The 41,949-nt window shown below is 69.2% G+C and carries 46 protein-coding genes and 3 pseudogenes; 21 read left to right on the plus strand and 28 right to left on the minus strand.

Annotated features, from left to right (window positions below; all coding sequences use genetic code 11):
• On the minus strand, positions 1–560 hold a 560-nt coding region (locus AB0D27_RS33810), incomplete at its 3' end, for a transposase (RefSeq protein WP_362516345.1).
• Positions 561–1,014: 454 nt separating this feature from the next.
• Between AB0D27_RS33810 and AB0D27_RS33815 the strand changes: the two genes are divergently transcribed.
• Positions 1,015–1,788 carry a calcium-binding protein gene (locus AB0D27_RS33815; protein ID WP_362516277.1) on the plus strand — a complete coding sequence of 258 codons (774 nt, stop codon included), beginning with the start codon at positions 1,015–1,017 and terminating at the stop codon, positions 1,786–1,788.
• A 1,318-nt stretch (positions 1,789–3,106) separates the two neighbouring features.
• Here AB0D27_RS33815 and AB0D27_RS33820 read toward each other — a convergent pair.
• Positions 3,107–3,775, minus strand: coding sequence for a nucleotidyl transferase AbiEii/AbiGii toxin family protein (locus tag AB0D27_RS33820; protein ID WP_362516279.1), 669 nt, complete (start codon positions 3,773–3,775; stop codon positions 3,107–3,109).
• Positions 3,776–3,783: 8 nt separating this feature from the next.
• Entirely contained in the window at positions 3,784–4,176 is a 393-nt protein-coding gene (locus AB0D27_RS33825) for a hypothetical protein (protein WP_362516281.1), read from the minus strand.
• A 280-nt stretch (positions 4,177–4,456) separates the two neighbouring features.
• Between AB0D27_RS33825 and AB0D27_RS33830 the strand changes: the two genes are divergently transcribed.
• A protein-coding gene (locus AB0D27_RS33830) for an IS3 family transposase (RefSeq protein ID WP_362516282.1) occupies positions 4,457–5,709 on the plus strand; the annotation gives its coding sequence in 2 pieces (ribosomal slippage) (positions 4,457–4,739 and positions 4,739–5,709; 1,254 coding nt in all).
• 163 nt (positions 5,710–5,872) lie between these two features.
• Positions 5,873–6,004 carry a hypothetical protein gene (locus AB0D27_RS33835; protein WP_362516284.1) on the plus strand — a complete coding sequence of 44 codons (132 nt, stop codon included), beginning with the start codon at positions 5,873–5,875 and terminating at the stop codon, positions 6,002–6,004.
• Positions 6,005–6,197: 193 nt separating this feature from the next.
• Here the strand turns inward: AB0D27_RS33835 and AB0D27_RS33840 are convergent, their stop codons facing one another.
• The 11 genes from AB0D27_RS33840 to AB0D27_RS33890 form a co-directional block, all read right to left on the minus strand.
• Positions 6,198–6,830, minus strand: a complete 633-nt coding sequence (locus AB0D27_RS33840; RefSeq protein ID WP_362516286.1) for a M15 family metallopeptidase — start codon at positions 6,828–6,830, stop codon at positions 6,198–6,200.
• A 20-nt stretch (positions 6,831–6,850) separates the two neighbouring features.
• A complete protein-coding gene (locus AB0D27_RS33845) occupies positions 6,851–7,882 on the minus strand; it encodes a GNAT family N-acetyltransferase (RefSeq protein WP_362516287.1) in 1,032 nt (343 codons plus the stop codon).
• Positions 7,872–8,450: an aminoglycoside phosphotransferase family protein gene (locus AB0D27_RS33850; protein WP_362516347.1), complete on the minus strand. Its 579-nt coding sequence runs from the start codon at positions 8,448–8,450 to the stop codon at positions 7,872–7,874. The genes AB0D27_RS33845 and AB0D27_RS33850 overlap by 11 nt, the downstream gene beginning before the upstream one ends.
• Positions 8,333–8,740: a hypothetical protein gene (locus AB0D27_RS33855; protein WP_362516352.1), complete on the minus strand. Its 408-nt coding sequence runs from the start codon at positions 8,738–8,740 to the stop codon at positions 8,333–8,335. The genes AB0D27_RS33850 and AB0D27_RS33855 overlap by 118 nt, the downstream gene beginning before the upstream one ends.
• The gene (locus AB0D27_RS33860) at positions 8,737–9,936 is read right to left on the minus strand and encodes a methyltransferase domain-containing protein (RefSeq protein WP_362516289.1); all 1,200 of its coding nucleotides are present in this window, start codon (positions 9,934–9,936) and stop codon (positions 8,737–8,739) included. Before AB0D27_RS33860 ends, AB0D27_RS33855 begins: the two co-directional genes overlap by 4 nt.
• Positions 9,937–10,025: 89 nt before the next feature.
• On the minus strand, positions 10,026–11,525 hold the full coding sequence (locus AB0D27_RS33865) for an NUDIX domain-containing protein (protein WP_362516291.1): 1,500 nt from the start codon (positions 11,523–11,525) through the stop codon (positions 10,026–10,028).
• 95 nt (positions 11,526–11,620) lie between these two features.
• Complete coding sequence (locus AB0D27_RS33870) at positions 11,621–13,483, minus strand: ABC transporter ATP-binding protein (protein ID WP_362516349.1); 1,863 nt, start codon at positions 13,481–13,483, stop codon at positions 11,621–11,623.
• 534 nt (positions 13,484–14,017) lie between these two features.
• A complete protein-coding gene (locus tag AB0D27_RS33875) occupies positions 14,018–14,698 on the minus strand; it encodes a hypothetical protein (RefSeq protein WP_362516293.1) in 681 nt (226 codons plus the stop codon).
• Complete coding sequence (locus tag AB0D27_RS33880) at positions 14,584–15,168, minus strand: TauD/TfdA family dioxygenase (RefSeq protein WP_362516294.1); 585 nt, start codon at positions 15,166–15,168, stop codon at positions 14,584–14,586. Before AB0D27_RS33880 ends, AB0D27_RS33875 begins: the two co-directional genes overlap by 115 nt.
• A gap of 158 nt (positions 15,169–15,326) precedes the next feature.
• Positions 15,327–15,629: a hypothetical protein gene (locus tag AB0D27_RS33885; protein WP_362516296.1), complete on the minus strand. Its 303-nt coding sequence runs from the start codon at positions 15,627–15,629 to the stop codon at positions 15,327–15,329.
• Entirely contained in the window at positions 15,608–16,078 is a 471-nt protein-coding gene (locus AB0D27_RS33890; RefSeq protein ID WP_362516298.1) for an amino acid--tRNA ligase-related protein, read from the minus strand. Before AB0D27_RS33890 ends, AB0D27_RS33885 begins: the two co-directional genes overlap by 22 nt.
• A gap of 505 nt (positions 16,079–16,583) precedes the next feature.
• Between AB0D27_RS33890 and AB0D27_RS33895 the strand changes: the two genes are divergently transcribed.
• Entirely contained in the window at positions 16,584–16,796 is a 213-nt protein-coding gene (locus AB0D27_RS33895) for a hypothetical protein (protein WP_362516300.1), read from the plus strand.
• Positions 16,797–16,927: 131 nt separating this feature from the next.
• A complete protein-coding gene (locus AB0D27_RS33900; protein WP_362516302.1) occupies positions 16,928–17,410 on the plus strand; it encodes a fatty acid desaturase in 483 nt (160 codons plus the stop codon).
• A 1-nt stretch (position 17,411) separates the two neighbouring features.
• Here the strand turns inward: AB0D27_RS33900 and AB0D27_RS33905 are convergent, their stop codons facing one another.
• From AB0D27_RS33905 to AB0D27_RS33940, 8 genes are all read right to left on the minus strand, one after another.
• Positions 17,412–17,681: a DUF6087 family protein gene (locus AB0D27_RS33905; protein WP_362516303.1), complete on the minus strand. Its 270-nt coding sequence runs from the start codon at positions 17,679–17,681 to the stop codon at positions 17,412–17,414.
• Between the two features lie 15 nt (positions 17,682–17,696).
• A complete protein-coding gene (locus AB0D27_RS33910; protein WP_362516305.1) occupies positions 17,697–18,299 on the minus strand; it encodes a hypothetical protein in 603 nt (200 codons plus the stop codon).
• On the minus strand, positions 18,284–18,802 hold the full coding sequence (locus AB0D27_RS33915) for a hypothetical protein (protein WP_362516307.1): 519 nt from the start codon (positions 18,800–18,802) through the stop codon (positions 18,284–18,286). Before AB0D27_RS33915 ends, AB0D27_RS33910 begins: the two co-directional genes overlap by 16 nt.
• Positions 18,772–19,275, minus strand: coding sequence for a transposase (locus tag AB0D27_RS33920; RefSeq protein ID WP_362516309.1), 504 nt, complete (start codon positions 19,273–19,275; stop codon positions 18,772–18,774). The genes AB0D27_RS33915 and AB0D27_RS33920 overlap by 31 nt, the downstream gene beginning before the upstream one ends.
• Positions 19,276–19,409: 134 nt before the next feature.
• Positions 19,410–20,357 (minus strand): acyl-ACP desaturase, encoded by a 948-nt coding sequence (locus AB0D27_RS33925; protein ID WP_362516311.1) that lies wholly within the window; start codon positions 20,355–20,357, stop codon positions 19,410–19,412.
• Between the two features lie 28 nt (positions 20,358–20,385).
• A complete protein-coding gene (locus AB0D27_RS33930; RefSeq protein WP_362516312.1) occupies positions 20,386–21,606 on the minus strand; it encodes a beta-ketoacyl-[acyl-carrier-protein] synthase family protein in 1,221 nt (406 codons plus the stop codon).
• Entirely contained in the window at positions 21,603–21,896 is a 294-nt protein-coding gene (locus tag AB0D27_RS33935) for a phosphopantetheine-binding protein (protein WP_362516314.1), read from the minus strand. Before AB0D27_RS33935 ends, AB0D27_RS33930 begins: the two co-directional genes overlap by 4 nt.
• Positions 21,897–21,992: 96 nt before the next feature.
• Positions 21,993–23,606, minus strand: a complete 1,614-nt coding sequence (locus tag AB0D27_RS33940; RefSeq protein WP_362516316.1) for an MFS transporter — start codon at positions 23,604–23,606, stop codon at positions 21,993–21,995.
• A 144-nt stretch (positions 23,607–23,750) separates the two neighbouring features.
• Between AB0D27_RS33940 and AB0D27_RS33945 the strand changes: the two genes are divergently transcribed.
• From AB0D27_RS33945 to AB0D27_RS33960, 4 genes and pseudogenes are all read left to right on the plus strand, one after another.
• Positions 23,751–24,998: a cytochrome P450 gene (locus AB0D27_RS33945; RefSeq protein WP_362516318.1), complete on the plus strand. Its 1,248-nt coding sequence runs from the start codon at positions 23,751–23,753 to the stop codon at positions 24,996–24,998.
• A gap of 75 nt (positions 24,999–25,073) precedes the next feature.
• Positions 25,074–25,455: pseudogene (locus AB0D27_RS33950) on the plus strand (SAM-dependent methyltransferase); the annotation flags it as partial.
• 192 nt (positions 25,456–25,647) lie between these two features.
• Entirely contained in the window at positions 25,648–26,010 is a 363-nt protein-coding gene (locus AB0D27_RS33955) for a DUF4158 domain-containing protein (protein ID WP_362516320.1), read from the plus strand.
• 25 nt (positions 26,011–26,035) lie between these two features.
• Positions 26,036–26,308, plus strand: coding sequence for a hypothetical protein (locus AB0D27_RS33960; RefSeq protein WP_362516322.1), 273 nt, complete (start codon positions 26,036–26,038; stop codon positions 26,306–26,308).
• Between the two features lie 112 nt (positions 26,309–26,420).
• On the opposite strand, the gene AB0D27_RS33965 is transcribed toward AB0D27_RS33960, so the two are convergent.
• Complete coding sequence (locus AB0D27_RS33965) at positions 26,421–27,014, minus strand: TetR/AcrR family transcriptional regulator (RefSeq protein ID WP_362516324.1); 594 nt, start codon at positions 27,012–27,014, stop codon at positions 26,421–26,423.
• 132 nt (positions 27,015–27,146) lie between these two features.
• On the opposite strand from AB0D27_RS33965, the gene AB0D27_RS33970 reads away from it, so the two are divergent.
• The 3 genes from AB0D27_RS33970 to ltrA all read left to right on the plus strand — a co-directional run bounded on the left by AB0D27_RS33970 (position 27,147) and on the right by ltrA (position 30,304).
• Positions 27,147–27,890: an SDR family oxidoreductase gene (locus tag AB0D27_RS33970; RefSeq protein WP_362516326.1), complete on the plus strand. Its 744-nt coding sequence runs from the start codon at positions 27,147–27,149 to the stop codon at positions 27,888–27,890.
• Between the two features lie 28 nt (positions 27,891–27,918).
• Positions 27,919–28,266: a VOC family protein gene (locus AB0D27_RS33975; protein WP_362516327.1), complete on the plus strand. Its 348-nt coding sequence runs from the start codon at positions 27,919–27,921 to the stop codon at positions 28,264–28,266.
• Between the two features lie 772 nt (positions 28,267–29,038).
• Positions 29,039–30,304, plus strand: coding sequence for a group II intron reverse transcriptase/maturase (ltrA, locus tag AB0D27_RS33980; protein ID WP_362516329.1), 1,266 nt, complete (start codon positions 29,039–29,041; stop codon positions 30,302–30,304).
• A 365-nt stretch (positions 30,305–30,669) separates the two neighbouring features.
• Here ltrA and AB0D27_RS33985 read toward each other — a convergent pair.
• A pseudogene (locus AB0D27_RS33985) lies at positions 30,670–30,762 on the minus strand (DUF3052 domain-containing protein); the annotation flags it as partial.
• Positions 30,763–31,233: 471 nt separating this feature from the next.
• Here AB0D27_RS33985 and AB0D27_RS33990 point away from each other — a divergent pair.
• Positions 31,234–31,485, plus strand: coding sequence for a hypothetical protein (locus AB0D27_RS33990; RefSeq protein WP_362516354.1), 252 nt, complete (start codon positions 31,234–31,236; stop codon positions 31,483–31,485).
• A 187-nt stretch (positions 31,486–31,672) separates the two neighbouring features.
• Here the strand turns inward: AB0D27_RS33990 and AB0D27_RS33995 are convergent, their stop codons facing one another.
• Positions 31,673–32,251, minus strand: a complete 579-nt coding sequence (locus AB0D27_RS33995; protein ID WP_362516331.1) for a TetR/AcrR family transcriptional regulator — start codon at positions 32,249–32,251, stop codon at positions 31,673–31,675.
• 92 nt (positions 32,252–32,343) lie between these two features.
• On the opposite strand from AB0D27_RS33995, the gene AB0D27_RS34000 reads away from it, so the two are divergent.
• Together AB0D27_RS34000 and AB0D27_RS34005 are read left to right on the plus strand one after the other, a co-directional pair.
• A complete protein-coding gene (locus AB0D27_RS34000) occupies positions 32,344–32,790 on the plus strand; it encodes a DUF1772 domain-containing protein (RefSeq protein WP_362516332.1) in 447 nt (148 codons plus the stop codon).
• Positions 32,791–32,873: 83 nt separating this feature from the next.
• Positions 32,874–33,224, plus strand: coding sequence for an antibiotic biosynthesis monooxygenase family protein (locus tag AB0D27_RS34005; protein ID WP_362516333.1), 351 nt, complete (start codon positions 32,874–32,876; stop codon positions 33,222–33,224).
• A 385-nt stretch (positions 33,225–33,609) separates the two neighbouring features.
• On the opposite strand, the gene AB0D27_RS34010 is transcribed toward AB0D27_RS34005, so the two are convergent.
• Complete coding sequence (locus AB0D27_RS34010; RefSeq protein WP_362516335.1) at positions 33,610–33,993, minus strand: metalloregulator ArsR/SmtB family transcription factor; 384 nt, start codon at positions 33,991–33,993, stop codon at positions 33,610–33,612.
• A gap of 132 nt (positions 33,994–34,125) precedes the next feature.
• Between AB0D27_RS34010 and AB0D27_RS34015 the strand changes: the two genes are divergently transcribed.
• Together AB0D27_RS34015 and AB0D27_RS34020 are read left to right on the plus strand one after the other, a co-directional pair.
• On the plus strand, positions 34,126–36,105 hold the full coding sequence (locus AB0D27_RS34015; RefSeq protein WP_362516336.1) for a heavy metal translocating P-type ATPase: 1,980 nt from the start codon (positions 34,126–34,128) through the stop codon (positions 36,103–36,105).
• Complete coding sequence (locus tag AB0D27_RS34020; RefSeq protein ID WP_362516338.1) at positions 36,102–36,503, plus strand: (2Fe-2S) ferredoxin domain-containing protein; 402 nt, start codon at positions 36,102–36,104, stop codon at positions 36,501–36,503. The genes AB0D27_RS34015 and AB0D27_RS34020 overlap by 4 nt, the downstream gene beginning before the upstream one ends.
• A gap of 37 nt (positions 36,504–36,540) precedes the next feature.
• On the opposite strand, the gene AB0D27_RS34025 is transcribed toward AB0D27_RS34020, so the two are convergent.
• Complete coding sequence (locus tag AB0D27_RS34025; protein WP_362516339.1) at positions 36,541–36,900, minus strand: MFS transporter; 360 nt, start codon at positions 36,898–36,900, stop codon at positions 36,541–36,543.
• 350 nt (positions 36,901–37,250) lie between these two features.
• On the opposite strand from AB0D27_RS34025, the gene AB0D27_RS34030 reads away from it, so the two are divergent.
• The 4 genes and pseudogenes from AB0D27_RS34030 to AB0D27_RS34045 all read left to right on the plus strand — a co-directional run.
• Complete coding sequence (locus AB0D27_RS34030) at positions 37,251–37,520, plus strand: hypothetical protein (protein ID WP_362516340.1); 270 nt, start codon at positions 37,251–37,253, stop codon at positions 37,518–37,520.
• A 370-nt stretch (positions 37,521–37,890) separates the two neighbouring features.
• Positions 37,891–38,037 (plus strand): hypothetical protein, encoded by a 147-nt coding sequence (locus tag AB0D27_RS34035; RefSeq protein WP_362516342.1) that lies wholly within the window; start codon positions 37,891–37,893, stop codon positions 38,035–38,037.
• A 67-nt stretch (positions 38,038–38,104) separates the two neighbouring features.
• A complete protein-coding gene (locus AB0D27_RS34040; RefSeq protein WP_362516344.1) occupies positions 38,105–38,752 on the plus strand; it encodes a histidine phosphatase family protein in 648 nt (215 codons plus the stop codon).
• Between the two features lie 250 nt (positions 38,753–39,002).
• Positions 39,003–39,453 (plus strand): annotated as a pseudogene (locus tag AB0D27_RS34045) (TIGR03943 family protein); the annotation flags it as partial.
• Positions 39,454–39,470: 17 nt separating this feature from the next.
• On the opposite strand, the gene AB0D27_RS34050 reads toward AB0D27_RS34045, so the two are convergent.
• Positions 39,471–41,390, minus strand: a complete 1,920-nt coding sequence (locus AB0D27_RS34050) for a peptidoglycan recognition family protein (RefSeq protein WP_362516351.1) — start codon at positions 41,388–41,390, stop codon at positions 39,471–39,473.
• Positions 41,391–41,949: the final 559 nt, after the last annotated feature.

Below are 41,949 nucleotides of genomic sequence, written 5' to 3' on the forward strand. Positions count from 1 at the left end.
GCCGCCTGCTCCTTGTCCGAGTGGCAGGTGACGAGGGTGGCATCGAGGTCCAGGACCAGGCCCGGCAGGTCGCGGCCACCGGCGCGGGCCGCGGGTATGCCGCCGGTGGTCTCGGCGGCCTGCAGCCAGGCGACCTCCCGGGCGGCTGCTCTCGCCGAGCGCAGGCGGGCGAGAGCAGCCGGGTCGATGCCGGCCAGCAGGCGCCAGGCGGTCGGGGTGGAGGCGACCGGGCCGAAGACCTCCGTCTGGTCCCGCAGCAGGGCCAGGTCCGCTATCGCCTCGCCGCCGTCGGCGAGCATCACTGCCAGATCGACCGCGATCCGGCCGGGGTCGTGCCCGGTGCCACGCGGTCGAAGCCTGCGCAGCGCATCCGTGAACGCGCTGGTCAGGCCGGTGACATCGGCGAGATCGGCCAGCAGGCGGGATCCGGCATGGCTGACCACCCCGCGGCCGTCGGCGGAGACGACGAGCTTGGGACGCGACCCGGTAGTGTGCACGCAGAAAGTGCCTTCTTGCTGTGGTGATAGAAGCCCTAGACAAGCCTCATCATCCCAGCTCAGGAGGCACTTTCGCGTTTCCGATCAAGATCCGGACGCCACCGCAAGTGAAACGCGGAGGCTAGGGCGACCAATGACGACCACCAGACGCCCTAGGACACTACTCCTGAGCTGCAAAAACCCAGCTCGCCAAGATCCCCGGCAAGACCCAGGTCAAGAAGAAGTAGTCTTCGCGCTCATGCCTTCCACGTGCGCGTACGGCGCGGGTGGGAGGCATGAGTGTGTCTCGGGACCTGCCTCCGTGGAGGCTTGGCCCCTGTGAGCTTGCGGTCCGCGGTGTGCCCCGGGGCGTCGTGCAGGTGGTCCGGTCCTCCGCGATGTTGGTCGCGCTGGGTGTGACGACTGACGTGCAGGTGAACAATCAGCCAAGTTGGCGTGAACGCAGTACTCTTCCTCCATCTATCGTGGTGCCTGCGGCGGGGGCTCGACCAGCAGGCCTGATTTTCCTGGGGACTACATGCGCTCAATCGCCATAGGTGCCGCTCTGTCCGGCGCCCTGGCACTCGCCGTCGCAAGCGCTCCAACGGCTCAGGCCGACGAGTCGTGGGGCGGCGACACAACGATCACCAGCGTCACGGTCAACGGTGGCAAGCCCATCGTGGTCGGCATCTCCAACAAGGTCACCTTCTCGGCTTCGGTGACCGCCACCGATCCGGACGGCATCGAAACGGCCCGCGTGTTCGTGTGGCACGGCGGCCCCAAGGAAGAAGACACGGACATGACGGTGCCGTTCGGCCGTCCTACGTGCACAGCCGTCGACGCCGCGACGAAGACCTGCGTCGTCCCCTTCACCCTCGACCCCCGCGACCTGCAGAAGAACTCTTGGGCCGGGCAGTGGAGGGTCGGCGTCGACGCCTTCGACAAGGGCAACGGCGGCATCTCCTTGGACGCCTACAAGTACACGAACATCCAGCGCTATTCGAAGCTCAGCGTCAACGCTTCGCCGGAGCCGGTCGCCAAGGGCAAGACCATCACCGTCACCGGCAAACTGACCCGCGCCAACTGGGAGACCCACGACTACCGTGGCTACACCAATCAGCCGGTCAAGCTGCAGTTCCGCAAAGCGGGAACAGACACCTACACGACGGTCAAGACCGTGTACACCAACAGCACCGGCAACCTAAAGACCACCGCGACAGCTGCCAGCGACGGCTACTGGCGCTACTACTTCTCCGGCACCAGCACGACCGCGACGGTCAAGACTGCCGGCGACTACGTAGACGTGCGGTAGACAGAGGTATCACGCACTGATCAAGCCCCCCCCCACCAACGGGTTCTCCATCGATGGGGGCTTGATGCTGTGCTGGGGCCGTCTCGGGGCCGTCAGCTGCTTGGCCGGGCCGTCACCCAGCAGCCGCAGCGTTCCGCTGACATCCAACGCTGACATCAACGAGCCCGGACGGCGGCATACGGCAGCGCCCGGCAATGGCACCCGCGCACAGGTTGGACCGCAGCCACGCAGGCGCGGGATCGAACTTACAAGGCGGATGTCGGCGGTTCGAAACCGTCCGCGCCCACCAGTCTCAGCCGTGACCGGCGACACCGTGGCCCTCCGGCACCATGCCGAGGCGGCACGGACACCAGACCAGCGAGCGGCGGCGCTCTGCGCAGCAGCCACGCACCTCGCGGGTGTCTCAGTGGCCTTGTCCACGGACTGCCGGGCCGATGACAGGATCGTCCGGACCTGTCTGGCACTCGCGCGTGCGTCCGGCGATGGCAGCCCTCCCGCCGAGGCGACGGCTCGGCACATTGTGCGAAGGCTGCTGAGAACCGGCGATTGGACTCACACGATTGTGATGCTTCCTCAACTTGCCACCGAGGCGCTGAGACACCTGAGCGTGATCGCAAGAGAATCAGGCACACGCCTGGATGGCCCGAATGCAGGGATCGATCCCGTCGACACATCGGCAGATCGGGTCCCTGTGGTCCAGCCGCCACAGCACGTCGCGGGCCGGGGTTCCAGTGAAAAGAAGCCGTCGGCGACGCGCGCCGAGCCGGGCGGTGTTGAGGCGAAAGCGCGTGAGCTCCGGGAGCCACGGTGACCGACCCCCGATCGCTGTCGCACGTCAAACCGGGACAGTCCAATCCCGGCAGCCGCAGGAAGGTCACCGTCACCTGCGACGTCCGCCTCAAGGCCACCACCCCGAGGCCCTCCGCCGTACCCTCACCGCGCCCGGGAGCCTGTGCCGTGAGCGTTCGGCGAGCGCGTCTGCGCGGGTGGAGTCCGAGGTGTCGTGCTGCTCCCCGCACGCGCGGGGATGGTCCCATCACCCAGAACCAGGGTGCGGAGGGCCCGGTCTGCTCCCCGCACGCGCTGGGATGGTCCCGGCCTGGTCTACGGCTACGGCGCCAAGGGCGACTGCTCCACGCTGCGCGGGGATCTCCGGACCGGGACACCAGTAATTCCGCCCCACCTTGTAGATCCGTTCCCCCGGCTGGCCGACGTCCTCGCAGGACCGATGGCCGGTGTTGCGTGTTGCTGACCGTGTTACTTGGCTGACGGCCGTCCGCCGGCGCTGCTGCCGTAGCTGGCTTGTGCCTTGCTGTGGTCAGTCGTCGTGAGCGTCGTCGGGCTGTTCGTGGAGGCGGGCCGCGAGGTCGTCGGACCAGGCTACGGCCCAGGCGCGCAGGGCGCTGATGGTGGTTTCGTCGATTCCGTAGGCGGTGAAGGCTTCGTCGTCGGTCCACTCGGCCCCTGCGAGGTTCGCCTGCAGGTCCTCCTGTTCGAAGCGGCCCCGGGCGTGGCGGCGGCCGAACTCCTCGAGATCGGCTGTGGTCCAGCGTTGCGATGCGGCGAAGACGTCGATCAGGTCGCGGGGTGCACCGCGGTCCCCGAGCGCACGGACCTTGGTCCCGATGACGTCTTCCTCCGCGAGGAGGGGACCGTGGGGGCTCTGGACGATGGGGCGCGAGAAGATCTCCTTGAGGATGTCGACCTCGCAGTCCTGCCCGGTGACCGGGTCGGAGACGGTGAAGCGGGCCGACAACGGCGCGGTCTCCAACGACTGCACCTGCCAACCTCGCGCTTCCAGGCCTGCACGAAGGTATGCGGCGATGTCCGCCATCGGGGCAGGGTTCTCGGTGGCGACATCAAGATCCTGACTGGGCCGCTCCACCAGCCGGTGCGCCCTGACTGCGTATCCGCCGGTCAGTACCAGCGGATACGGCGCACCGATCGCGATCACATCCGCCAGGAGCCGGGTGTGCAGCTCCGGCATGCCCTCCGTCACGCGGCTGCCCGAGCCCGCGCAGCGAGCTGAGGAAAGGCTTCCTCCCAGACGGTGCGCACGGTTCGTCCGACCAGAGTGCGCAGGACGGGCCACAGCTGCAGGAGCAACTCGCGGTTGAGGTAGGCGGTCAGGTCCTCGCGTAGGCCCTCGTGCAGCACCGCGCGGTACAGGCCCATCCGCTGACGGGGCTTGCCCAGGTCGTACGACGTCATCCCAGACCAGGCCACGTGCAGGGGCAACGTCACGATCCCCTCGGCCGGCCCGCGCAGCTCCTCCAGCGCTGCCGGCAGGCGCCCCCGGAACTTCTCCCGGTACAGCGCAAGGTCCTGCGCGAACGCGTCGGGAAGGCCGTCTGCCGCGGATGCGTGGGGGAGAGGACTGGCTGCCATACCCCCATTATGGCGACCTGCCCCCCGCGCATCGACGAGCAGACACGTGCACTGCATGCCGCAACCGTCACCGCCTGCAGTCCCCGCTCGCCTGCTCGACGAGATCCCAACACTCGCCAGGTCAGGGAGCGGTACGCTGCCTGCTCCCCGCACGCGCGGGGATGGTCCCGACGACCCGCGGCAGCTCACGAGCGGTAGGTGCTGCTCCCCGCACCCGCTGGGATGGCCCCTGAACCGCCCCGGTTCGAATGGAGACTCGATTTCATGAAAGGATCGAGTCATGGCACGACCTTCCCGTTACCCGCTTGAGCTCCGCCGTCGCGCGGTGCGCATGGTCGCCGAGGTAGGCGACGACTACCCGAACGAGACGGCCACCCTGCAGGCGGTGGCCGAGAAGCTCGGCATCGGCTCCCGCGAGACGCTGCGGAACTGGGTGAAGCAGCACGAGATCGATGCGGGGACACGTCCGGGGACGACGACGGAGGAGTCCGCCCAGCTCAAGGCGTTGAAGAAGGAGAACGCCGAACTGAAGCGGGCCAACGAGATCCTGAAGGCCGCGGCGAGTTTCTTCGCGGCCGAGCTCGACCGGCCACACACACGCTCGTAGCGTTCATCGACGAGCACCGGGACCGCTTCGGCGGCGTCGAGCCGATCTGCAGGACGCTCACCGAGCACGACTGCAAGATCGCCCCTTCCACCTACTACGCCCACCACAGACGTCGGAGCACGCCGTCGGCCAGGACCGTGCGCGATGTCGAACTGAAGGAACAGATCAGCGAGGTCTTCGAGGCCAACTACCACGTCTACGGGGCGAGGAAGATCTGGCGTGAGCTGAACCGGCAGGGCCGCCGCGTGGCCCGCTGCACCGTCGAACGCCTGATGCGCGAACTCGGCATCGCTGGGGCGGTCCGTGGTAAACGCGTGATCACCACGCTGCCCGGCGGGCAGGCCGAACGGGCGCCGGACCTGCCGGACCGCGACTTCGTCGCTGCCGCCCCGAACCGCTGCTGGGTCGCGGACTTCACCCACGTGAAGACCTGGGCCGGTGTCGTCTACGCCGCCTTCGTCGTGGACACGTTCTCCCGCCGGATCGTCGGCTGGTCCGCGGCCACCGTGAAGGAAACGGTCTTCGTCCTGGACGCCCTTGAGATGGCCGTGTGGCAACGTGACCGCGACCAACACCCAGTCCAGCCAGGCGAGTTGATCCACCACTCGGATGCCGGGTCGCAATATACGAGTTTCCGGCTCGCAGAGCATCTGGACGCCGCCGGCATCGCCGCCTCGATCGGATCGGTCGGCGACGCCTACGACAATGCCCTGATGGAGAGCACGATCGGCCTGTACAAGACCGAGCTGATCAAGCCCCGACGGCCCTGGAAGTCGCTCACCCAGGCCGAGTTGGCCACCGCAGAGTGGGTCGACTGGTACAACCACCGCCGACTCCACGGTGAGATAGGGCACGTTCCGCCCGTCGAATACGAAGCCAACCACTACATGGAATCCACGAAACCGCAGGTCACAACCATAATCTGAGATCTCTATCGAACCCGGGGCGGTTCAGTTGCCAGCGGCGCCCATGACGCGTCGATCCGGTTGTGGGACCTGGCATCCGGCGACCTCGTGCGCGCCTGGCTCGACATTCCCCGGCGCAGACGGACGTCGCGGCGTCGACTATTTTCGCGAGAGCAACTGGACCATGGGCGTGTGCGCGCTCGAGGACGTCGACGACCGCACCGTGTTGTTCAGCGTGCACGAGGACGACCACCTACGGCGGTGGGACCCGGCCACCGGCGACGAGATCGGCACCCCCACCCCGAACCGCTGCTGAAACAACCCAGGCCGCAGCCGACGTCGAGCGCGCGGCTGTCCACGGGTGCCGGCGCGTGCTCGACGAGCAGGCGCTTCTCCTCGTCCCCGAGCCGCCGGAAGCCTCGCCCCTCGGTGTAATGCTCGGACCAGTCAGTCCGGGTGTATCCCACGGATCACTCCTCGTTCGTGAAAGGCGGGGTGGTGGTGCGGTGTCAGGGCAGTTCGATGAGGCCGTAGAGGGCGGTCGGCTGCTTGGTCTGCAGCGCCCAGTGCCGGTCTCCGACCGACCAGTGCCACCACTCCGTGCCGTAGTTGATCAAGCCTGCGGCGGACAGCGCGCGACCCAGCGTGGCCCGGTTCGTGCGGGCCCGGTCGCTGAGGCCGGGTGCGTCGGTGTAGAAGGCGCCGTCGGACTCCTCCGGGGAGGCGTTGACGCGCGTGCCCATGTCCAGCTCGCGGCCCTGTTGGTCGGTCAGCGTCACGTCCACGGCCGCGCCGGCGGAGTGCGGCGCGATCTCCGGAGGCGAAACGAAGCGGCTGGCGGCCTGACGAAGCTCTGCTGGCGGCCAGTCCGGGTTGGCGCGGGAGAGCTCCTTCGAGTACTCCTCGAAGTACTGCCGCTGCAGCGCCGGGGGCCGGTACCCCTCGATGAACAGCAACCGCAGCCCGTCGGGCAGCAGTGACTGGGCGTGGAGCAGCCGGCTGAGGACTCCGTGCCGGACGTGGGCCCAGGCCCCGGTGGCGTCGCGTTTGCGGTCGTCGACCGTCAGGCCGTGTGCGCGGACGTCGACCAAAGCCTCGCCAAGGTCCTGCACGGGGATCGCCGCGACCCTCGAATCGGACATCAACACAATGCCGTCGCTGTTCATGCGTTCCCCCAGGTGTCGACGTATGCGGCCACGCCGGTACGGCGGGCTTCCTCCACCGCGCGGAGTCGCGCGAAGTCGCCTTTCGGCATCAGCGGCTGCCACTGCTGAAGGGGCAGGACACGGGCCTCGTCGTGCTCGCGTGCGTCGAGCGTGATGGCGCGGATCTGTTCGGCGGTGAGACGCCCGCCGTCGAAGACGAGCTGAAGGGTGCTGTAGGGGCGCTGTGCCCGGGGCTGCCCGTACACGGTGGCCAGCAGCCGGGGCGGACCCTTGACGCTCATGCCGGTCTCCTCCCGGCACTCGCGCACGGCCGCATCCCAGGGCCGCTCGCCCAGATCCATCGCGCCGCCGATCATGTGCCAGGGATGGGAGGGGGAGTAGACGGAGTGCAGTTGCAGGGGCCGGTCTTCCTCGTCGGTGACGTACAGGCACACGAACGCGACCGCCTTGGGCAGTGACTGGGCGTACTGCTCCGGCGGCACCCACGTCTCCTCCGGCTGCGCGTTGTGCGCTGCGACGGCGCATTTGCTGTGCCGGGTCATCCGCATCAGTGCCGGGCTGCCACTGAAGCCGAGCTCCCGGTACAGCGGCGCAGCCTCCGCGCTGGTGTGCAGCTCGAATAGGGTGATGTGTTCGTCGGCCAGGTGGTCAACGAGCGTGCCGACAACGGCCCGCGCGTAGCCGCAGCGACGGTACTGGGGATGGGTGGCGACCATCTGCACGCGAGCGGCCAGCCCGTGCGGGTAGGACGGCGCAGTAAGAACCGGGTGGATCAGCCCGAGAGCACAGGCGACCGGCCCACCGGTGGGGGAGTCGATGACGAACGCGCGCGCGTCGCCGTCCGGCATCAGACGGACGGCCAGCTCGTCCGCGCACCGCCGGATCCACTGAGCGCTCAGCGGCGTCGACAGGATGTACTCGGAGCGCAGCTGGATGATGGCGGCGGCGTCCTGTGGCGCAGCCGCGCGTACCAGGAATTTTTCAGCGGCGCGCCGTTCGCCGTGCGGGGAGGTGGGATCAGTGTGCACCGGGTTGCTCCTTCGACGAGAGGGTCGCGTCGTGCTTGGTCCGCAGCCGGGCCAGCGTGCGGTGGCCGCGTTCGACCAGTTCGGAATCACCGTGGGCGGCCCCGTACGCGATCCCGCTCACGGAATCGAGAGCTGCGTCGATGACCAGCCGGGCCTCCTCGGCGGCGGTCAGGGACCTGCCGTACCCGGCCAGAAACGCCTCGAAGAGGTCGGGGCGACCGACCCAGGCGTCGGACAGGCGGACCAGATCCCGTACGGCCGGTCCCGGCTCACTGCGCTCGAGGTCGATCACCGCCACGAAGACGTCGGGATCGTCCGCCTCATCTGCGGCGTCGGGGGTGTAGAGGATGTTGCGCAACTGGAAGTCCCCGTGGGTTTCCACCCATTCCAGCGGCTGCAGATACTCGGCCCGCCGGACGAGCTTGCGGACGAACTCCTCATCGCCCGGGTTCAGATGGGGCCGCGCTCCGGCCAGGTGCCGGTCGGCCTTGGCAACGGCCGGGCCACTGCCGGCAGGCGTGGGCCGTGCGGGAGAGGACTGGTGGATGCGCCGGGCCAGCGCGCCGATCCGGTGGAAGACCGCCCTTTGCCGATCCGGGGCAAGGACGGCGCCGTGCAGACGCCTTCGATGTACGCGAGAGTGGGGAGAGCTTTCAGCAGTGCCCGGGGGACTTGTCCGGTGCCGGTACCCAGGTCCAGCAGTGTTGGATCGGGAAGGTCCCGGACAGTGTCGGCCAGCAGCTGGGCAGCTTCGGCGGGCACACCCGGCCGGTAGCGGTCGTACTCGGCGGCGGCCGCCGCGAATAGTGCTTCCTGGCCCGCATGCAGGCTCGGGGAGGGATCGTCGGGATAGGTCACGCGGATGCTCCCTCGTCGAGCGCACGGCGGGTGGGAAGGCGCCAGGACAGACGGCCGCACGCGGATACGGCCCGCTGGCCACCGTCCGGCTCGAAGAGGAGGCGGTAGCGGCTAGGGCTGCCGGCTGCCTGCCACCGGACGGCCAGGTCCTGGAGTTCCTTCCAGATGTCGCGCGGACCGTGGGTGGTGACGTTCCGACGAGAGCGCCCCACCGGCTCCACCCGTAGCCAGGATCCGCAGGCGGGCGCGCCGATGGACAGGTGCTCGGCGCCGAAGTCGCGCACCAGCCCGCCGAGGAGGTGGTCTGCGGCCAGCCACAGGCCCCGGTCGGTGTCCGCGGGCGGCGCCAGCATGCTCCGCTGCGTCCAGGTGCCAGGCTCGGTGGCGATGCGTTGCCGGAAGTCCTCGCTGAGCCAGATCCGTTCCATGCCGTGCCCGGCTCGGTGGGCGAACTCCACCGCCCGCAGCTCTCCGGTGATCTGACCGTCGGCGGTGCGCTCCACGACGGCGAGGGCGGGCCAGGACGGTGACGCGCTGGTCACGTGCGCCAGCAGTTTGCCGCCGGGGGCGAGCTGCTCGACGAGCGCCGCCGGCACACGCCCCACCGCGTACGACACGAAAACGCGGTCGAACTTCCGTCCCGGTAGACCCTGTTCGCCGGACCCGCACACCACCTCCGGTCGGAAGTCCAGGTCGGCAAGCCGGACCCGGGCCGCGTCGGTGAGGTGTCGGTCCCGGTCGAGGGTGACCACCTCCTGGTCGCCGCAGACCTGGCAGGCCACCGCGGTGGTCACCCCTGCGCCCGTCCCGACGTCCAACACCCGCTGACCCGGATGCAGATCCAGCTCCTCCAGCAGCGAGGCGGTCAGGCCCATCACCGTCGACATCGACGTGATCGACGCCCCCGACCGCGTCCCGCGCGCTCTGCCCAGCAGCGGTTCCCCGTCGTGCTGGACGAGCACACTGGCCCCGCCATACAGCAACCCGAGCAACTCGGGACGGTCCTGCGGCGCCGACCAGCCCAGCAGGTCCCATTGCGGAGGCTCCTCGCCCGGGGCGCTGCGCCGCACGTACGCCTGTGGCATCAGCACCTCGCGGGGCAGCGCGAGCAGAGCGTCGCGCACCGGCCCAGGCCAAAGCCCGTCCTTCTTCTCCAGCTCGGCGACCATCGCTGCCCGCGCGTCGACTGGATTCACTTCGGCACCCGAAGGTGGGTTGCTGTCGGCCGGCCGTCCTGCTTGCCCTGGTGTCCGGCCGGCCGTGGCTGGGCTCGCGTCCAGGGCCGTCATCGTCCGTCCCACCCCATGTGCGAGTACAAGCGCCCCGCGAGCACTCCGTCGATCGCCTGGCGGGTGTAGGGCACGACGGCGGCCGGGAGATCCTTCGGGTTCCACCACCGCCACTCCACGCACCGGTCGGGCTCCAGGACGGCCGGGGTGCCGGACCAGGTGCGGGCCCGGAAGACGAGGCCGATACGCGGGCGGGCGGACGGCGAGTCCACGAGGTGGACAAGGTGCACGAGCTCGACGTCGCCCGGCTCGATGATCAGCCCCGCTTCCTCCTGAGCCTCCCGGATCAGGCATCTGATCGCTTCTTCCCGCTCGCAGTGCCCGGCCAGGAAGTGCCACGTGTTGCCCGCGTATGCAGAGTCGGGGTGGCGCAGGCCGAGGAGGATCCGGCCGTGGTTGTCCTCCAGGTAGAGGTGGACACCCACGATGTGGAGCTCGGTCCCCTCCGGCGCCTCGTCGCGCAGCAGCCGGGCCGTGGCCGGCGGCTTGCTGGCGGGGGGATGCTCTGCCGCGTGCCGGCGGATCAGGTCACCGAGACCGGGGCTCAGGTGCAACTGCTCCAGCGTGTCCGGGGTGAACCACCGCAGCAGCACGCCCTCTTGCAACTCCACCGTCTCCGGATCACCGTTCCAGCGGCCCACGAAGACCTGGATCGGCACCGCGAAGCCGTCGACGCTCGACGCCTCCTCCAGGGCATAAGGCGTCAGGCCATTCACCTCCAGGCCGGGGACCTCTTCGGCGAGCTCCCGCCGCAAGGTCGCCTCCAGGTTGACGTCCTCCACCGTACGGCCGCCGCCGAGGAGAGCGAACGTGCCAGGGGCCCAGATGCCTTCACGATGGTCCCGCAGGTGAAGCAGGTATCTGCCGTGGCCGTCGTGGATCAGAGCGGAGGCGTTGACGGGCTCTGGCTGCCCCTCGAGGCCCTGGTTGCGGGCGTCCAGGAGCTTGGCACGCAAGGTCGGGGACCTGACGTCGGCGAACTCGAGCCACCGGGCGCCGGCAACCTCCTCGTCCTGCAATGTGAGCCGGGGGTGCTGCTCGGGCACGAGGTAGAAGACGAAGCGGAAGTCGAAGTGCTGGTGGGAGCCTTCGCCCTTGGCGGGGTTGGCGTCGATGTCGTGGACGTCGATGTCGTGGACGTCGATGTCGATCGGAGCGCCGAGGAACTGCGGGCTCAGGCACAGGTCGCCCGGCTGGATGCCGGTCTCCTCGCACACTTCCCGCAGCGCCGCGGCCAGCAGCGTCCGGTCGTCCTCGACACGGCCGCCCGGAGCGAGGAGCAGCCCCGTGACCTTGTGGCCGATGTGCAGAACGCGTTGGTTTTGGTCGATGACCACCGCGCTGCAGGTGACGTGACCGGGGGGCGTGGCACGGCTGGCCGGTGCGTCGGCTCCGTCCAGGAGGGACAACAGCCCGGCTAGGGCATCCCGCTCGTGCGGATGCCGGGCCAGGTACGCCTCGGCGGTCGCGCGGATGTGGAAACGGGTGAGCGGCACGTCATCACCTCGGGACGGCATTTGTAGGGCGGGGTCGTCTGCGGCCGTGGGTGCGGCCGCTTCGGCGGGGCGTACGGAGGTGGCGCCGGGGCCGCTCATGCGAGGGTCTCGCGCTTCGAGCCGACGCGCTCGGACGTGATCTGGTAGGACAGCAACTGCTGAAAAAGGCCCGGCTGTTGGGAGAGCTGGGCGTAGGTGCCCTCCTGGACGATCTTGCCGTCGTCGAGGACCACGATGCGGTCGGCGATGGCGACATTGGTGATGCGGTGGGTCACCAGCAGCACGGCCCGGTCCCGGGCGAGGGTTCGCAGCCGCTGGAAGATGCGGTACTCGGCGCGGGGATCCAGGTTCGCCGTCGGCTCATCGAGGACCAGCAGACCGCCCTGGCGGAAGAACGCCCTCGCCAGGGCGATGCGCTGCCACTGGCCGCCGCTGAGCTCCTCCCCGTTGAGCCACTCGCGGGCCAGGAGGGTGTCCAGGCCGGCGCCGAGCTTGTCGACGACTTCGTCGGCGTCGGCCGCCTCGCACGCCTCGCGGACCGCCGCGTCGCCACGCGCCGTGGGCTGTCCCTGGGTCACGTTCTCGCGCACGGTCAGTGGCCAGTGGGCGTAGTTCTGCGGCACGAGCGCGACCTGCCGCCACAGGGCCTGCGGGTCGCAGTCGCCGGTGGGGACGCCGTCCCACAGCACCTGCCCGCCTGTGGGCAGGTAGAGGCCGCTGACCAGCTTCGACAGCGTCGACTTGCCCGAGCCGTTGAAGCCCACCAGCGCCGTGACCTCGCCCCGACGTAAGGTCAGGGAGACGTCGGACAGTGCGTCGCGGTCCTTGCCGGCATACCGGTGGGTGACCGACTTGACCTCGATCGTCTCCGGCGGCTCAGGGCGGTGCGGGCCCCGGCGCATGCGGAAACCGCCAGCCTTGTCCAGGAAGCCGCTCCAATCGTCCATGTACAGCCCGGTCCGCACGGCGCGCGCACCGACGGCCACCAGACCGCGGACCGACATGCCTACCGTCTGCAGGGCGAAGACGGCCGTCCCGGCATGCCCGACGGTGATACGGCCGGTCGCGAGCAGCCACGCGACCGCCGCCCACACCACCGCCGACCCCAGCCCTCCGCACAGCGCGCCGACGAGGGACATCCGGGCGCCCTTGTCGGCCGCGGCCCGGTCCTCGTGGTTGATCCGGGCGACCGTGTGCCGGTACCGGCTGGACAGGAAGTCGGCCATGGTGCCTGCGCGGATCTGGTCGGCGGCGTCCTTGGTGTAGATGTGCCAGCGCAGCACCGACAGCATCCGGTTGTCGCCGTTGCTGCGGAGGTTCGCCAGGTACCGGACGCGTGCAGCGCTCACCTGGGCCAGGGCCTGCGGCAGGCTGGCTGCGACGAGGAGCGGGAGAAGGACCCAGTGCACGCCGGTCAGCACGATCGCCCCGGCGAGGAAGCTGGCGCCCGACGCGATCAGGTCCTGGCCCTCGTTGATCAGGTCGCCGGTGACCTGGGCGCCGCGGTCGGCGGCTTCCCGGTCGCGGTTGAAGTCGGGGTCGTCGTACGCGCACAGCTCGACCTCGGCACAGCCGGTCAGCAGCATCTGCTCGGCCTCGCGTGACATCAGCGGGCCCAGTCGGGAGGACAGCCAGTTGACGGTAATTCCGAGGAGCGCCCGCACACCGGCGGCACCGGCGAGAAGGGCGACGGAGGGCCACGCCTGAAGGAGCCGGTGGTAGACGTCTCCGCTGCGCAGCAGGGCGGTCAGGGTGCCGGCGATGGCGACCAGGCCGAGGGCCTGCGTCACGCCGGTGACGGTCTGGCACAGCAGGAGGCCGACGGTCGCTCGTCGGTCGACGCGCCAGGCGAGAGCCAGCGAACGGCGTACCAGTTGCGGCAGGCGGCGGGCCATGTCGCGCATCCGAATTGAGCGGCCGGCTGCCTCGCGGCTGCCGGTCAGGTCGACGTACCGCATCTGCGGCTCGGGAGCGGGCGCGGGCGAAGTGGCCGCCGGCGAGGGTGCGGACGGTCCGGCGGACGGCGCGGAGGGGGACGCTGCGGGGGTGGTGCGCGGTCCCGGAACACTGTCGGCTGATGTATCGGTGGGCTCACTCATGCCGCCCACCCCGTATCCGGACGTGCTGAGCTGAGCTTGCTGTCAACGCTGTGCGTGATCACGCCGGGCGGCCGCCGTTCGATTCCGGGAAGCTGCTGCAAGGGGGCACGGGTGGGGTGCATGGCGTGTCCTCCGTCTGGGCGTAGGTGTGGCACTGATGCTCTAAAAACGCACTGGACCTGGTCCCGTCACGGCCCGATCGGAGGGCATTTGGTGAACGGGAGTTCTAATGCCAGGGGCTGGGCGGGCGGGCTCTGGGCGGTCGCGACTCAAACTCGTTCGATCAGGGCGGTTCACTCCTTCAGGGGGTTGCGGACAGCACGGACCGGGCCGCGGCGGAAGTCCGCGGCGGCCGTGCTGGCGGGTGTTCAGAACAGGACGGGCGGGAGGGTGTCAGGTGTTGAGGACAGTGAAGGCGACGGAGGGGAAGCGGCGGCCGTTGACCTGGAGGGCGAGGGAGTAGGAGCCCGGTGAGACCTTCCACCGTGCGGTCGAGCGCAGCGGGTGGGCCTTGGCGAGCCGCAGTTCCTGGTCGGCTTCGGCTGTGGCGCGGCGCAGGAAGGAGACCTTCTCCCGCGGCTGGCCGTTCTGCCCCGTGGTGGCGATCACGATCATCACGTGGACTGGTGCGGTGGTGGTGGCGGTGAGTGCGGCGGAGAAGTTCAGGGTGTCGCCGTCGCGTAGTTCGGTGCGCTCCAGGGTGAGGGGGGTGAGCGCGATGGGCGCGTCGTGGGCGTAGCCGAGGATGGCGTAGGCGGGCGGCCAGCCCTCCTTCAGCCGGTTGCGCAGGGCGCCCCGGGCGATGAAGGCGAAGTGCTCGTCTGTGAGTCGGCCCGATTGCTTCCACCGCTGAAGGGTGGTCAGCACGAGGTCGGGCTGGCTGGCGGCGATGTCGCTGAGGTGGTTGGCGACGGAGGTGCGGACATAGAGTAGCGACCGGGCGCCGGTGACCGGGTGGGTCAGGATGATCGGGTGCTCGACCTCCGGGCGGTCGGCCCGGCTCCCGGCCGCGATCGACGACTGGCCGCCGCTGGCCTGGCTCTGCAGGACGCCGAGCTGTTCAATGGAGTGCACGGCGCGCATCCCTCGATCCGCTGCTGCATCGCCGTGGTGAGGCCGGCGTAGGCGCGGGTCGAGTCGGCGAAGCGGGTCTCGCCGCCCTGTGCGGGGGTGATGACCGAGTACAGCATCGTCGCCGAGGTGAGTTCGGGCTTGAAGCTGTTGTCGGCGTGCCATTCCTCCTCGTTGTCGCCGTCGTAGATGCCGACGTGCTCGCCGTCCTCGACGATGTTACTGATGACGGTCAGGCCGGGAAAGCCGCCGACGGCGTAGCGGCGGTCGACGCTGGTGTCCACCGTTCCGAAGCAGGAGGCGACGGTCAGGAGATCGGCGTGGGTCAGGTGCTGACGTGGCACGATCAGCAGCCGGTGCTGTTGAAGGGCTCGCGCCAGCTGGGGTGCGAGGTCTTCCGCCTGGGTCGCGAGGTTGCAGTCGACGACGTCACCGAAGCCGCGCTCATCGAGCGGGCGCAGCGGCAGGGACATCGCGGCTCCTTTCCGGTCGGTGATCTCGGTGATCAGAACTGGGGTGACTGCTGGAAGACGGTGATGTCCTTGACGCCGGAGGCCGCCATGCACAGCCGCTCGATGCCGATACCGAGTCCGACGCTGCCGGCCGGCACGCGCCCGGCGTCGATCGCCTCTCAGGCCAGGGCCTGCTCGTCGTCGTACAGGTCCACCGCGCGGGCCCGTTCGACGAACGCGGTCCGGTCGGGCTCGTCCTCGTAGCCGTGGACGACCTCGATGCCGTCGACCAAGAGCTCGAAGCGGTTGAGGATGGCGGCCGCGCCGGGCGCGAGGCGGGCGCACGGCTCGTCCCCGCCGACCGGGTACTCGGTGAGGAACAGCGCGGCGCCGGTGCTCTGGGCCTCCAGCTCGCGCTCCACGAACTGCCCGAGCACCGTCTTGAACGGCACGTCCGCGCCTATGCCCAGGTGCGCGGCCATCTGTGCGGCCAGGTCACCGAGGGGTTCACGGCGCAGGTCGATGCCGAACTGGTCGCGGATGTGGCCGGCGACGGAGACCCGCTGGGGGTGTACGGGATGTGCGGGCCGATCAGCTTCTCGGCGAGCGCCATGAGGAACTCGAAGTCCTCGTCGGCGGCGTAGAGGTCGAGCATCTGGAACTCGGGCGCATGGAGCTCGTCCGCCTTATCGGGCCGGAAGCACGGGCCGATCTCGAAGACCCGCTGGTGGTGCTCCATGTTCACCCGCAGGGCCGGGCCGATCATCGCCCGCAGGAACCGCCCGCCGTCATGGTCCACCGGGAGACGGCGCCCCGGGCCGAGGTCGGCCCTCCGCAGCGTCGGAGTGGCCACCTCGACGAAGGTCTCTGAGCGGAGCGTGTTCCGCAGGCTGAACAGCAGGTCCGACTTCATGACGACGGGGTTGAGCACGGGTGCTCCTCAAGATCGGGGTCTCCGACGGCAGTTGGGGGGAGGCCGGGCCCACGGCGATCTCGTGCGTGGCTTCTCGGCGGAGCCTCAAACTAGCCGCGCCGACGCGAGCAGCAGAAGCCCTTCCACCGGCGCCGCCGAGTCCAACGGCCCAGATCTGCCGCCCATTCAGGACCGGACTTCGGCGTCTTCGCACCTCAAGCGGTATGTGCGCGCAACGGGCACGCAACGGTCCCGTGCAACCGGCGCAACGCCCAGAACCGTTGCGGCCCTCTTCGGCGCAGCCCTAGCGTGACTGGCCAAGCGCCCAGCGCGATCGCGCCACGTAACGCTCATCCGCAGATGGACAAGACGTGCTCCGGCGCGACCTTCTCCACCGGCGTGCGCCTGCGCCAATGGCGTGCGGAGCCGATGGTTCAGCACCTCACCGGACCCGCGGCCCGGCAGTTCCACAGCCCGATCACACGGATTCGCGGATCACCCGCGACCGAAGAGGGAGAACTCGATGACCGCTACCGCCGGAATGACCCCGGACACCGGCCTGAAGGCCGGCATGCGCCCGGACGCCTCCGAGCTGAAGGCCGGGATGCGCCCGGACGTCCCCGCGCTGAAGTCGGGCATGCGCCCGGACGCCCCGGAGCTGAAGCTCGGGATGCGCCCTGACGCCCCCGCGCTGAAGGCCGCGATGCGCCCCGACAGCGCCGCCGTCGCCGCCTGACCTGCGGCTGAACCACCCCTCGTCCGGCTCCGGCGCGCCCGCCCACGGCAGGTCGCCAGTGCACTGTCCGACCGCGGGCGCGTCGGAGCCGGGCACGTCCCCACCCGCACCGCATCCGACTGGAGGACCTGATGGGCAGCCCCGCCGCCAGCAGGACCTGCAACGGAACCGGAGCCCCCGGCCCCGTCCGCAAGGCCCTCGGGCAGCAGCTCATCGCCGACCTGGAGAAGCTCTGCGGACGCCCGACCATCGGCCTGTGGGACGTCGCATGGGACCTCGTCGCGATCGCCGCCGCGGCGATCACCGGCCACCTCATCGGTCACGTCGTCGGCCCCCTGCTCGCCGTCTGCTACATCGGGGTGCGCCAGCGCCACCTGTCCAACCTCGGGCACGAGTGCGTGCATTCCAAGCTCATGGCCACCCGCCGCGGCAACCGGGCCATCGGCTACATCCTGACAGGCCTGCTCGGCGAGGGCTTCGAGCCTTACCGCAACAGCCACTACGTGCACCACGCCAAGCTCGGTTCCGACCACGACCCGATGTTTCAGTCCTACCGCGCAGGCAACATCCGCGCCGTGGGCCAGGCGCCCAGGGGCAGAGTGACCGTCCGGTAACTTACGAGACGTCGGACGAGGTCTCGTTCACCCATTTCTGTGCCGCCGCGAGGTTGGGGGCGGTGCCGGCCGGTTCGTAGGTGAAGCCGTTCCACGCGAGGAGGGCCCGTGCCTCGTCGGGCTGTACGTGGCTGCCGCCGCCGTGCAGTGGCCGGTGCTTGCGGTAGACGTCCATCGGCGGGCGCAACGCGGCGAGGAGATCGTCGCCGTCGACGCGCGGGACGGCGCGGGATGGTTGGTTCGGCGGTCCGGGACGGGAGTGCTTGCCCATGTGCTCGATGGTCTCTCAGGCGGCGATCGTGGTCGGCCGGGCGGCGGCAAGGTCCCGCGCCCTCGTACGGACGTCGTCGACCGCGGCGGTTCCGTACGGGCGTGCGGCGTCCAGCAGGGTGCCGAGACGGGAGGCCACGAGGGTGGAGTCGACGCGGGCGGCGTCGTCGAGCGCCTGGTGGGCCGCTTCGGCGCCCCGCTCGGGGTCTTCCTCGTCGAACAGGGCGGCGGCCAGGCCGATGCGGTCCATGACCTTCACACGGTCGAACCCGGGCTTGCGGAGCTTGAGCGCGTCTTCGAAGTGCACGCTGGCCGCCTGGCTCGGACCGTTGAGCCAGGCGAGGTCGCGGGCGGAGACCGCGCGGGCGCCGGCGTGCTCGGCGGCATCGAAGTAACTCACCCACTCGGGGACGTCGTCACCGAGCCCGTCCGCTAGGAGTTCATCGGCGGCATTGAGGTGCGTCTCGGCCTGATGCGCGTCACCGAGAGCCGCGTGCACCCGGCCGGTCTGGGAGGCGACCAACGCACTCGTTGCGGGCATCTTCGCCTTCGCGGCGGCGACACCGAGGAGACCGAGAGCGTCCTGGGGGTGCCCGAGGTAGATCATCTGGTGCGACATGCGGGTGACGATCTCCACCCCGCGGTCGCGCTGCCCGGCCTCGCCTGCGGCATACGTGCCGTAGCTCCAGTACCGCTGTGCTTGGGGTACCGGCCGCTGTCATGGCTGACCCACCCGGCCGGCGCCGCCAGGTCGGCGGTCGCCGAGAAGACCCGAGTCTTCAGGCTCCCCGGGACGCCGTCCTGGATGCGGCTGGCGACCTCGGCGAGCTGGGCGACGATTGCCGAGCGGTACAGGCCGCCGCCCTTGGAGACGTCGGCCGTGGTGAAGAAGGCGGTCACCTCCTCCAGTGCGGTCACGGTGTCGGCGTCGAACCCCTTGCGAGCGTTGTTCAGGGCGCGGGCGGTGCCGCCGAGCATCCGTTCGGCGGCGAGGATCAGCGGGGCGCCGAGGGCGAGTTTGAGGGTGTCGCGGCGGTTCATGAACAGGTCCATCTGTGTCCATCCGGCCAGTGCCTGGGCGGCTGCCTCGGTCAGCAGCGGGAGCTGGATGCTATCCAGCACCGGCCCCGTGGCCACCCACCCGAGATCACCGGGAGTGAGTGGCTGGCCGACCGCTTCGGAGAGGACATCCGCGAGCAGGGCGGGGACTGGCGGGCGGGGCTTCTCGCCGTCGATCCAGAGGCGGATGCGGGTCGTGTCAGGGGCGATCTGCCTCTGGCCTTGGGCTTTGGCCGTCGCGGCGATACGCCGGGCGATCTCGCCGTGGCGTCCTTGTCGTCGGTCTTAACCCGCCGGTAGGTGAACATCTTCACTCCGAGCGGATGCGCGAGAAGGACCTCGGCCCCGGCCTCCGCCAGGGCGTCGGCGGCCCAGTACCAGCCGTAGGTGGCCTCCAGCACCACCTTCGGGTGCGGGCCTGCCTTGGCCACCTCTGCCTTCAGCGCGGCGGGACTGTTGTCGATCCGTACCCGGCCCAGCCGCTGCCCCTCCGGGGTCATGCGCAGCAGCACCGAGCGACGGGCATGCAGGTCCATACCCACGACTTGGGGCCCGCCGTAGGCTTGCTCACGGCCATCAGGGGCCTCCTGCCTGTGGACGGTTACTTCTTCTCCTGGACCGAGCATCGTCCGCACCCGGCCGGAGCGGGAGGCCCCGCTCCTTCATCGCATCAGGTGAGCGGTTGAGTCCTGAATGAGTTGCTGCGCTGCCGAAAACGTTCTACCTGCGTGTTGAGTTGTTCGAGATGCCGACCGATGCGGTCGAGAGCTTGCTCTCCTTCCGGGCCAAGGCCCGTGCGGTCCATCAGGCGGAGTGAACGCAGCAGGGGATGCAGGACCTGGTCGCGATGCGTGGCGGGGTCGTAGATGCCGGCGGCGGCCATGCGGGTGACACGGGTATGAAAGCCTGGGATGCCGTGTCCGGGCATGGTGAAGTCGCAGATGACGTCGGCGAAGGCTTGGGTGAAGAGGTCGGGGGTGAGGTCGAGGCCGTCGGCGCACAGGTCGCGGTAGAAGAGCATGTGCAGGTTCTCGTCGGTGGCGATGCGGCTCATGAGCTGTTCGCCGAGTGGATCACCGCAGGCTCGGCCGGTGTTGCGGTGAGCCTGTCGGGTGGCCATCTCCTGCACGGTTACGTAGGCAAGCCCGTGAGGGAGGGTGGGTTGCTCGCTTCGATGGCCGGCCGACACGTGCTGCATGCGGTCGCGTTCCAGACGGACAGGGTCGACGGCCCGGCGTGCGTGCAGATAGGCGCGAAGGGCATCAGCGTGGCGGGCTTCCTCGGCCGTCCACCGGTGCAGCCAGGCGATCCAGGCTCCCTCGCGTCCAACGCGGCTTTGGACGTCGTGATGGTAGCTGGGCAGGTTGTCTTCGGTAAGGAGGATGATGACCAACGCATCGCGTACCGCGTCCGGAAGGGGGCAGTCGTCGGGCCGCCAGGGGGATCCATTCAGCGGGCCGTCGAAGTCGCGGGCCTCGGACCAGGGGATGTAGGTGTGAGGAAACCATTCGCGGGCCGTGGCCAGGTGCCTGTCGAGATGACGCGCAACATAGGGCTCGAGTTCGGTGCGGACGTCGATCTGGCCCCGGACGTGGGGGCGTGGCGTGGGGAGAGACATCACAGCTCCTTGCGGCCGGGCGGCTGGTTCAGCAACCCTGGAGGATCAGGGCGGCGTTCTGCCCCCCGAAGCCGAATGACGTGGTGGCCACCGCTTGAACGCGTTTGGATCGGGGCGTCTTGGTCACGACATCCAGGTCGATGTCGTCGTCGAGCTGGTCGAGGTTGGCGGTGGGATGGATCAGCTGGTGTCTCAGGGTGAGAGCGCTGACGGCGGCTTCGATGGCTCCAGCTGCGCCCAGGGAATGGCCCAGAATGCTCTTGGTGGCAGTGACCGGCGGCGGCGTGCCGAAGACGCCATGCAGCGCGTGGGCTTCCGTGCGGTCGTTGAGGGGGGTCGACGTAGCGTGCGCGTTGACATGGTCGATGTCCTGGGGACACAGATCGGCGTCGGCGAGGGCAGCATTCACCGCGCGCTGTGCGCCAGTGCCCTGGGGGTGTGGCGAGGTGGCGTGATAGGCATCGCCGCTTGCCCCGTATCCGGTCAGCAGCGCGTAGGGGCGGACCCGGCGGGCGCGGGCGTGGGAGACCCGTTCGAGGATGAGCATGCCTGCTCCCTCGCCGAGAACGAATCCGTCGCGGTTGGAATCGAAGGGCCGGGACGCGCCGGCCGGATCGCGGGTACGGGTGGACAGTGCTCCCATGCGCCAAAAGGCGGCCGAGGTGACCGGGCTGGCGCTTTCGCTCCCGCCGGCGATGGCGATGTCGCACATGCCTGCGCGCAGAAGCAAGGCTGCGGTGCCGATGGCGGTCGCTCCCGAGGCGCATGCTGTGCTGGTGCACAGGGTGGGGCCCTGGGCGCCCAGCATCATGCCGACGTATCCGGCGGCCATGTTGGGTACGCTACGTGGGACGAGAGTGGGCGGGATGGCCTGGAAGCGGCCCTCGGCCAGGGCAGCGCACGCGGTCGGTGTCTGATCGTGGGTTGTGCCGCCCACGCCGATGACGACCGCGACACGGGGTGCGTCCCAGTCGTCCTGGTCCAGGTCGGCGTCGGCGACGGCTTCTCGGGCGGCTGCCACTGCGAATCTGATGAATGGGTCGGCTCGCCATGCCAGCCCGGGTGCGGCCGCCTTGACCGGTGCGGCAGGGACACGGCAGGCGAAGGGAACGGGCAGGCCTGCGAGGTCGGGGTCGGGCGCCGCAGTCGGCGTGCCTTCGCACAGTCGCTGCCAGGTATCAGGGACGCCCACCCCTGCCGCGGTGACCATACCGATGCCGGTGATGGCGATCTGTGCGGGCCGGTTCACTCGGTGACCAGGTCCCCGGAGCCGACGACGGGCGCCTGCGCCACGGCCTGGGTCACGACCCGTGCGGCCTCGCTGTAAGGCGTCCCTGGGGAGATCGGTAGCTCCAGGCTGGAGATCTCCTTGTGTGTCTGGGATTCGATGGCCACCAAGAGTTCCAGGAGTCCCAGGGAATCAAGGCCTAGAGCTTCAAGAGTGGCGTCCTCAGTCAATCGGTCGGCGGGGATCTCGAACTGTTCGACGACGATCGTCTTCAGTGCTTCTTCGGTGAAGGGTGTTTCCGAGGCGGTCAAGGTAGCCTTCCGTCGACCGTGAGGATGATGGGGCAACCCCTTTGATATCGGCGCTGTTGGCACTCTGCGGCGTGGGACACCCGTAGCTGGTCAGAATCACCGCAATGGCGGACCACCTGGCTGGGCATCCGTCGCTGCCCGGCCCGGTAGCCAGCGCGCGGTAATGAGGGCTGCGGCAAGCACTACGGCGGCTGCGGCCAGTGCGGCGTGGGACATCCCGTGGACGAACGCGTCCTCGGCCGCCGCGCGTAGCCGCTCACGTGCTCCGGGAGGCAGCCGATGGGCGATTGCCGCGGCAGACAGCACGTTGTCCGCAGCAGTCGATGCCTGGAGCGGAGCGGACGCGTGGGCGCGCGTGAGGGTGCCCTCGAGCTGATGCGTGTACACGCTGGAGAGAAGCGAGCCTTGTACGGCGACTCCGAGAGCGGCACCGACCTGACGGGTGGCGTCATTGACCGACGAGCCCAGCCCCGCCCTCGAAGACGGGACGGCGTTCATGACGCACGCGGTTGATGCCGCAGCGGTCAGCCCCGCGCCCGCACCCGCCAGGACGAGGAACACCAGCAGACGCCCGTACCCCGAACCGGCGGGCGTTTGCGCCAGAAGGCCAAACGCGGCCGCCACGGAAACCAGCCCGAGCAGCACACTCGTCTTCTCACCCCAACGGGCTGTGATCCCCAGCGACAGCGCCGCGCCCGCCATGAGTCCGGCCGGGAGCGGCAGCACCCGCAGCCCCGCCTGCCACGGCGTGTAGCCCAAGACCCCCTGCAAATACAGGGTGACCACGAAGAGCGCACCAAACAGTGCGAACGACATCATGGCCAGCGTGAGGGCCGCCGTGCTGACCCTCGCCGGAGCCACCAGTGCGAGAGACAGAACCGGGGAACTGCTGCGGTGTTCCACGATGACGAAACCCGACAACAGCAACCCTGCCGTCGCGTACGCAACGAGCGTGAGCGGATTAGTCCATCCACGAGCAGGGCTTTCGATGATGGCCCACACCAGGACCAGCAGCCCGCCCGCCGAAAGAAGGGCGCCCGGCACGTCGAAGCGGGTACGAGAGTGAGGGCGGCTCTGGTGCGCAGGCACGAGCGCCAGCGTCAGGGCGATGGCGAGGGCGGCGATGGGGATGTTGACCCAGAAGGCAGCACGCCAGGACGTCTGCTCTACCAGCCAGCCGCCGACGACGGGGCCACAGGCGCCCCCCAATCCTCCGACTGCGGCCCATAGAGCGATCGCCCTTCCGCGCCGCGCGGGCTCGGGAAACAGGTCAGTAATGATGCACAACGTGGCCGGCATCAGCAGAGCAGCACCAGCCCCCATGCCAGCGCGTGCGGCGATGACTTGCCCCGGAGACTGCACAAGGCCGCCGGCAGCCGAGGTCAGAGCACAGGCCACCAGGCCCGCGACGAACGCACGCCGGCGCCCCATACGGTCCGTGAGCCCTCCGCTGGTCAGCACCAGTCCGCCCAGGGCCAGCGCGTAGGCGTCCACGATCCATTGGGTTTCGCGCATGGTCGCGTTCAGGTCATCCCGCAGGCCCGGGACGGCCACGTTCAACACGGTCAGATCCAGTCCGAGGAGGAAAAGCCCCAGACACACCGTGAGTGCCGCGCCCCACCGGCGCCTAACCGACAGTCCTGCCTGCCTCTCGGCCCATCCACAGCCCGCCCTCGGGCGGCAGCCTTCAACCGCTGTGGAGTCAGCCATTGTGCTAGCGAACCATCGGCCGCGCAGCACACCGAGCACGACATTCCGAAAAACCACGAGGCCCAGAAAATGCCCTCGAATGCCAAAACATGGCGGAGCGTCGCTCAGCCGCCCCAGGCACAGCAGCCCTTACCGTCGTTCATCATGGAGGACACGCGCCCCGCCGTCCCGATCTCCTGGTCCGAGCGCATCGCGGAGCAAGCGCCCTGCGACATCTCCAGCGAGGCTTATCGCGCCGACCCGAACCACTTCACCGAACTTCTCCGCAGCCAACAGGGCCCGGTCTACCGCACTTCCTCGGGTGCTTTGGTACTCCTCGGCTACGCCGAGTGCGCCGCAGTACTGCGCGATCCACGGTTTGGACATGGCGCCGCCACGGCTCGTGACATCACCGGCTACGGCGTACCCGCCCGGTCCTTCCTTCTGACCGACCCGCCCGAGCACGACCGCCAACGGGGCCGGGTCAACGGCGCCTTCACCGCTCGAGCCACCGCCCGGCTTCGGCCCAGGATCGAACAGCGTGTCGGCGAACTCGTCAACCAGGCCTGGCGACGACGTGAGGTAGATGTCGTCGCCGACCTCGCCCGGCCGCTGGCCGCCTCGGTCCTCTCCGATGTACTGGGCCTGCCTCCCGGGTACGAAGGCCGCTTCGCGGACATCGCGGAACTCCTCGTGCGCGGTCTCGACCCGCATCAGGCCACCGACCCCGCCACCCGAGCGCGCATCACCCAGGCCCGCACCGACTTCGTCCGCACCTTCACCCAACTCCTGCGGCGCCCACCCGAAGGATCCGGCACCAGCGTCCTCAGCTCCCTGGCCCGCAGCGGCACGCAGGAAGTTGACCCCGTTCCATTGAGCGAGGCCGTCGCCACCTGCGGGCAGCTCATCGCAGCAGGCTACGAAACAACGGTGGGGCTGATCGCAAACGGCCTGTACGCCCTGCTCACCCACCCCAAAGAAGTCAGCCGCCTCGAGAACACCAGCTCTGACACCCGCTCCATGGCGATGGCCGTGGAAGAGCTGCTGCGCTACGAACCACCCATCCACATCGCGGCGCGCACCGCACTGACAGACGCGCGAGTGGGTGAGACCCAAGTCCCTCAGGGGACGATCCTCACCATGATGCTCAACGCCGCCAACCGCGACCCCGCCGTCTATGCCGACCCCCACCGCCTGGACCTTCGACGCGCCGGCAGACACCTCGCCTTCGGCCTAGGCTCCCACTTCTGCCTTGGTGCACCCCTTGCCCGCCTGGAAGCGCAGCTCATGCTCTCCGCTGTGCTGCGCAGTCGACCAGAGCTGCTCGAGGACCGTGTGACCTACGGCTTCGGCTTCGTGGCCCGCCGCGTCCAGCGTCTTCGCATCCGCCTCATCAGATGCCCCGCCCTGTAGGCCACTGCCCCGCATCCGCCAATGCTCCACACCCCGACAGCCGCCGCACGCCACCGTTTGATTTCCACTAAGCCTCACTGGGCCGCGGGCCTGCCCGAGAGGGGCCCGTACGACGCCACACAGCCCGGAGCGGATCAGCGCCGCCACCGAGGAGGCGTTCCACCTGCGTTTCCTTGCCCAGAGCGCGGTGCCCAACGCGCAGATGACGACCGTGGGCGAGGTGGTGCATCTGGTCGACGTCGTCACCGGCTCCGCCGCCACCCTCACCCCGTACGAGGGCGGTTGGCAGGTGCGCGAGGGAGGCCCGGTGCGGCTGTGGGAGCGGATCGAGCGCGTGCTGGACGCCTACGACGCCGCCGGCCGTCCGGGGCCGGAGACGTACACCCTGCACGTGTACGACGGCGGGCAGCACCTGCGGCACCCGCAGCTGCCCGGCCTTCCGCTGCCGAGGCCCTGACGGGGCCCGTACGCTCCAGGCGCCCGGGCGGGGAGAGTGACGGCCCTCGCCCGGGCGCCTGGCGTTCCCTTGTCGCGGGCCCGTCTCACCGGGCAGCCGTATCCACCGCAAGGCTGACTCGTTGGGCTGAACGAGTGAATGCACGGCAATGGCCCGGCGCGATGCGGGCGGATGAGCACAGGGGGCGCCCGCGTGGGTCGGGATCTGGGGCTGAACGGCGTCGTCGAACACTTCACGCTGGACCCGGGCGAGCTGGCCCTGTTGCGGAACAAGACCGGGGCGACCCGGTTGGGCTTCACCGCGATGCTCAAGTTCCTGCTGTTCAAGGGCCGTTTCCCTCGCGGCCGGTTCGAGCTGCCTGACGACGCGGTCGACCATCTGGCCCGGCAGGCGAAGGCCCCGGCCGGCGATATCGGCTTCTACGACTTCACTTGCCGCACCGCGCTTGTCGTCGTCGACTGGCCCCGGCCCACCATCCGCATGGCCTGGGTCGTATGGGACTCCGACCGCATGAGCCTGCTCTATGCCGACAGGGAAAGTTTGCGCGACGGCTGAGGCGGAGCCGCAGCACGGCGACGCGGTGATCGCGGGACGCGAGATGCTCGACTGCTTCGAGGGCAAGCCGGTCACCTACTGGCCACGCCGCGCAGTCGAGGTACGCGCCGGCGGCCGCTGGCATGAGGTGGAGCTGCGATGCCACTACTGGGGGCCGGATGGCCGCGCCGTCGCATGGGTGGAGCCGCGGTTCTACGAGCCGGAGTGGCGGGCCGTGGTCACCGTCAGCCGGTTTGTCCCGTCGCAAATGATCTGGTCTGCGGGTAGGGCCGTGACCTGCGGCGACCAGATCAGTTGAGACACCGGGGCGCCGAAAACGTCAGGCGATCTGGTCCTGGCACCTGGATGTCGGGTGTTGTCTCAGTTGATCTGGTCCGTCCCTGTTGTTTCGAGGTATCCCGGTCAGTGGTTCAGGCTGGGATCGCGGCGTCGACTACGGCGGCAGCCATGGTGCGGGCCGCTGTCTCGGCGCTGGGGTCGCGGTCCATCCAGGCGCTGATCCCGGCGCCGTCGTAGAGCAGCACCAGTTGCTGGGCGAGTGATTTCGCGTCCTTGGCACCTGCCTGCTGGGCGAGGTCGAAGAACAGCTCGTGCAGCCAGGTGCGGTAGTCCTGCGCGGCCAGTTCGACGACACCGCCGGGTGGGGCGTCGGCACTCGCGCTGATGAATGCGCAGCCACGGAATCCCGGCTCGGTGAACGACAGACCCTGCACCTCGAACGCGCCGACCAGGCGCTCCTTCGGGGTGTCGTAACGCGCTTGGAGTTCGCGTGCCATGCGCTCGGCGGTCGCGGCGTGGCGCGCTTGCAGGTAGGCCCGGACCAAGCCGTCCTTGCTGCCGAATGCGCTGTACAGCGTTGCTTTCGCGACGCCGGCGCGCTCGATGACCCGGTCGATTCCGACCGACTGAACACCTTCGGCGTAGAACAGCTCATTGGCGGCGGCCAGCAGCCGTGCCCGCGCTGCCGCGCTGCGTTCCTGCGGTGAGAGCACCTTCTCAGACATATCCGCACGGTAGCAGACAGGTCTGTCTGTCTTCAATTGAATGTTCCCATTGACACATCCAGACAGGTCTGTCTAGGTTTGAGACGTTGCCAGACAGACCGGTCTGGATGACATTCCCGAAAGGTGCACCCCATGTATGCGGAGCGCGCAAACCTCGACCTGCACCCCACTACTGCCCTGGTCACCGGGGCAACGTCCGGCATCGGCCGGGCGGTCGCCAAGCGGCTCGCCGCCGATGGAATGTTCGTGTTCGTGGTCGGCCGGAACGCCCAGCGCGGCGCCGAGACCGTCGACGAGATCACCGCAACTGGCGGCCGCGCTCGGTTCGTCGGGGCGGACCTTGAGGACCCGGCCGGCATCGACCGGCTCGCCGAGCAGGTCGGCGAGATCGACGTCCTGGTCAACAACGCCGGATTGTCCCTCTGGGCACCGACCGAAGAGCTGAAGGTCTCCGACTACGACGCGATGTTCGCCAGTAACGTCCGCGCGCCGTTCTTCCTCGTGGCGGCCTTCGCCCCGGCGATGGCGGCGAGGGAATCGGGCAACGTGATCAACATCGGCAGCATGGCCGGCAGTCTCGGCTTGGCCACCGGCGCCGCGTACGGCGCGACCAAGGCCGCGCTGGCGTCACTGACGCGCGGCTGGACGGCCGAGTACAGCGGCCGCGGCGTCCGCTTCAACACCGTTGCCCCCGGCCCCGTCTACACCCGCGCCGCGGGCCGCGACCTGTTCGACGCGCTCGCTGAGAACACCGCGATGAAGCGCGCGGCCGAGCCCGCCGAGATCGCCGAGGTCGTTGCGTTCCTCGCCTCGCCGAAGGCCAGCTACGTCACCGGCGCGACCATCGCCGTCGACGGCGGCCGCACCGCCATCTGAAGCTGCCAGCCCCGAGAGGAAAACACGCATGAGTACAACCGTGTACGGCCTGAGCGTCGACGCCACCGACGCCGAGAAACTCGCCCACTTCTGGGCCGAGGTGCTCGGGCGGGAAGTCGCCTCGGGCGGGAGCCCCGAATTCGCGGCACTCGACCCGGGCGGGTCCACCCCGAGGCTGAGCTTCCACCAGGTCCCCGAACCGAAGTCGGTGAAGAACCGGCTGCACCTCGACCTCATCACCAGCACCTTCGAGGCCGAGTCACAGCGGCTGGTCGCGCTCGGTGCTTCCCGGATCCGCGACGTCGCTCAGGGCTCCGCCCGCTGGACGACCTTCGCCGACCCCGAAGGCAACGAGTTTGACCTCATCGCTGGCTGAGACACGGAGTACTGCGATGGACTGCACCGGCTTGATCCCGCCGGGTGGGCTGGGCAGGTGTCCTGACGGACCAGATCATCTGATGACGCCGAGCGAATTGGAACAGATCGTTTGAGACCGGGACCAGATCGGCTGAGACGGGACACGGTTCTACCGCTGGGATCCGGCAACGATCAGTGTGCTGTCTCTTGTGTCCTGAACATGAAATGGAGTTGGTTGTAGGCAAGCTTCCATAAGTGGTGCTGTGCGGAAGATGAAGGTTTTGTGGCCCTTCGGAGCCGCCCTGCGGGGGGAGGCTTCAAACCACCTCATGCTGCGTTGGCTGAAGACCGTCGTGGTGAGCGATGAGGAGAAGGCGTCGTAAGAGACGTCAGGTGGGGACCGGAAAGACGAACGCAAGTGAATCGCTGCTGACGCGTCGAAAGACATATAGACGACATCAAAACCGGGGTGTGAGACAGACTCCGGGATGAGCCTGGCGGGGGCCCGTCTATTGGCCAGGTGGTGTCCGGCGTGTAGGCGACGTGAGTCCGGTCTGCGGCTTCCGTATGGAACAGGAGAAGGCAGCCCCGATACTGCCCGCCGCATAGCGGCGGCGAGAGGGAGTGCCCCAAGCAGCGGACACTGCGAGGGGTCGAGTACCGACGCGGGGCGTGCTGGCGGACCGGCTCGTAGTAGTGCTGAAGCCCCTGTAACGAGGGTGGAGCGAAGGGGCCGGGTCGTTCGTGACTGAGTTGATCGCATCAACCGGACTGTGTCCGGGAGGAGTTCGGTGGACCAGTTGAAGTCGCAGACCAAGCCGTTTGAGATTTCGAAGTGGGAAATCAAAGAAGCGTGGGAGGAAGTCAGGGCGAACAAGGGCGCCCCTGGAGTGGATGGACAGAGCATCGCCGACTTTGAGAAGGACCTGAGGAACAATCTCTACAAGGTCTGGAACCGGATGTCGTCGGGCTCGTACTTTCCTCCTCCGGTGCGCGCGGTGGCCATTCCCAAGCCACAGGGACGCGGCACGAGAATGCTTGGCATTCCCGCTGTCGCCGATCGGGTGGCGCAGACCGTAGTGGCCCGGCATCTGATGCGACGGGTGGATCCTGTTTTCCATCCGGACAGCTTCGGATACCGGCCCGGACGGTCCGCCTTGGACGCGGTGAAAAAGTGCCGGGAACGCTGCTGGAAACGGGACTGGGTGGTGGAGTTCGACATCTCCCAGTTCTTCGACAGCGTGCCGTGGGACCTGCTGGTCAAGGCGGTGGAAGCGCACACCGACGCCGTTTGGGTGAAGTTGTATGTCCGGAGGTGGCTCGCTGCCCCGCTCAAGATGCCCGACGGCACCCTGCTGGAACGGGAGCGCGGGACCCCGCAAGGGGCACCGGTGTCTCCCGTGCTGGCGGACCTGTTCCTGCACTACGCGTTTGACACCTGGATGGCTCGGGAGTTCCCAACCGTCTGGTTCGAACGCTATGCGGACGACGCGGTGCTGCACTGCGTCACCGAGCGCCAGGCCCATCAGGTCCTGACCGCGCTCGCGGACAGGATGGAAGATGTCGGGCTGCACCTGCACCCGGCCAAGACCCGGATCGTGTATTGCCAGGACGGCAGACGCCAGGGCTCCTTCGAGCACACGGCGTTCACGTTCCTCGGGTACACCTTCCGCGCCAGACGCAACCGGAACCGGCACGGCAGATTGTTCCTGTCGTTCGACCCGGCCGTCAGCAACGATGCCCTGAAGAAGATGGGGCGGGAGGTGCGCTCATGGCAGTTGCACACCCGCTCGGACCTGTCCTTCAACGATCTTGCCCGATGGATCAACCCCGTCGTGGCGGGCTGGATCAACTGCTACGGCCGCTTCCGGCCGTGGGAGCTGCATCCCTTCGTGATGCGCATCAACGCCTACCTGGTGCGCTGGATCCGCCAGAAGTACAAGCGGCTCAGGGCCAAACGAAAGGCCCTCGTGAAGATGCAGGAGATCGCCCAGCGATACCCACGCATGTTCGCGCACTGGCGACTCACTGTGACAGTGAGTGCCGTGGTGGTTTGACGATCAGAACGACAAGAGCCGTGTAACGGGCGACTGTTACGCACGGTTCTGTGAGAGCCGAGGGGTGAGATCCCCCTCGGCTACTCGGCAGCGAAGGCTGGCCGATCTCACCGAAGATTGACCGCGCCTGGGGGGTGCCCTTTCGGCTCGGTGCGTCTCCGATCCGAGTGGATCAACCGCAACACGCTGGGTATCTGGTTGGCTACCAACAGAGACGAGCGAGGCGCGTCGTGGACCGCTGGATGGAGGTCACCGTGCACCCACACCGGCGCTCCCTCCCACTCAGGGGCCGCAACGGCCTCGTTACGGCACCGCCTGCGTCCACGAGCACGCCTGTGTACGCTACTCCCTCCTGCGGCCGCGCCGTGGCCGATCTCCTGAACCACCTGTTCGGGCTGGAAGCCCAGCCGGGCCGCAGGGTTCGTTCGCTCCTCAGCATGATCCGTAGTCGTCATCACATCCTCCTAGGCCCCAGCTGGCCCATGCGTGATCAGTCTTCGGTGGCTGGTCGAGGAGCACGGCACCGATCTGGATGTGGGCGCGCTGTGGCGGGCGGTGGAGTCCGTTGCTCCCCGCGTTGCCGGGGCGGTGGACCGGGACGCGTACGTGGTGTGCGTGCTGGAGCAGCTCTACCGCGCGGTCCCTGCTCGGCCCACCGGCGCGGACAGGCCGCGGTGGCACGCTGCAGGGGCCGAGTGGGCTGTGGGCGGGTGGTTACCGTTTTTTGGCCGCGGCCTTGGGAGTGACGAAGCGGCAGCCAGTCCAGTCCTTGCCGACGCTGAAGGCCCGCTGACGATGGATCGGCCAGTTCGTCTCCTCGGCAGTGTGGTCCAGACGCTCAAGCTCAGCATCCGCCTGGGCGGCGTCGCCGTGGACAAAAAGATCTCCAACCCGTCTTCGCAGGCTGCGGGCCGTCGTCCCCGACGACATTGCTGCCGACGTCCGGGCCGTCTGGGGACCTCGACGCCGCCGTCGACCACCTGCGGGGCCTTCCGCCCGAGGAGCGGGAGCGTGACGTCCCGGACGAGGACGTGGCCCGGGTCTCCCCACTGAAGCACGCCAACCTCAACTGCCTGGGCCGCTACAGCTTCGCCGCCCGCCTGCCACGCGAGGGCCTGCGCGCACTGGGTGACCCGGCGGCCGTCCACCTCGACGAGGACGACGAGAGCACCGGCGAATGACGCGGCGTTAGGGCGCGTATCGGGTCGTGATCAATGATCATCGCAGCTTCCGGGGCGGGTGTCCGTCTGGGGTACAGAGCCGGCGATCTGCGGCTGCGCCATGTGGGGGGCGTGACTGGAAGCGATGCCGCGTGCAGGCAGCGGCGGGGATCGAGGGCCCCGGTTGCGTGTCCGCCGGGACGGTGTATCAGAGCACGGCGAGTCGGTCCACCAGGAGCTCCACCCTCTGCTCGGTGTCCTCCGGCGGCAGCCGTCCCGCTCGGGTCAGGGTGGCCAGTCCGTGCAGGGCCGCCCAGAACGTCTCGGTGAACACTCCCGGGTGGACGCCGTCCCCGGCGACTTCGCCGAGGCTTTCCATCAGGGCGGCGAAGGCGTCCTTCAGGGGTTCGGGGGTGTCCTCCTGCGCGAACGCCAGGCCGCCGTCGAGCTGGAACATGGCGTCGTAGACCGCCGGATGCCGCTCGGCGAAGTCGAGGTAGGCGCGGGCGAGGGCGTACACCCGGGCGCGCGGGCCGTCCGCGGCGGCGGTCGCGGCCCGCACCGCCGCAGCCATCTCGGTGGCGCCCTCCAGGGCGACGGCGCCGATGATCTCCCGTTTGCCGCGGAAGTGGCTGTAGAGGACGGGCTGGCTGTACTCGATGCGCTCGGCGAGCCGGCGAGTGGTGACCGCTTCCCAGCCCTGCTGTTCGGCGAGTTCGCGGGCCGTCGCCACGATGAGGCGCTCACGGTCCGCCCGTTCGCGCTGCTTGCGTTCCTGTACCGACATGACCCGATCCTAGCATCGCTAGACAATCGAGCGGGGAGCAGTACTAGCGTAGCCTCATTAGCTAGCGGCGCTAGCTCCCTGGAGGAGTCGTCATGCTCAACGCACTCGAGGTCTTCACTACCGTGGTCGTCGGCCTGATGGTGGGGGTCGAGTTCTCCGTCGCCTTCGTCATCAACCGGATCCTCAACGCCCTCCCCGAGGACAGCGGCCAGCTCGGCCGCGCCCACGGGGGCCGGATGCTCGGCGCCCTGATGCCGGTCTGGTACATCGGCTCGCTCGTCCTCGTCGCGCTCTGGGCCGTCGCCGGAGGGGACCGCCACGGCGCCGGCCTCGTCGTCACCGCCGGCGCGCTTCTGATCCTCAGCGTGATCATGTCGCTCCTGCTGCTCGTCCCGATCAACAACCGGAACAAGACGTGGACCCCCGAGAACCGGCCCGCCGACTGGAAGCAGCAGATGAACCGCTGGGACCGCTTCCACTACGTCCGCGTCGCCGTCATCATCGCCGCCTTCGCCCTGCTCGTCGCCGCCCTCGCCTGAGCCCGCGGGATCAGACGCCCAGCGCTTCGGTGCCCGCGGCGCCGGCGACACCAACTGACCGATAGCGAGAGGAAGTACCGAAAATGGCCAAGCTGCAGAGTCTCGACCCGCACACGCCGATGTTCGCGCAGTTCAGGGAGAAGACCGGGCCCATCGTCCTGGCCAATACCTTCTTCGTCCCGAAGGAGAGGACCGAATCGTTCCTGGCCCTCTTCCGGAGGCAGGCCGAGTTCATGAAGGCTCAGCCGGGATTCGTCTCCCTGCAGATGCACAAGGGAACGGCGGACAGTCAGCTTCTGATGAACGTCGCGGTCTGGGAGTCGACCGAGGCGCTCGCCACGGCGTTCGGCAGCCCGGAGTTCCAGCGCATGGCGGCCGACTTCCCCGACGACATCGTGTCGTACCCGCACATCTTCGAGCAGATCGACGCATGACACGGCAGCCGTAGCCGGGGGAGGGCAGCCGGAAAAGCCCCGCCCTCCCCCGGGCAGTCACGCATCCGCACCATGCGGGGTCGCCAAGACCGCCGACCAACCCCCCACACATGGCCCGTCCCCGACAAGGAGTCCCTATGGCCGTGGAACTGAATCACACCATCGTCCCCGCGCCATTGACCCGCAAGCCTCGGCTCAGTTCCTGGCCGGCATCCTCGGCCTGAGTGTCGATCCGCCGGTGGCGCACTTCACGCCGATCACGCTGGCCAACCAGGTCAGCCTGGACTGCGCGGGGTTGGTGGCGCGGCTGCACCGGGCCGGGCATCTGGCGCCGAGGCCCGTTCAGGCGCCTGTGCCGGGGTGAGGTGACTGGCCGCTCGGTTCATCACGCTCCGGCCACGGCAGCGGTGGCCGGAGCGTCGTCGCGCAGTCCCAGGCGCAGGTGTTCCACGTGATACAGAGCCTGTTCCAGCAGCTCGGCGACGTGGTTGTCGTAGAGCGCGTAGATGACCGAGCGGCCCTGTCGCTCGCCCGTGACCAGGCCGAGGTTGCGCAGCAGGCGCAGTTGATGGGAGCAGGCGGACTGTTCCATGCCGACGGCGTCGGCGAGTTCGGTCGCCGCGCACGGTCCTTCCTGGAGCCGGGCGAGGATCCGCAGCCGGGAGGGAGTGGCCAGGGCCTGGAGGGTGGCGGCCACATCGGCGGCGCCCACGGTTTCGAGGCGCTCGCGCGCGGTGGCGGTGGTCTCGGCATCAGCTCCATGGCCCATGGCCTTCATCCTACGGAATGGATGCAGGAACGCATGAATGGGTCTTCATGTGGTCCTGTATGATAGCGGGCGTGGCGTCGGAGTCCCGGCTGCCGCCGTCCCGTCGTACTCCCGTGAAGGGCTTCCGTTCCGATGACCTCCACCCTCACTCCACCGGCGGCCGACCCGGCCGGGCTCCCGCGTGAAGGCGGTGCGCCCCGGGGTGGTACCCGCGTCTTCGCGCTGCCAGAGGCGCGCTGGGCGGCGGCGGCCATCGTCCTGTTCCTGGTTGCGCTGCCGCTGCAGCTGACGGGCGCCCCGACGTGGGTGTGGGGTGCGCTGTACGCGCTGTCGTACGCGACCGGCGGCTGGGAGCCGGGATGGGCCGGCCTGCAGGCGCTGAAGGAGAAGACTCTCGACGTCGACCTCCTGATGATTGTCGCCGCGCTCGGGGCGGCGGCGATCGGGCAAGTCATGGACGGGGCGCTGCTGATCGTCATCTTCGCCACCTCGGGCGCGCTGGAGGCGCTGGCCACGGCCCGGACCGCCGACTCGGTGCGCGGTCTGCTCGACCTGGCGCCGGCCACGGCGACCCGCCTCGACGGCGACGGCGGTGAAGTGGCCGTCTCCGTCGAGGAACTGGCCGTCGGCGACACGATCCTCGTACGGCCCGGCGAGCGCATCGGCGCTGACGGGCGGGTGCTCGACGGGGCGAGCGACGTCGACCAGGCGACCATCACCGGTGAGCCGCTGCCCGTGGCCAAGGAGAAGGGCGACGAGGTCTTCGCGGGCACACTCAACGGCACCGGCGCCCTGCGCGTGCGGGTCGAGCGGGACGCCTCCGACTCGGTGATCGCCCGGATCGTACGGATGGTGGAGGAAGCGTCCGAGACCAAGGCGCCCACCCAGCTGTTCATCGAGAAGGTCGAGCAGCGGTACTCGCTGGGGATGGTCGCGGCGACCCTAGCCGTGTTCCTCGTCCCGCTCGCCTTCGGGGCGCACCTGACCGACGCGCTGCTGCGGGCCATGACGTTCATGATCGTGGCCTCGCCGTGTGCGGTCGTGCTGGCGACGATGCCGCCTTTGCTCTCGGCGATCGCCAACGCCGGACGGCACGGTGTGCTGGTCAAGTCCGCGGTGGTCATGGAACGGCTGGGCCAGGTCGACGCCGTGGCGCTCGACAAGACCGGCACGCTGACCGAGGGCACCCCGCGCGTCACCGACATCCGGCCGCTCGCCGGATCCGCACGCAACGAGAGCGAGGTGCTGGTGCTCGCGGCCGCCGCCGAGCACCCGAGCGAGCATCCGCTGGCCCGGGCCGTCGTGGCCGCGGCGCGGGAACGGGGACTCGCCCTGCCGGTGGCCGAGGACTTCGACTCCACGCCCGGCATCGGGGTCACCGCCACCGTCGACGGGCGGGTAGTCGCGGTCGGAGCCCCGGCCCGGCTGCTCGACGGAGCGGCGGACGTCGACTCCGCCCGTGCGGGGGTTCTCGCCGGTGAGCTGGAGGACGGCGGACGGACCGCGGTGCTGGTCACCGTGGACGCTGCGCCGGTGGGCGTGCTCGGCATCGCCGACCGGCTGCGCCCCGATGCCATCGCGACCGTGTCCTCGCTGGCGTCCCTCACCGGCGCCGCGCCCCTGCTGCTGACCGGCGACAACCCGCGCGCCGCTGCCCGCCTCGCCGCCGAGGTCGGCATCGACGACGTTCGGGCCGGGCTGCTGCCGCAGGACAAGGTGAGTGCCGTCAGGCAGCTGGAGGGCGCCGGGCGCAGGGTGTTGGTCGTCGGGGACGGAGTCAACGACGCACCGGCACTGGCCGCCGCGCACACCGGTGTCGCCATGGGCCGAGCGGGGTCCGACCTCGCCCTGGAGACCGCCGACGCGGTGATCGTCCGCGATGAACTCGCCACCGTCCCCGCCGTCATGGCTCTCTCGCGCAGGGCCCGCAAGCTCGTCGTCCAGAACCTCGTCATCGCCGGCGTGTTCATCGCCGCCCTGGTCGTCTGGGACCTGGCGGGCCACCTGCCGCTGCCCCTCGGTGTCGCCGGGCATGAGGGCTCCACGGTCATCGTGGGCCTCAACGGACTGCGGCTGCTGCGTGAAGCGGCCTGGAAGCGCGGCGCTCAGTGAGCCGGCGCAAGGTCCAGGCTGCCGACCGGGCGGCGCCGCGGTGCACGGTCACCGTGTGCCGGGGCTGTTGCTGCGGCACGGCCAAGATCCCCGGAGTCGACCACGCCGCCCAACTCGTCACGCTGAAAGCCGAGCTCGGGTCCGTCGCCCAGATCCGAGGCGTGAACTGCCTCGACGCGTGCGAACAGGCCAACGTCATCGTCGTACAGCCATCCCCGGCCGGACGTGCCGCGGGCGGGCGGCCGGTCTGGCTCGGGCTGGTCAACGACCCGGAAGCGACCGGCGACATCGTCACCTGGGTGCGGGCCGGAGGGCCGGGGCTGGCCGAACCGCCGGAGATCCTCGACCTGTACGAGTTCGGGCCGTCCCGGCGGGTCCGGCGGGGCATCGAGGACTGACCTGCCAGCGGTGGGCGTACTGCCCGTCAATGCCCCGTCAGCGGTGGGCGTGCAGCCAATCGAGGAGCGGGTCGTGGCTGTGCCGCAAGCCGTTCGCGACCCGCGTGGCCCCGACGACGTGGGGGTGCGCCGCATCGAGACCTGTGGGGTCGTGCTCGACGGCCACCGGTTCCCGCGACGGCCACAGACGCGCCGCGACCAGGCCCGCAGCGAGGGTGATCGCCCCGAGCACGAGCACGGCCGCCTGGAGTCCGGCAGCCGCGCCGAGCCACCCGGCCAGCGGGTACGTCAGCAGCCAGCAACTGTGGGAGAGGGAGAACTGGGCGGCGAACGCGGACGTACGTTCCTCGGGAGGCGCCGCGCGCCGAATCAGGCGGCCGGTCGGGGTGAGCACCATCGAGCAGGCGGCACCGAAGGCGGCCCAGGTGGCGAGCAGGGCGGGCCAGCGCCAACCGCCGCTCGTCGGTCGAGGTGGCGCCGAGCGCGGCGAAGACCGCGGTGAGCAGGAGTGCCCCGCGCAGCATCACCGCGCGGTCGGGGACCCGGTCGAGGACGCGCGGCAGGAGCAGCGCGACGATCATCGAGCCCGCGCTGCCCGTCGTGGCCCTGCCACGGCCATGCGCGCTCACGGTGCTGCTGCACCGCGCACAGCCCTGCGCCCCGTAACCCTCCGGCACTCCACCGACCAACGACATCCCGCACGCCGCTGACCTCGGCGTGCTCCCGATCGATACCGGAGTGTCCGCTGTGTCCGCACATCTGATCGCGATGTGCTGGGCGGCCCAGGGCTGCCCAGCATCCACCGCAGACAGCGATCTGCAAGCTGACCCGAGTCACGCACCCGACCGCTATGTCCAACCCGACGACGACGGTGGACTCATCGACTTCGTGACGTCCACCCAGATGGTCCTCGCCCTTGTCGTCGGGCTGATCGCTGTGTCCCTTCTGGTGTCCGTGCTGTGGGCGGAGCGCCGTGGCAAGACGGCGAAGGAGGGGGAAAGGGAGAAGAGCGGGTAGTCCGGCCTGCGGCGTTGGCGAGGATCAGGGCGAACACGGTGACGGCGAACCATCCCGCCTCCGTCAGGGCGCTGTACCGCCGCGCGAGGGCCAGCACCCCGCCGGGCGGCACCGCCTCGCCGTCCAGAACCCCGGACCGCTATCCGATTGCGACCACGTCGGGCGATGCGCAACGGGTGACCCATGCCGAGTTCGGGGCGGGGCTGCGCCGGCCGGTCGGCGGGGTGGTTCCGGACACCTGGCGGATGTTGCAGCGGCACGCTTTCCCTGACCCTGGAGCACATGAGTCACGACGTAGCGTCGGCCGTTCCATCCACTGCCGGGGGCGGCTGCTCTGACTCGTACGCGCGTTCGACAGGGTGGTTGAACGGTGTCGATCTGGCGCGCGGTGGCACGGGGCCGCTCCGCCGCCCTGTTCGCCCTGCCGGCCGGGTTGCTGGCCCCCGCCTGGACCTGGGTCTTCCCGGGCGGCTGCTGGAGTGCCTCCAGCACGCCGCCATCACGCCAGTCCAACTGATCGAGCAACCATCGCCTGGTCCCACACCATCCGGGGTCATGCCTTGGCAAGAAGGAGGTCGGTTCCCATGACGATCAGCCTGACGTTTCTGTGTGCGCCCGGTGGCGACGCCACCCTGGATCCGCTCCTCGGTGACGCTCCCCTGAGCGAGCGCAACCTGTGCAGGGCAGGCGCCGCGGGAGCAGCGCTCCCTCCCCACGAGCTGGCCGTCCGGGCGCCATCGGTCCGCTGCTCGCAGACCACTGATGCCTTCGGCCTGGTGGCAGCGACCGAGCCTGCGTTGCGCGATCTCGACCTCGGTAAATGGTGCGGTCGCACTGTCGACGACGTCGCCGCAACCGACCCCGACGGGTTCACCGACTGGCTCACCGACCCGGATGCCGCACCACACGAAGGTGAGTCCGTACGCCAGCTCTGCCGCCGAACAGCGGACTGGCTGAGCAGCGTGGCGCCCGACACGGGCCCCACAGTGGCCATCACCGAAGCCGGCGTGGTCCGGGCCGCGCTCATCCATGCTCTGGGCGTACCGGCAAGAACGTTCTGGCATCTCACTGTGCCGCCCCTGTCCGCGGTCGCCCTCACCTGGAGACGTGGCCACTGGGACGTTCGGCTCGGCTACGTCGTCACCCCGCGGGAGGCCCGGCGAGGGTTCCTCTCGCAATCAGCGACGCCTGTCCACCCGGGCGGCGGGAACCGATCAAGTTCGCCCCAGTAAACGATCTTCGTCAGCTCCGGGTAGGCCCTGACCCGGGCGCGGCTCTGCCTTGCTCGACACCTCGTGCCGTTGAGAGGCGCGAAGCCGGCCGAATTCCGGCGTGTCTGTCATTGCGGACTGTCGGTTGCAGACCTCGGCGTGGAGGGCACGCGGCGGTGCTCGAAAAGCCAGGCCAGAGGCAGTGCCGCCGCCCAGGGGGGCCCTGTCAGGTCACGAATTCCCGCCCCGCCGCCCATGGGGCACCCCGGTGCACGCCCCGCCGGCCCTCGGCGCGTACACCGCGGCACGTTCCAGCGACACAGCGGTCAAGAAGCGGAAGACGTTCGAGTCGCTGCCCACAACCTCGCCGCTCCCCATGACCCTCACGGACTTCACCACCCGGGTCCAGCAGGACCGCCAAGCGGCCATGAAAGGCCGCACCGTCCAGTTGACCGGCTTCGGCACGCCGGCCGGACAGGTCGGCGCCTGGTACCTGACCGGATCATCTTCACGTGCCGCGCAGCCGATTCACGCCCCGTCAAGTCCGCGTCTACGGGACCACGGCCCCGCCCGCCAACACCTGGCTGGCGGTGACCGGTACCTGGCACTCCAGCGGCACGCTCGGCACGAAGACCGCGGCTGCCGCCCTCGACGTCCGAACCGTCCGCCGCATCTCACCGCCGGTCAACGCATATACCGACGACCTTCCCCTCATGCCTTCCCAGTCCTGTGATGGGGCCTACGTTCCGGCGCGCACCACGTCCACATCCGTCGCACGGACGAAGGCCACGCGGTGGCCGAACTGGATTTCGTAATAGAGGTTGTCTCCCTTCACGAAACGGTCCGGGGAGGTGCTGTCGAGGTTCGACGGGTCGAAGTACGCGCCGGTTGTGCTGCCCTGGGTGACGTAGCGCTGGCCGGCGAGAAGTTCGTAGGGGAGGGGGGAGTCGGACTGGACGTCGATGTCGGCGGGGTAGGCCGACTCCTCGGGGTTGGCACGGCCGAACACCGGCACGTCGGTCAGGCCGGGCTTCGGGGTCACCATCAGGCCGACGGCACCGACGGCCGTCGGTCGTGATGACGGATTTCTGAACCATGCTTTCTGGCCCAGGTACCAGATGGCCGTCCAGTCCCCGCGCCGCTCTGCCACCGCGTACTGCTGGCCGGTGGAGACACGCGACCCGATGTCGTAGACGCCAGTCGTCGAGTCCTCACCATCCGGGTGTCTTCCGGAGTCCTGTACGAGCGGGGCATCCTCGCTCGGCTCTGTATACAGGCGGACCGCGCTGGAGCCGTGCGGCGCGCACGGCTTGCCGTCCGCGGTGCAGCCCGTGTATGGCGTCCGGTTCGTGGCGAAGTCCGGCAGGACGGTTACCAGGTCGCTGTTCGTTCCTGCCGTGGCGCGCAGCGGCGCACCGAGGAGGGCGAAGTAGTGACGCCAGTTCCAGTACGGTCCCGGGTCCTGGTGCATGTCCGGGATAGTGGAGGCCACCGGGCCGGGCACGTTGTCATGGCCCAGGATGTGCTGGCGGTCCAGTGGAATGTCGTATTTCTTGGCCAGGTACTGCACCAGTCGGGCCGACGAGCGGTACATCTGCTCCGTGTACCAGGTGTCCGGCTGCGCAAGGAATCCCTCGTGCTCGATGCCGATCGACTTGGCGTTGACGAACTGGTTCCCGGAGTGCCACCCCACATCCTTGGTCTTGACGTGCTGGATCGTGTGACCGTCCCGGGAGCGGATCGTGTAGTGCCAGGACACTTCAGCCGGGTCCTGCACCGTCTTGATCATGGATTCGCCGAGGGCTTCGGTGTCGTGGATGATGATGTACTGGATCTTCTGGTCCAGTGGGCGGTTGGCAACGTCGTGATTGCCGAACCGGCCCTCGGCGAACTCCTTATGTGGGGCGGGGATCCAGTCGCATGCGAGGGTCTCCGGGCACTCAACACCGTGCTTGGCGTTGTTCCGGGCATTCGCCTCAAGACGCAGCGCCTTCACTTGCTCGGCGTCGGGCCGCACACCGGGGCTCGCCCCGAGGCTGACCTGCTGCCCGGTGTCCGTGGTGCGGCGGGCGCCTTTGCGGATCACCTCGAACACGTTGTTCGCATACGCTGCCGCCGCCCCGCTGTCGTCCGAGCCCGAAAATCGCGCCACCGCGCCCCACCAGTCACCCGGGTCGGCGCTGAGCGGTCTGCCGAGGTGCCGCTGCGTCGCCGCCAGGAGCGCGGCGCCGCCGCGTACGTTCTCGGCGGCGTCGGTGCGGAGCCTGCTCGCCGGGATGTCAATGAGTTCGGCTGCCCGCTCCAGGGTCGTAAGCCCCTTGGGGAGTCCGCTCTTCGCCGTCGGCGCGCCTGACGCCACCGTTACCGGACGTGCCGCATCGTGTGTGGTGCCGTCGTGCGGCGACCCGGCCAGGGCCGCTCGCGCGTCAGTGAGGTGCATGGGCCCGTAGCCGGCGCTGACGCTCGGGGCGCCTGCGTGCGCGTCCCATCGGGATGCCATGTACGACATACCGAGGAGGACGCTCTGCGGCACCCGGTACTCGGCAGCGGCGTCGGCGAAGGCACGCTGCAGCCGTGACTCGGACGCCGCCTGGGTGCCGGCCAGCGGTCCAGCACTGAGCAGTGGCACCAGTAGCGCGGCCGAGGCGGTCACGTGCATCACCCGGTGCAGACACCTTGCGACCGGAGCGCGGGTGGTGACAGGACCTCGCATAGGGACCCTCCTGAGACAGTCGGGCGCGACGGGGCACACGCCGACAGCACGGCATGAGCGCCGGCGGTTCCTCGAAGATTCGCCAAAGGCAGCCGGGGTGAGGGAGTTGTCCCGTCGACGCGGCCACTCCCGCTACGTTCTCCCGGCCGGCGTACTCGGGCCTGCCGATCTTCACCGGCGCGGCCCAATCTCCGGTCCGGTGCCACCCGGTCGGCGGCCAGGTCCCACTCCCGGCCGACGATGTGTGGACGTGGCCGAGCCGCGTCCAGGCAGCACGCGATGTGATCGGGTTACCGCAGCGCCGCTCCGCCGTGGCGACGGATGTTGGGTGTGCGACGCAGTCGATTTCCGACACGTCGCGCCTTCGCGATGCGGGAGGTGGCCCGGATCCTGCCGTCCCAGGACCATCAGTCAACTTGACCCGGTCGTAAACGGCCGGGCTTGGAGGTAGGGCATCACTGGCTGTGGTGTGGCCTCCTCCGTCCGGACACCTAGGAAGGTGCTG

Source organism: Streptomyces sp. NPDC048415, assembly GCF_040651675.1.
In the GTDB taxonomy this organism is placed as follows: Bacteria; Actinomycetota; Actinomycetes; order Streptomycetales; family Streptomycetaceae; genus Streptomyces.

Excerpts from the sequence above, each read along its gene's own strand:
- AB0D27_RS33815 (WP_362516277.1), top strand. The coding sequence starts at position 1,015 with ATGCGCTCAATCGCCATAGGTGCCGCTCTGTCCGGCGCCCTGGCACTC.
- AB0D27_RS33820 (WP_362516279.1), bottom strand. The coding sequence starts at position 3,775 with ATGCCGGAGCTGCACACCCGGCTCCTGGCGGATGTGATCGCGATCGGT.
- AB0D27_RS33825 (WP_362516281.1), bottom strand. The coding sequence starts at position 4,176 with ATGGCAGCCAGTCCTCTCCCCCACGCATCCGCGGCAGACGGCCTTCCC.
- AB0D27_RS33835 (WP_362516284.1), top strand. The coding sequence starts at position 5,873 with ATGGGCGTGTGCGCGCTCGAGGACGTCGACGACCGCACCGTGTTGTTC.
- AB0D27_RS33840 (WP_362516286.1), bottom strand. The coding sequence starts at position 6,830 with ATGTCCGATTCGAGGGTCGCGGCGATCCCCGTGCAGGACCTTGGCGAG.
- AB0D27_RS33870 (WP_362516349.1), bottom strand. The coding sequence starts at position 13,483 with ATGCGGTACGTCGACCTGACCGGCAGCCGCGAGGCAGCCGGCCGCTCA.
- AB0D27_RS33880 (WP_362516294.1), bottom strand. The coding sequence starts at position 15,168 with ATGTCCCTGCCGCTGCGCCCGCTCGATGAGCGCGGCTTCGGTGACGTC.
- AB0D27_RS33885 (WP_362516296.1), bottom strand. The coding sequence starts at position 15,629 with ATGGCCGCGCACCTGGGCATAGGCGCGGACGTGCCGTTCAAGACGGTG.
- AB0D27_RS33895 (WP_362516300.1), top strand. The coding sequence starts at position 16,584 with ATGACCGCTACCGCCGGAATGACCCCGGACACCGGCCTGAAGGCCGGC.
- AB0D27_RS33900 (WP_362516302.1), top strand. The coding sequence starts at position 16,928 with ATGGGCAGCCCCGCCGCCAGCAGGACCTGCAACGGAACCGGAGCCCCC.
- AB0D27_RS33905 (WP_362516303.1), bottom strand. The coding sequence starts at position 17,681 with ATGGGCAAGCACTCCCGTCCCGGACCGCCGAACCAACCATCCCGCGCC.
- AB0D27_RS33910 (WP_362516305.1), bottom strand. The coding sequence starts at position 18,299 with ATGTCGCACCAGATGATCTACCTCGGGCACCCCCAGGACGCTCTCGGT.
- AB0D27_RS33920 (WP_362516309.1), bottom strand. The coding sequence starts at position 19,275 with ATGGACCTGCATGCCCGTCGCTCGGTGCTGCTGCGCATGACCCCGGAG.
- AB0D27_RS33925 (WP_362516311.1), bottom strand. The coding sequence starts at position 20,357 with ATGTCTCTCCCCACGCCACGCCCCCACGTCCGGGGCCAGATCGACGTC.
- AB0D27_RS33940 (WP_362516316.1), bottom strand. The coding sequence starts at position 23,606 with ATGGCTGACTCCACAGCGGTTGAAGGCTGCCGCCCGAGGGCGGGCTGT.
- AB0D27_RS33945 (WP_362516318.1), top strand. The coding sequence starts at position 23,751 with ATGGAGGACACGCGCCCCGCCGTCCCGATCTCCTGGTCCGAGCGCATC.
- AB0D27_RS33965 (WP_362516324.1), bottom strand. The coding sequence starts at position 27,014 with ATGTCTGAGAAGGTGCTCTCACCGCAGGAACGCAGCGCGGCAGCGCGG.
- AB0D27_RS33970 (WP_362516326.1), top strand. The coding sequence starts at position 27,147 with ATGTATGCGGAGCGCGCAAACCTCGACCTGCACCCCACTACTGCCCTG.
- AB0D27_RS33975 (WP_362516327.1), top strand. The coding sequence starts at position 27,919 with ATGAGTACAACCGTGTACGGCCTGAGCGTCGACGCCACCGACGCCGAG.
- AB0D27_RS33995 (WP_362516331.1), bottom strand. The coding sequence starts at position 32,251 with ATGTCGGTACAGGAACGCAAGCAGCGCGAACGGGCGGACCGTGAGCGC.
- AB0D27_RS34000 (WP_362516332.1), top strand. The coding sequence starts at position 32,344 with ATGCTCAACGCACTCGAGGTCTTCACTACCGTGGTCGTCGGCCTGATG.
- AB0D27_RS34005 (WP_362516333.1), top strand. The coding sequence starts at position 32,874 with ATGGCCAAGCTGCAGAGTCTCGACCCGCACACGCCGATGTTCGCGCAG.
- AB0D27_RS34010 (WP_362516335.1), bottom strand. The coding sequence starts at position 33,993 with ATGGGCCATGGAGCTGATGCCGAGACCACCGCCACCGCGCGCGAGCGC.
- AB0D27_RS34015 (WP_362516336.1), top strand. The coding sequence starts at position 34,126 with ATGACCTCCACCCTCACTCCACCGGCGGCCGACCCGGCCGGGCTCCCG.
- AB0D27_RS34025 (WP_362516339.1), bottom strand. The coding sequence starts at position 36,900 with ATGGTGCTCACCCCGACCGGCCGCCTGATTCGGCGCGCGGCGCCTCCC.
- AB0D27_RS34040 (WP_362516344.1), top strand. The coding sequence starts at position 38,105 with ATGACGATCAGCCTGACGTTTCTGTGTGCGCCCGGTGGCGACGCCACC.
- AB0D27_RS34050 (WP_362516351.1), bottom strand. The coding sequence starts at position 41,390 with ATGCACGTGACCGCCTCGGCCGCGCTACTGGTGCCACTGCTCAGTGCT.